Below are 43159 nucleotides of genomic sequence, written 5' to 3' on the forward strand. Positions count from 1 at the left end.
CGGTGAAGGCGCCGCCCGCCTGGGCGATGTGGGCCGGCCCGGTCGCGGTCGGGCTGTCCTGGCTCGGCTGGGCCGCGAACCTCGGGTCCATCCTCACCCGGGGCCTGGCCGTCGGCCGCTGGCCGTGGGGCAACATGTACGAGTTCGTGGTCGCGATGTGCTTCGCGGCGGTGAGCGCGTTCCTGTTCATGAACCTCCGCTACCGGATCCGCTTCCTCGGCGCGTTCGTCATGGTCGCCGCCACCCTCGGGCTGGGCTTCTCCGTCCGGTATCTCCAGGTGCAGGCCGGCCCGGTGGTGCCCGCGCTCAACTCCTACTGGGTGGCGATCCACGTCTCGGCGGCGATCATCGCCAGCGGCCTGTTCATCATGGCCGGCGTCTCCGGCATCCTCTACCTGGTCAGGAAGGACACCTCGGTCCGCCTGCCGTCCCTGGCGGACCTGGACCGGGTCGCGCACCGGGCCATCGTCGTCGCCTTCCCGATCTGGACCTTCGCCGTCATCGCCGGCGCGCTCTGGGCCGACAAGGCCTGGGGCCGCTACTGGGGCTGGGACCCCAAGGAGGTCTGGGCCTTCATCACCTGGATCGCCTACGCCGCCTACCTGCACGCCCGGGCCACCGCGGGCTTCAAGGGCAGGGCCGCCATGATCGTGCAGCTCATCGCCTTCGCCTGCCTGCTGTTCAACCTGGTCGGGGTGAACATCTTCCTCGGCGGCCTGCACTCCTACGCGGAGGTGCCGGGCTGATCGCGGCGCCGGGGGCCGCGACCGGGACCCGGCGGCCGGTCCGCTCCCGCGCGGCCGGCCCGCCGTACGCGCCGCCCCGGGGCTTCCGTGCCTACTCCTCGTCGCGCAGCCGCCGGTCGAGATCCTTGAGGAAGTCGGGGTCGTCGTCGGGGCCCTTCGGGGCCTCGGGCCGCGCCGGCCTGTCCTTGGGCCGGAGCGTGCGGGGCGCGTGCGGGCCGATGGGACGGCCGAGCAGCAGCCAGAACAGGCCGCCCACGGGCGGCAGCAGCACGATGATGATCACCCAAAGGAGTTTGGGCAGGTTTCGGGCCTCCTCGTCCGGCGTCGTGATGGCGTCGAACAAGCAGTAGAGCCAGAAGGCGAGCAGTGCCAGCGCGACAAGCAGGGGCATGCCCGAACTGTAAGCCATCGGGAGCCAGGGTGCGGCAAGGCCCCTGTTCCGGGTGACGGACGAAGATCCACGTCGTACGGTGGGACCGGTTGCCACTTCCCCTGGGGGCGTGATGGCGAATTCAGCGGACAAGGGCCGTCATCGACGGCGCTGGTGGCAGCGGGGCCCGTCCCAGCGCACGGAGAGTGCCGTCAGGGAAGCGCCGCGTGAGGTCCCGCCGAGTCCCGAGCGGCGGGCAGGGGCCGTGACGGCGCCGGTGGTGGACCGCCCGCAGTACACATGGCGCGACTTCGAGCTGGAGGACGAGCGTCCCCGGGCCCAGCCCAACGCTCCGGACGTCCCCGACATGGGTGACGGCCTGCGGCACTGCGGCCGCCTTGAGCGCATCCTGCACCGCCAGTGGGACTCCTGGCAGGGGCCGCCGTCGCCCGAGGTCGTGCGGGCGGTGGAGAGCCTCGCCCGGCTGCCGGACGGGCTGAAGGCCAAGCTGGCCGACGGTCTCAAGGGGATCTACGTCGGCGCGGGCGGGGTGCCCGACCTGGACGACATGGGCTACCTGCGCGGCGCGCCGCTGCCCTCCGGCCGGGCCACCTGGGACATCTGCGCCGGAGCGTACGGCGATCGCAAGATCGTGGTGGGCGACCGCCCCTCGCCCACCCCGGACGTGATGATGCACGAGGTCGGACACGCCCTGGACGACGTGGACGCGCCCCACGGGGACTGGGTGTCGGACTCCCCGGAGTTCGCCGCCCTCTACGCCCAATGCGTCCCCGTGCTGGCCTCGGGGTTCCACCGGCAGGCGGGGGACCTGGGCCGCAGGGAGTTCTTCGCCGACGCCTTCGCCGCCATCGCCTCCCGGCAGCGCCCCGCCCTGGTGGACATGCTCGGCGGCGACACGCGGATGGCGCTCAATGTCATGTTGTTCTTCAACCGGCGTTACGGAATCTAGGTGATCTGGGATGTACGTCATCCGGCTCGCTGACGGGACTCTGCGGGTGCCGCAGAGCCTGTCCAGCGATGACGGGCGTCTGATCGGCAACGCGTACGTGGAGCTCTCACCGGGGGATCCGGACTACGACCGCTGGCTGCCCGAGGCGCTCACCGAGGAGGAGTCGGCACAGCGGCGGCGGCGCTGGCTTGAGGAGAACGACGAGCTGGAGCGGGAGTTCCTGGCCTTCAAGGCCGAACAGGACAGCTAGCGCTCGGGGCGGGGCGACTCGGCCATGGGGGAGGTCACCGGTCACGGCGCGCAGCGCGGCAACCTGTACGACTCCACGGTGACCCTGCGGCTTCCGGGTAAGGCGCGCAGGATCACCGATGGTGTGACGTCATAAGTCGTCAGACGCGCGGGGACTCGCCTGCCGGCCGTTCGGCCGTCAGTACGTCCTCTCCACGCAGAAGGGCGTGCACTTCCGATTCGCGGAAACGCCGGTGCCCTCCGGGGGTACGGATGCTGCTGATACGGCCTGCCGCGGCCCAGCGTGTAACCGTCTTTGGGTCGACCCGGAAGAGGGCGGCAACCTCTCCAGGCGTCAGCAGACGCTCGCTGCTACTCTCCACAATCTCTCCCCCTCGCATCCCGCTTCCTGCCAGCGGGCGGACAGGTAACCAGTGTGCCGAGCGAAGCCTGATTTATCCGTGCTTTTCATCAAAGATCACGGGTTGTTATCGACTGACTGCCCGATTGTTATATGATAGAGCCTCTTTGAGACTCTCGTGGTTGTTTCTTTACGAAACTGATCTGTTGGGCACACTAGCAGTGCTCGTGCTCGGTGCGAAGGGCGTCCGCTACGTCTTCATCTCGTGCTCATACGGACAGAGTGACGTAACCTCGACGCTGTGCATCCCGTCTTCGTTTACACCGCGTCCCGAGTAGGTCTGCTGGCCGTGACCCTCGGTGTGCTCTATCTCCTCGGCCTACGCCAGCCATTGATCCTTCTGGTCGCCGCATTCCTGGTCAGTGGCGTGGCCAGTTACGTCCTGCTGTCCAAGCAGCGCGACGCGGTGAGTGAGCGAATCTCCAAGAATCGGGAGTGATCACGGCAACGGGAACATGCCGACTCGGGCATGGTACTCGTGACCAAGCCGCGTTGTGTCGCTACCAACCAGTAGCCCACCCCGGTGGGCCAGGAATGCCTTGACGCCGATTCCGCGCTCTCTAGTCGGATTCCACTTCAAGGCCTTCCCGGTCCGCGGATGGATCGCTCCGATGCCCGGCCGCCGCACGGCTCCCGGGCCGGCCGAATCGCGGCCGAGGGGGTTGTCCAGCCAGCGCTGGTGGCCGCCCACGTAGACGGCCGCCCCGGTGACCGCCACCGAGTAGAGCGAGTCGCCGCCGGTGTGGTTGACCCATGTCGCCCTCACCTCGCCCCGGGTGTAGGTCTCGAAGCGCGCGGCGGTGTCGCACATCTTCCCCGCCCCCGCGGGACCGCCGGTCGTGACGACCGCGAAGTAGCTGCCGTCGGGGGCGAAGTCCAGGCCTCGCACGTAGCTGGGGAAGACGTCCAGGCATCTGCCCGCGTAGGCGTCGGTCCGCCAGTCGGCGACCCTCGCGGGCAGCGTGCCGACGTCGATCAGGCCGAGCTGGGGCCGCGACAGCCCGTCGAGGGTGGTGAAGTTGCCGTCGACGGCCAGCCGGTCCCCGCTGAGGGAGATCGACTGCACCTTGGTCCGGCCGCCGCGGGGCGTGCCCGGCCGTACGGCGAAGTCCGGATCCACGGCGCCGGTGGCGGCGTCCAGCCGGGCGAGAGCCACGCGGAAGACGTGGCCCACCCCGGTGAAGTCGCCGCCCACGTAGAGGCGGGAGCCGCCCCGGGCCAGGCTGGTGACCGTGCCCCCGTAGACCTGGGCGTCGAAGCCGGTCACCGGCGCGCCGTCGGACAGGCGCAGAAGGGCCAGGCCCCGGGTCCGCGCGTCGCCGGCCACCGCGAACTCGCCGCCCGCGTAGACGGTGCCGCCGGCGCCCGCGGCCAGGGCGTGGACCGGACGGTCGAGGTAGGGGGCGAAACCGGGCACGACCCGCCCGCTGGCCAGGTCGTAGGCGAAGATGTTGTCACGTTCCAGGGTCTCCGTGCTCCCGGCGTCGCGGACCCGGCCGAACGAGCCGCCGACCACGACCGTGCCGCCCACCAGGGCGATGGCGTTGACGATCCCGTCGAGCACGTGCGGGGTGGTGTTCACCGGGTCGGCCGAGACGACCGTGCTGTGCTCCGTGGTGCCGGCGGCGGCGACCCCGGTGAGGAACAGCGTCAAGGCCGCGGCCAGTACGGAGACGGAAGTGGTTCTGGCAAACATTCGGCAATTTCTAGCAGACTCTCGGTAATTAAGCGGCTACTTTCCGTGGATTGTCCGGGCGGGCCTAGGCTTGTCCTCATGACGCGCGCTTCGCTGGACAAGCAACCGCATGAGGTCGCCGCGATGTTCGATCGCACGGCCCGGCGCTACGACCTGGTCAATGACGTGATCTCCCTCGGCCAGGTCCGGCTGTGGCGCAAGGCGACCGCGGCGGCCGTCGACGCGGGCCCCGGCGAGCTGGTCCTCGACCTGGGCGCGGGCACCGGCACCTCCACCGACACCTTCACCGCGCTGGGAGCCCGTGCGATCGCCTCGGACTTCTCGCTCGGCATGCTCCGCACCGGCGTGCGGCGGCGCGGCGGCTCCGGCCTCTCCGGCGGAGGGGTGCGGGGCGTCACCTTCGTCGCCGGTGACGCGCTGAGACTGCCCTTCGCCGACGAGTCCTTCGACGCGGTGACCATCTCCACCGCGCTGCGGAACGTCCAGGACACCGGCCAGGCGCTGCGCGAGATGTTCCGGGTGGCCAAGCCGGGGGCGCGGCTGGTGATCCTTGAGTTCTCCCACCCGACGGCCAAGTCCTTCGACCTCGTCTACACCCAGTACCTCATGAAGCTGATGCCGCAGGCCGCCAAGTTGTTCGGCTCCAACGACGACTCCTACGAGTACCTGGCGGAGTCGATCAGGGCGTGGCCGGACCAGGCGGAGCTGGCGAAGATCATTCAGGGCGCGGGCTGGGAGCGGGTCGCCTGGCGGAACCTCGCGCTGGGTATCGTGGCGCTTCACCGTGCATATAAGCCCGCATAGAAGATTCGTCGGCGATAGCCGTACCCGACTGACACTTCGCCTCGCAAAGGGGTTAGACTTCGGGCCGACAAGTTTGTGAAGACCTTCACAAAGGAACGAAGGGCCCCTCACCCCGAGGCCGTCAAAGCTTGTAGGACAGGACAGGTCCCGTGACCGTGCCAGCCGCCATACAGCGGAATGTCGCTGAGGCTGACGCCGACGTAATCGTCGTCGGCGCCGGGCCCGCCGGTTCGACAACCGCTTTCCATCTCGCACAGGCCGGGCTCGACGTCCTGTTGCTCGAGAAGACCACATTCCCCCGCGAGAAGGTGTGCGGCGACGGGCTGACGCCCCGGGCCGTCAAACAGCTCATCGCCATGGGGATCGACATCGACGCCCCCGGCTGGGTCAGGAACAAGGGCCTGCGCGTGGTCGGCGGCGGGCTCCGTTTCGAGCTCGACTGGCCCGAGCTGTCCAGCTACCCGGACTTCGGGCTGGTCCGCACCCGGCAGGACTTCGACGAGATCCTCGCCGACAACGCGGTGCGCGGCGGCGTCCGCCTGCTGCAGGGGGTCAACGTCACCGCCCCGATCCTCGACGACCGCAGCGGCCACATCGTGGGCGTGGTCGCGAAGAAGGACGGTGAAGAGGTCTCCTACCGGTCCCGCCTGGTGGTCGCCGCCGACGGCAACTCCACCCGCATCTCCCTGGCGATGGGGCTGCACAAGCGCGAGGACCGCCCGATGGGCGTCGCCGTACGGACCTATTTCGAGAGTCCGCGCCACGACGACGACTACCTGGAGACCTGGCTGGAGCTGTGGGACGGCGACACCCTGCTGCCCGGCTACGGCTGGATCTTCGGTGTCGGCGACGGCACGTCCAACGTGGGCCTCGGGCTGCTGAACACCTCCGAGTCCTTCAAGGGCATGGACTACCGCGACCTGCTCAGGCGCTGGGTCAAGAACATGCCCCCGGAGTGGGGCTACGTCGAGGAGAACATGACCACCCCCATCAGGGGGGCGGCGCTGCCGATGGCCTTCAACCGCCAGCCGCACTACACGCGGGGCCTGGTGCTGGTCGGCGACGCGGGCGGGATGATCAACCCGTTCAACGGGGAGGGCATCGCCTACGCGATGGAGACCGGCCAGATCGCGGCCGAGACCATCGTCCAGGCGTTGGCGAGGACGACCCCCGCCCAGCGCGAGCGCGTGCTGCGCGCCTATCCTCAGACGCTGAAGGACGCCTACGGCGGCTACTTCACCCTGGGCCGGGGCTTCGTGGAGCTCATCGGGCACCGCGGCGTGATGGACTTCTTCACGCGCCACGCGCTGCCCCACCCCCACCTGATGCGGTTCGCGCTCAAGCTCCTTGCTAATCTCACCGACCGGCGAGGCGACGCGTCAGACCGCATCATCAATGCTCTGTCGAAGGTCGCGCCACCGGCATGACCACAGCAGCCGCCTCCGCACGTGGAACAGAGCGATGACCCCCCTGCATAAACTTGCACAACAAAACAACATGATGAGCTGCGCGCCGGCGCGCGTGGAGATGGGAGAGGAGGCGTAGCGATGGAGCTGTATGCACCCATCCTGGTGCTCGCCGTTCTCGCGGCGGGATTCGCGATCTTCTCAGTGACGATCGCGCCCTTCACCGGTCCCAGGCGCTGGAACCGCGCGAAACTCGACGCCTACGAGTGCGGCATCGAGCCGACGCCCCAGCCGGTCGGTGGTGGCCGCTTTCCGCTGAAGTACATGATCACCGCGATGCTGTTCATCGTCTTCGACATCGAGATCATCTTCCTCTACCCGTGGGCGGTCGCGTTCGACCAGCTCGGGATGTTCGGGTTGGTCGAGATGGTGCTGTTCATCGTCACCGTGCTCGTGGCCTACGCGTACGTGTGGCGCCGCAAGGGTCTGGACTGGGACTAGATATGGGACTTGAAGAGAAACTTCCGAGCGGGTTCATGCTCAGCACGGTCGAGCAGGTGGCCGGCTGGGCTCGCAAGAACTCCGTGTGGCCGGCGACCTTCGGTCTCGCCTGCTGTGCCATCGAGCTGATGGCCACCGGCGGTCCCAAGCACGACCTGGCGCGCTTCGGCATGGAGCGCGCTTCGGCGTCTCCGCGACAGGCCGACCTGATGATCGTGGCGGGCCGGCTGTCCCAGAAGATGGCCCCGGTGCTGCGCCAGATCTACGACCAGATGGCCGAGCCCAAGTGGGTCATCGCCATGGGCGTCTGCGCCTCCAGCGGCGGCATGTTCAACAACTACGCCATCGTGCAGGGCGTGGACCACGTCGTCCCCGTCGACATCTACCTGCCCGGCTGCCCGCCGCGGCCCGAGATGCTCATCGACGCGATCGTGAAGCTGCACGACAAGATCCAGAACACGAAGTTCGGCGCGCATCGCGCCAAGCAGATCGACGAGCTCGAACTGCAGGCGCTGCGGACGCTGCCGCTGATCGACCAGGGAACCGTCAAATGAGCAGGTGGAGCGAGCCCGACGCGGTGAGCGCAGTGGCCCACGAGGCACGAGTGGTCCGCGTAGCGAACGAGGAGCGGTGAGCGACTGATGAGCACGGAAAATCTCCCCGAGGTCCCGGAGGAGCCGATCGCCCATCTGGGCATGTTCGGCGCCTCGGGCTCCGGTGACACCTCCGGTTACGGCGGCCTGGTCGTACGGCGCCAGGCTCAGCTGTCCACCCCCCGCCCCTACGGCGGCTACTTCGACACCGTCGCCGACGAGCTGGAGCGCGCCCTGGGCGGCGATCTCGGCGACGCCGTCGAGCGCGTCGTCGTGGACCGCGGCGAGCTGACCTTCCACGTCAAGCGCGAGCGGCTGCTGGAGGTCGCCAGGATCCTGCGCGACGACGCCGCCCTCCGCTTCGAGCTCTCGCTCGGCGTCTCCGGCGTGCACTACCCCCATCTTGCGGGGGAGGAGCTGCGCGCGGTGATCCACCTGTGCTCGATCACGCACAACAGGCGGCTGCGCCTTGAGGTGTCCTGCCCCGACGCCGACCCGCACATCCCCTCCACCGTCTCGGTCTACCCGACCCACGACTGGCACGAGCGGGAGACCTGGGACTTCTTCGGGATCGTCTTCGACGGCCACCCGGCGCTGACCCGCATCATGATGCCCGACGACTGGGACGGTCACCCCCAGCGCAAGGACTATCCGCTGGGTGGCATCCCGGTCGAGTACCGCGGTGCCGAGATTCCCTCGCCGGACCAGAGGAGGTCGTACAAGTGAGCGAGCGCGGCGAGCGAGCCGGCAAGCAGAGCGGCATGCGCACGGAGCCGACGGAGGGGGACTCGTGAGCGCTCCGTACGAGGAGGCCACCGAGGGCAAGGTCTACACCGTCTCCGGCAACGACTGGACGGAGCTGGTCGAGACCCTCACGGGCCAGCAGGACGAGCAGCTCGTCATCAACATGGGCCCGCAGCACCCGTCCACGCACGGCGTGCTCCGCCTGGTCCTGAACCTCGACGGTGAGACGGTCACCGAGGCCCGCACGGTCATCGGCTACCTGCACACCGGCATCGAGAAGAACATGGAATTCCGGACGTGGACCCAGGGGACCACGTTCGTCACCCGCATGGACTACCTCGCGCCGATCTTCAACGAGACCGCCTACTGCCTGGGCGTGGAGAAGCTGCTCGGCATCACCGACCGGGTCCCCGAGCGGGCCCAGGCCATCCGGGTGATGATGATGGAGCTGACCCGCATCTCCTCGCACATGGTGGCCCTCGGCACCTTCGGCATGGAGCTGGGCGCGACCACGCCGATGCTCTTCGGGTTCCGCGAGCGCGAGATGGTGCTCGACGTGATGGAGTACATCACCGGCCTGCGGATGAACATGGCCTACGTCCGGCCCGGCGGCGTCTCCGTCGACCTCCCGGCCGGCGCCGTGGACAAGGTGGGCGAGCTCCTCAAGGTCATGCCGGGGCGCATCAAGGACATGCGCAAGTTGCTGGACGCGAACCCGGTCTACCTGGCCCGGACCAAGGACGTCGCCTACCTCGATCTCACCGGTTGCATGGCGCTGGGCGTCACCGGCCCGATGCTGCGGGCCGCGGGCCTGCCCTGGGACCTGCGCAAGTCGCAGCCCTACTGCGGCTACGAGACCTACGAGTTCGACGTCCCGACCGAGAGGACCGCCGACGTCTACGGCCGCTACCTCGTGCGCGTGGCCGAGATGGAGGAGTCCCTCAAGATCATTGAGCAGGCTCTGGACCGCCTGTCCGGCCCGCTCAAGGGCGGCCGCGTGATGGTGGACGACAAGAAGATCGGCTGGCCCGCGCAGCTCGCACTGGGCCCCGACGGTCTCGGCAACTCGCCCGACCACATCGCGCACATCATGAGCGGCTCGATGGAAGCGCTGATCCACCACTTCAAGCTGGTGACCGAGGGCTTCCGGGTCCCGGCGGGACAGGCCTTCGCCTCGGTCGAGTCGCCCCGCGGCGAGCTCGGCGCCCACGTGGTCAGCGACGGCGGCACCCGGCCCTACCGCGTGCACTTCCGCGACCCGTCCTTCACGAACCTGCAGGCCATGCCGGCGACGTGTGAGGGCGGCATGGTCGCCGACGTCATCTCGGCAGTGGCTTCGATCGACCCCGTCATGGGAGGTGTGGACCGGTGACCTATACACCGGAAGTCCGCGAGCGTCTGGAGCAGGACGCCAAGGAGATCATCGGCCGCTATCCCAAGCCCAGGTCGGCCCTGCTGCCCCTGCTGCACCTGGTGCAGTCGGAGGACGGCTACGTCTCCGACGCCGGCCAGGAGTTCTGCGCCGAGATGCTCGGCCTGAGCAAGGCCGAGGTCGTGGGCGTGTCCACCTTCTACACGATGTACAAGCGCAGGCCGATGGGCGACTACCACGTCGGCGTGTGCATCAACACGCTGTGCGCGGTCATGGGCGGCGACCAGATCTGGGACGAGCTCTCCGAGCACGCCGGCGTCGGCCACGACGAGACGACCCCGGACGGGAAGGTCTCGCTGGAGCGGCTGGAGTGCAACGCCGCCTGCGACTTCGCCCCGGTGATGATGGTCAACTGGGAGTTCTTCGACAACCAGACCCCCGCATCGGCCAAGCAGCTCGTCGACGACCTGAGGGACGGCAAGGAGATCTCGCCGACCCGTGGCCCGAAGAAGCTCTGCACCTTCAAGGAGGCCTCACGGGTGCTGTCCGGCCTGCCTGACGGCCTGGCCGCTGACGGTCCCTCGGCGAGCGGTCCCTCACTGGAGGGCCTCAAGATCGCCAAGGCCAACGGATGGAAGGCCCCAGAGGCACCATGACGACTCTCACCCCGGTCCTCACCGCGAACTGGGACCAGCCCAACTCCTTCACCCTGGAGGGCTACGGCGACTACTCGGCGGCCAGGAAGGCGCTGGGCATGGACCCCGACGCCGTCATCCAGGCCGTCAAGGACTCCGGCCTCCGCGGCCGCGGAGGCGCGGGCTTCCCCACCGGCATGAAGTGGGGCTTCATCCCGCAGGGCGACGGCAAGCCGCACTACCTGGTGGTCAACGCCGACGAGTCCGAGCCGGGCACCTGCAAGGACATCCCGCTGATGATGGCCAACCCGCACTCGCTGGTCGAGGGCATCATCATCACGTCCTACGCGATCCGCGCCAACCACGCCTTCATCTACGTGCGCGGCGAGGTGCTGCACGTCATCCGCCGCCTGCAGGCGGCCGTGGCCGAGGCCTACGACAAGGGCCTGCTCGGCAAGGACCTCTTCGGCTCCGGCTTCGACCTGGAGCTCGTGGTCCACAGCGGAGCGGGCGCCTACATCTGCGGCGAGGAGACGGCGCTGCTCGACTCGCTGGAGGGCTATCGCGGCCAACCTCGGCTCAAGCCCCCCTTCCCCGCCGTGGCGGGCCTTTACGCCTCGCCGACTGTCGTGAACAACGTGGAGTCGGTGGCCAGTGTTCCCTCGATCATCTCCAACGGGGCCGAGTGGTTCGCGGGGATGGGCACCGAGAAGTCCAAGGGCTTCGGCATCTTCTCGCTGAGCGGCCACGTCACCCGGCCCGGCCAGTACGAGGCTCCGCTCGGCATCACGCTGCGCGAGCTGCTCGACATGGCCGGCGGCATCCGCGAAGGGCACCAGATCAAGTTCTGGACCCCCGGCGGATCGAGCACCCCGATCTTCACCGACGAGCACCTGGACGTCCCGCTCGACTTCGAGTCGGTCGGGGCCAAGGGCTCCATGCTCGGCACCCGGGCCCTGCAGATCTTCGACGAGACCACCTGCGTGGTCCGCGCCGTGCTGCGGTGGACCGAGTTCTACGCGCACGAGTCCTGCGGCAAGTGCACTCCCTGCCGGGAGGGCACCTACTGGCTCAAGCAGGTGCTCAAGCGGCTGGAGAAGGGGCAGGGCACCGAGGAGGACCTGACCACGATCACCGACATCGCCGACAACATCCTGGGCCGCTCCTTCTGCGCCCTGGGCGACGGTGCCACCAGCCCCATCCACTCGTCGGTGAAGTACTTCCGCGACGAGTACCTCAAGCACTTCGAGATCGGCGGCTGCCCGTTCGATCACGCTCCGTCCACGGTGTGGGGGACCAAGTGAGCGAGCGGAGCGAGGCAACCAGCAAGCACAGCACCGTTTCGGTCATGGGGCCGACGGAGGAGGCGCCATGACCGTCGAAGCGACGACCCCGGCCCAGGCGCCGGTAGACCTGGTGACCGTCACGATCGACGGTTTCCAGGTGAGCGTCCCCAAGGGAACGATGATCATCCGGGCGGCCGAGCTGCTCGGCATCCAGATCCCCCGGTTCTGCGACCACCCGCTCCTGGAGCCGGCGGCCAACTGCCGCCAGTGCCTGGTGGACATCCCGGACGCGGGCAACGGCCGGGGCTTCCCGAAGCCGCAGCCGTCCTGCGCCATCGAGGTCGCGCCGGGCATGGTCATCCAGACCCAGCTCACCTCCCCGGTCGCGGAGAAGGCCCAGCGCGGTGTCATGGAGCTGCTGCTCCTGAACCACCCGCTGGACTGCCCGGTCTGCGACAAGGGCGGCGAGTGCCCGCTGCAGAACCAGGCCATGTCCAACGGCCAGGGCGAGAGCCGTTTCCAGGAGAAGAAGCGCACCTTCGACAAGCCGGTGGCGCTCTCCACCGAGGTGCTGCTCGACCGCGAGCGCTGCGTCCAGTGCGCCCGCTGCATCCGCTTCTCCGATGAGATCGCCGGTGACCCGCTCATCGACTTCTTCGAGCGCGGGGCCAAGGAGCAGGTCGGCGCCGCCAACGGCGAGCCGTTCGAGTCCTACTTCTCGGGCAACACCGTCCAGATCTGCCCCGTGGGCGCGCTGACCGGCGCCGCCTACCGGTTCCAGGCCCGCCCGTTCGACCTGGTCTCCACGCCCAGCGCGTGCGAGCACTGCGCCAGCGGCTGCTCCCTCCGCACCGACCACCGCCGGGGCAAGGTCACCCGCCGGCTGGCCGGGGACGACCCGGAGGTCAACGAGGAGTGGAACTGCGACAAGGGCCGCTGGGCCTTCACCTACACCACCCAGCCCGACCGGCTGAAGACCCCCCTCGTCCGTGACGAGGAGGGCCGTCTGGTGCCGGCCTCCTGGCCCGAGGCGCTCGCCGCCGCGGCCCAGGGCCTGGCCGCGGCCCGCGGCAGCGCCGGCGTGCTCGTCGGTGGCCGCGTCACCGTCGAGGAGGCCTACGGCTACGCCAAGTTCGCCCGGATCGCGCTCGGCACCAACGACGTCGACTTCCGGTCCCGGCCCCACTCCGCGGAGGAGGCGCAGTTCCTCGCGCACGCCGTCGCGGGCAAGGGCATCGAGATCCGCTACCGCGACCTGGAGAAGGCCCCGGCCGTGCTCCTGGTGGGCTTCGAGCCCGAGGACGAGTCGCCGATCGTCTTCCTCCGCCTGCGCAAGGCGTGGCGGAAGAAGGGCGTGAAGGTCTTCTCGATCGCTCCGTTCGCCGGCGAGGGCCTGGCCAAGATGGGCGGCACGCTGGTGCGCACGCTGCCCGGCGCCGAGGCCGCGGCCGTCGAGGACCTGATCTCGGGTGTCTCGCCGATCGCCGAGGCCGTCAAGCAGCCGGGCGTGATCATCCTCGCCGGTGAGCGGCTCGCCACCGCGCCGGGCGCGCTGTCCGCGCTGGTACGGCTGGCCGACGCCAGCGGCGCCCGCCTGGGCTGGGTCCCGCGCCGCGCCGGTGAGCGCGGTGCGATCGAGGCCGGAGCGCTGCCGAACCTGCTGCCGATCGGCCGCCCGGCCGACGACGCCGCCGCCCGCGCCGAAGTGGCCCGGGTGTGGAACGTCGCCTCGCTCCCCGACGCCCCGGGCCGCGACACCTCCGCCATCCTGGCGGCGGCGCTGAACGGGGAGCTCGACGCCCTCGTCGTCGCCGGTGTCGACCCCAACGACCTGGCCGACCCCGAGGCCGCCCTCGCGGCCCTGGAGAACACCCCGTTCATCGTGAGCCTGGAGCAGCGCGCCAGCGCGGTCACCGACCGCGCCGACGTGGTGCTGCCGGTCGCCACGGTGAGCGAGAAGTCCGGCACGTTCGTCAACTGGGAGGGCCGCGGCCGTACGTTCGAGGAGGCGCTCGCGGTCCCCGGGATCATGAGCGACCTGCGGACCATCGCCGCGATCGCCGACCACATGGACGTGCACCTCGGCCTCCCGGACCCCGCCGCCGCCCGCCGCGAGCTCGGCTCGATCGGCGCGTGGCGCGGCTCCCGGGCCGCCGCCCCGGCCGTGAGCGCCCGGACGGCCGCCGCCCCGAAGGCCGGCGAGGCGTTCCTGGCCACCTGGCACCTGCTGCTYGACGACGGCCGCCTGCAGGACGGCGAGCCGTACCTGGCGGGGACCGCCCGGACGGGTGAGGCGCTGGTGTCGGCGGCCACCGCGGCCGAGTCAGGCGTCGCCGACGGCGACAAGATCATCGTCACCACCGAGCAGGGCTCGCTGAGCCTGCCGGTGCGGATCGCCGACCTGCCCGACCGGGTGGTGTGGCTGCCGTCGAACTCCGCCGGCCGCTCGGTGACCCGTGACCTGTGCGCCACGGCCGGTGACATCGTCAAGATCGGGAGTGCCTCATGAGGACTCTTCTCGTAGCGGCCGATCCGACCCTTGCCGACTTCGGCAAGGATCCGCTCTGGATCAGCATCATCAAGGCCGCCGTCATCTTCATCGTCCTGATGCTGGGCGTGCTCTTCGGCGTGTGGTTCGAGCGCAAGCTGATCTCCCGCATGCAGAACCGGTACGGCCCCAACCGGGCCGGGAAGTTCGGCCTGCTGCAGTCGGTGGCCGACGGACTGAAGATGGGTCTCAAGGAAGACCTGATGCCGCGGACCGTGGACAAGGTGATCTACTTCATCGCCCCGGTCGTCCTCGCGGTCCCCGCCTTCCTGGCCTTCTCGGTCATCCCCATGGGGCCCATGGTCTCGATGTTCGGCGTCACGACGCCGCTGCAGCTCACCGACCTGCCGGTCGCGGTGCTGCTGGTGCTGGCGATGGCCTCGATCGGCGTGTACGGCATCGTGCTCGCCGGTTGGGGATCGCGCTCGCCGTACACGATCCTGGGCGGCCTGCGGGCCAGCGCGCAGGTGGTCTCCTACGAGATCGCGATGGGTCTGTCGTTCGTGGGCGTCTTCCTGTTCGCGGGGACGCTGTCCACCTCGGAGATCGTCAGCGCGCAGGCGTCCGGCGGCACGTTCCCGCTCGGCGGTCTCAACATCCCCATGCCCTCGTGGTACATGATCCTGCTGATCCCGTCCTTCCTGATCTACATCGTCACGATGCTGGGCGAGACCAACCGGGTCCCCTTCGACCTGCCCGAGGGCGAGGGCGAGCTGGTCGGCGGCTTCCAGACCGAGTACTCCAACTCGCTGAAGTTCGCGGTCATCATGCTCGCCGAGTACGTCAACGTCTTCGTGGTCTCGGCCGTGTCGATCACCCTGTTCATGGGCGGCTGGCGGGCCCCGTTCCCGATCTCCATGTGGGACGGCGCGAACGCCGGCTGGTGGCCGCTGCTGTGGTTCTTCCTCAAGATGGTGCTGGTCTTCTCCTTCTTCATCTGGTGCCGCGCCTCGCTGCCGCGAGTCCGCTACGACCAGCTCATGGCCCTCGGCTGGAAGATCCTCATCCCGATCAACCTCGGCTGGATCCTCCTGGTCGCCACCGTCCGGGCCATGCAGATGGAGAGCGCCAACAAGTCGCTGGTGCTGATCCTGGCCGCGATCGTGCTCATCGGCTGCATCGCCATCTGGTGGCGCTTCGACAGCGTGCTGCAGAAGCGCAAGGAGGAAAAGGCCGCCCAGGTCCAGGCCGAGTTCGAGCTGCTCGACGCCGAACCGGCCGCGGGTGGTTTCCCTGTGCCGCCGCTCGACCTGCCGCACTACCACGGGGTAGAGCGCAAGGAGGTTCCCAGTGGGACTAACTGATTGGCTGAATCCCGTCAAGGGGTTCGGCGTGACCTTCCACACCATGTTCAAGAAGGTCGAGACGGTCAACTACCCCGAGGAGAAGAAGCCCACTGCTCCGCGCTTCCACGGCCGGCACCAGCTCAACCGCTGGCCCGACGGCCTGGAGAAGTGCGTCGGCTGTGAGCTCTGCGCCTGGGCCTGTCCGGCCGACGCGATCTTCGTCGAGGGCGGCGACAACACCGACGAGGAGCGGTTCTCGCCGGGCGAGCGCTACGGGCGCACCTACCAGATCAACTATCTGCGGTGCATCCTGTGCGGCCTGTGCATCGAGGCCTGCCCCACCCGCGCGCTGACCATGACCAACGAGTACGAGCTCGCCGACTCCAGCCGCGAGAGCCTCATCTACACCAAGGAGATGCTCCTCGCGCCGCTCGGTCCCGGCATGGAGCTCCCCCCTCACCCCATGCGTCTGGGTGAGACGGAAGAGGACTACTACCGGCTGGGACGTAACAATGGGTGAGACCATCACGTTCTGGGTGCTGGCCGTCGTCTCGGTCTCCGCCGCCCTCGGACTCGTCTTCAGCCGCAAGGCCGTCTACTCGGCTCTCATGCTGGGCGTCGTCATGCTGTCCCTCGCGGTGCTCTACGCCGTCCAGGACGCTCCCTTCCTCGCCGCGGTGCAGATCATCGTCTACACCGGCGCGGTCATGATGCTCTTCCTGTTCGTGCTGATGCTCGTCGGCGTGGACTCCGCCGACTCGCTGGTCGAGACGATCAAGGGGCAGCGCTTCTGGGCGACCATCGCGGGCCTGGGCTTCGCCGCCCTGCTCGCCCTGGGGGCCGGCAACATGGTCTTCGCCCCCGCGAAGGGCGTCGGCGCCGTACAGGAGGCGGGCGGCAACGTTCCGGCCCTGGCCCAGCTCATCTTCACCAGGCACGTCTTCGCCTTCGAGATCACCTCGGCGCTGCTGATCACCGCCGCGCTCGGCGCGATGGTCCTGGCCCACCGCGAGCGGGTCCGCCCCAAGGCGACCCAGCGCGACCTGGCCCGCGCCCGGTTCACCGGCCCGCAGCCGTCGCCGCTGCCCGGACCGGGCACCTACGCGCTGCACAACGCCATCGACATGCCGGCGCTGCTGCCCGACGGCTCGGTCTCGCCCCAGTCGATCAACCGGGTGCTCGCCCGGCACGAGCAGGAGGACGGCGTCAGGCCGACCGACCCGGTGAAGGCCGCGCTCGTCAAGCAGGTCATCGACAAGGACGTCGCCATCGAGGAAGACGTCGCCGCGACAGAAGCGGCTCATCAGGAGGACGCCAAGTGACCACTCACTACCTGGTGCTCTCCGCGCTGCTGTTCGCGATCGGTGGCGCCGGCGTGCTGGTGCGACGCAACGCGATCGTGGTGTTCATGTGCGTGGAGCTCATGCTCAACGCCTGCAACCTCGCGTTCGTGACCTTCGCCAGGCAGCACGGCAACCTGGACGGCCAGCTCATCGCGTTCTTCGTGATGGTGGTGGCCGCGGCCGAGGTCGTGATCGGCCTTGCCATCATCGTGATGATCTTCCGAACCCGCAGGTCCGCGTCGGTGGACGACGCCAACCTGCTGAAGTACTAAGAGGTGGCCGGTGCAATCTCCTGTTGAGATCGTCCAGCACTCCGGTGGAGTGATCGGGGTCTCCTGGCTGATGATCGCGCTGCCGCTGCTCGGGGCCGCGATCCTGCTGCTCGGCGGACGCCGTACCGACCGCTGGGGCCACTTCCTCGGTGTCGCCATGTCGCTGGCCGCCTTCGTGGTGGCCGTCGTCTCCTTCGTCGAGATACTCGGTCTGCCCGAGTCGGAGCGCCGCCGGGGTATCGAGCTGTACCAGTTCATCCCCGGCATCGCCGACATGGGGCTGCTGATCGACCCGTTGTCGATCAGCTTCGCCCTGCTGATCACCGGTGTGGGCTCGCTGATCCACATCTACTCGGTCGGCTACATGTCGCACGACCCCGACCGGCGCCGGTTCTTCGCCTACCTGAACCTGTTCGTCGCGGCGATGCTCCTGCTGGTGCTGGCCGACAACTACGTCGCCCTGTTCGTCGGCTGGGAGGGCGTGGGTCTCGCGTCCTACCTGCTGATCGGGTTCTGGCAGTTCAAGCCCACCGCGGCGGCCGCCGCCAAGAAGGCCTTCATCGTCAACCGCGTCGGCGACTTCGGCCTGCTGATCGCGATCTTCACGGTCTGGACCACGTTCGGCTCGGTCGCCTTCGGTGACCTCTCCGGCGCCACCGTCAGCGAGGCGATCGGCTCCGGCGGCGCCTCGCAGGGCACGATCACCGCGATCGGCCTGCTGCTGCTCCTCGGCGCCTGCGGCAAGTCGGCCCAGCTCCCGCTGCAGTCGTGGCTGCTGGACGCGATGGAGGGCCCGACCCCGGTCTCGGCCCTCATCCACGCCGCGACCATGGTCACCGCCGGCGTCTACCTGGTCGTCCGGTCCGGCGCGTTCTTCGAGGCCGCCCCGACCGCGCAGCTCGTCGTGACGATCGTCGGCGTGGCCACACTGCTCGCCGGTGCGATCATCGGTTGCGCCAAGGACGACATCAAGAAGGGCTTGGCGGGCTCGACGATGTCGCAGATCGGCTACATGATGCTCGGCGCGGGCCTCGGCCCGGTGGGCTACGCCTTCGCCATCGCGCACCTGATCACGCACGGCTTCTTCAAGGCCAACATGTTCCTCGGCGCCGGCTCGGTCATGCACGCCATGAACGACGAGGTCGACATGCGCCGCTACGGCGGGCTGTTCTCGGTGATGAAGGTCACCGCGGTCACCTTCATCATCGGCTACCTGGCGATCATCGGCTTCCCGCTGCTGTCCGGTTACTTCACCAAGGACGGCATCATCGAGACGGCCATGGAGCACAACCAGATCCTGGGCTGGCTCGCGGTTGTGGGCGCCGGCATCACCGGCTTCTACATGTCGCGGATGATCTTCATGACCTTCTTCGGCAAGAAGCGCTGGGCCGACGACGCCCACCCGCACGAGTCGCCCTCGGTCATGACCGTGCCGCTGGTCATCCTGTCCATCGGCTCGATCTTCCTCGGCGCCTTCCTGATCCTGGACAACAGGTTCATGAAGTTCCTCGCCCCGGCCGTCGGCGCCCCCGAGGAGCTCCCCGCGTTCCACTTCGTCAGCACCGCCGGCCTGGCCACGCTCGCGCTGGTCGCCGTCGGCGCCGCGTTCGCGTGGTTCCGCTACGGCGCGGCCGAGGTGCCCCGGGTCGCCCCGCGCGGCTCCTTCCTCACCACGTTCGCCCGTCGTGACCTGTACGGCGACGCCCTGAACGAGACGCTGTTCATGCGCCCCGGCCAGTGGCTGGCCCGGATCGCGGTCTTCGTCGACAACCGCGGCATCGACGGCCTGGTCAACGGGCTGGCCGCGACGATCGGCGGGACCTCCGGGCGGCTGCGTCGCGTCCAGACCGGCTACGTCCGGTCCTACGCGTTGTCCATTCTCTTCGGTGCCGCCGTGGTCGTTGGCGCGCTGCTCTACGTAGGGAACATGTGATGCCCTGGCTCTCGATCCTGATGGCCGTGCCCGTGCTGGGCGCGGTCGGGGTCTCCCTCACCAAGAGCGACAAGCTCGCCAAGCAACTGGCCCTCGCGGTCTCGCTGGTCGTGCTGGCGCTGACCGGTGTCATGGCGGCCCAGTTCAACCCGTCCTCGGCGACGCGGTTCCAGTTCGCCGAGGTCTACGACTGGATTCCCCGCTTCGGCGTGCACTACGGCGTCGGCGTGGACGGCATCGCCCTGGTGCTGATCGCGCTGTCGGCGGTGCTCGTGCCGATCGTGATCCTGGCCTCCTGGCACGACGCCGACGGCACCGGGGCCGCGGCCCCGCCCAAGCGGTCGGTGAAGACCTACTTCGCGCTGCTGCTGGTGCTGGAAGCGATGATGATCGGCGTCTTCGCGGCGACCGACGTCTTCCTCTTCTACGTCTTCTTCGAAGCCATGCTGATCCCGATGTACTTCATGATCGGGTCGTACGGCGGCGCCCAGCGGTCCTACGCGGCCGTGAAGTTCCTGCTCTACTCGCTGTTCGGCGGGCTGCTCATGCTGGTCGCGGTGATCGCGCTCTACGTGATCGCCGACAAGGGCACGTTCATGTTCCCCGAGCTGGTCGGGGTCATCCAGGACCCGAACACGCAGAAGTGGCTGTTCCTCGGCTTCTTCATCGCCTTCGCGGTCAAGGCGCCGCTGTGGCCGTTCCACACCTGGCTGCCCGACGCGGCCGCCCAGGCCCCGGCCGGCGCCGCCGTACTGCTGGTCGGCGTGCTGGACAAGGTCGGCACCTACGGCATGCTCCGCTTCTGCCTGGAGCTGTTCCCGGACGCGGCGAAGTTCTTCACGCCGCTGGTGATCGTGCTGTCGGTCGTGGGCATCGTCTACGGCGCGATCGTGGCGATCGGCCAGACCGACATCAAGCGCCTGATCGCCTACACCTCGATCTCGCACTTCGGCTTCATCGCGCTGGGCGTCTTCGCGATGACCGCGCACGGAGGCGCGGGCGCCACCCTCTACATGGTCAACCACGGCTTCTCGACCGGCGCGCTGTTCCTGATCGCCGGATTCCTGATCTACCGCCGGGGTTCCAGTCAGATCGCCGACTACGGAGGCGTGCAGAAGGTCGCCCCGCTGCTCGCCGGCACCTTCCTGATCGCCGGCCTGTCGGGCCTCTCCCTGCCGGGCCTGTCCTCGTTCGTCAGCGAGTTCATGGTCCTGCTCGGCACCTACGAGCGCTACGCCGTCCCGGCGATCATCGCCACGAGCGGTGTGATCCTGGCGGCCATCTACATCCTGTGGATGTACCAGCGCACGATGACCGGTCCCACGGCCGAGTCGGTCAAGGGCTTCACCGACCTGAACATCCGGGAGAGATGGGTGGTGGCCCCGCTGATCGCGGTGATCATCGCCCTCGGTTTCTTCCCCAAGCCGGTGCTCGACGTGATCAACCCCGCGGTGGACCAGACGCTGTCCAACGTTCATGTGGACCAGTTCACCCCAGCCGTCGCTGACAAGAAGGGGGCCGGGCAGTGAACGGCACCATCCAAGCTCCGACGATCGAATACGCGCTGCTCTCCCCGATGCTGATCGTGTTCGGCGCGGCGATCATCGGCGTGCTGGTCGAGGCGTTCGCGCCCCGATACCTGCGCAAGTCGATCCACGTGCCGCTCACGCTGCTGGCGCTGGTCGGCGCGTTCATCACGACCATCCTGACGGCCCTGAACGGCCTGCCGGACAAGGCCGCCGCCATGGGCGCGGTCGCGGTGGACGGCCCCTCCCTGTTCATCTGGGGCATCATCCTCGTGCTGGCCTTCATCAGCGTGCTGCTGATCAACGACGACGAGCAGTTCGTCGCGCAGGCGTCGGCCGTACCGGGAAGCACCGACGAGGAGGAGGCGGTCCGCAGCGGGTTCGCCCAGACCGAGGTCTACCCGCTGGCGCTCTTCGCGGTCGGCGGCATGCTGCTCTTCCCCGCCTCCAACGACCTGCTGGTCATGTTCGTGGCCCTTGAGGTCATGTCCCTGCCGCTGTACCTGCTGTGTGGCCTGGCCCGCCGTCGCCGCCTGCTCTCGCAGGAGGCCTCGGTCAAGTACTTCCTGCTCGGCGCGTTCTCCTCGGCCTTCTTCCTGTACGGCATGGCCCTGGTGTACGGCTACGCCGGCTCGATCGAGCTGAAGGCCATCGCCGACTCGCTCAGCACGGTCACCGGCCAGGACACGCTGCTGTACATCGGCACCGCGATGCTCGGCGTCGGCCTGCTGTTCAAGATCGGTGCGGCGCCGTTCCAGGCGTGGAAGCCCGACGTCTACCAGGGCGCGCCCACCGCCATCACCGCCCTGATGGCCTCCACCGTGCTGGTGGCGGCCTTCGGCGCCCTGCTCCGGGTCTTCTGGGTCGCCCTGGGCGGCCTGGAGTGGAACTGGCAGCCGGTCATGTGGGGCGTCGCGATCCTGACCATGATCGTCGGTGCGGTCCTGGCCATCACCCAGACCGACATCAAGCGCATGCTGGCCTACTCCTCGGTCGCGCACGGGGGCTTCCTGCTCACCGGCGTGATCGCGATCGGCACCTTCGCGCAGAACACGCAGGCCCTGTCGGCCATCCTGTTCTACCTGGCCGCGTACGGCTTCACCACGGTCGGCGCCTTCGCGGTGGTCACCATGGTCCGTGACGCGGGCGGCGAGGCCGGGCACCTGTCCCGGTGGGCCGGCCTCGGCAAGCGGTCCCCGGTGCTGGCGGCCATCTTCGCCTTCTTCCTGCTGGCCTTCGCGGGCATCCCGCTGACGAGCGGCTTCTTCGGCAAGTACGCCGTGTTCGCGGCGGCGGTCTCCGGCGGCGCGCTGCCGTTGGTCATCGTGGGTGTGGTGAGTTCGGCGATCGCCGCGTTCTTCTACGTCCGCGTGATCGTGCTGATGTTCTTCAGCGAGCCGGCCGCCGACGGCCCGACCATCGCCACGCCCACCTTGGGCACCTCGGCTGTGGTCGCTCTGGCGGCAGCGGCTACCGTAGTGCTGGGGATTTTCCCGCAGCCGGTGCTCGACCTTGCGGACCAGGCTGCGTCCGCGCTGTTCATTCGTTAGAGGAGTAAGGCTTCATGGCTGCGCCACCAGTTGTTGATCTTCCGTTCGTCGACGAGCGGTTGGCGCAGGACCTCGCTAGCGGGCTGGCAGAGGTGGAGAAGCTGCTCCGGAGCTCGGTGGAGAGCGAGGACGCCTTCGTCACGGAGGCGTCCAAGCACCTCATCGAGGCGGGCGGCAAGCGGTTCCGGGCGATGCTCGTACTGCTCGCCGCCCAGTTCGGCTCGCCGGAGGCCCCGGGGGTGGTGCCCGGAGCCGTGGTCATCGAGCTGACCCACCTGGCCACGCTCTACCACGACGACGTCATGGACGAGGCGCCGGTGCGCAGGGGCTCGCCGTCGGCCAACGCCCGCTGGGACAACACCGTGGCCATCCTGACCGGCGACTACCTGTTCGCCCAGGCTTCGGAGATCCTCGCCGACCTCGGCGCCGACGTCATCCGGATCCAGGCCCAGACCTTCTCCCGCCTGGTCCGCGGTCAGATCCGTGAGACCATCGGTCCCCGCCCCGGCGAGAACCAGGTGGCCCACTACATCGACGTCCTGGCCGACAAGACCGGCTCCCTGATCGCCACCTCGGGCCGCTTCGGCGCCCTGCTGAGCGGCGCCTCACCCGAGATCGTCGACCGGCTGACCCGGGCCTGCGAGGCCATCGGGGTGGGCTGGCAGCTCGGTGACGACCTGCTCGACGTCGCCTCCGACTCCGTCGAGTCCGGCAAGACGCCCGGCACCGACCTGCGTGAGGGCATCCGGACCCTGCCGGTGCTGTACGTCCTGTCCTCCGACGCCCCCGAGGACGCCCGCCTGCGCGAGCTGCTGGCCGGTCCGGTGGCCGAGGACGACGTCGCCGAGACCCTGCGCCTGCTGCGCGCGAACCCGGCCATGGCGCGGGCCCGCGCCGAGCTGGTCGCCTGGGTCGACCGGGCCCGTGAGGACCTCTCAGGTCTCCCCGACATCCCCGCCCGCGCCGCCTACCTGGCCCTCTGCGACTACGTCGTGGAGCGCTCCGGCTGACCTCCTCCAGGAGGAAGCGGCGCTGTTCCCCTGGTCTCCCGGGCCCGTTCCTCCCGGGGAGGAAGCGGCGCTGTTCCTCGGCCTCCCGGGTCCGTTCCTCCCGGGATGGCCGGCGGCCGCGGTAACCCTTCTCAGACGGTCACGGCCTCCGGCGCCGTACGGCGGGCCGCACGGGCGGCGCGGAGGCTGTCCCAGGTGAAGACCGACAGGGCCAGCCAGACGATGGCGAACCCGGCCCAGCGGCTGGGCGGCATGACCTCCTGGACGACGAACACCCCGACGATGAACTGCAGCACCGGGGCGATGTACTGGAGCAGGCCGATCGTGGTGAGCGGGATCCGGATCGCGGCGGACGTGAAGCAGAGCAGCGGAACGGCGGTGATCACGCCACCTCCGGCCAGGAGGAGGGCGTGCCCGGCGCCCAGGGTCCCGAAGGTGGCGCCGTCCTGCCCCTGCAGGTAGACCAGGTAGCCGAGCGCGGGCAGCAGCAGCACCAGCGTCTCGATGGTCAGGCTCTCCGCGGAGCCCACCTGTGCGATCTTCTTGACCAGGCCGTAGGTGCCGAAACTGACGGCCAGCACCAGGGCGATCCATGGCAGCCGGCCGTAGTCGAGGGTGAGGACGACGACGGCCAGGGTGCCCAGCCCGACCGCGCCCCACTGCCACGGCCGCAGGCGCTCCTTGAGCAGGAAGACGCCGAAGAGCACGCTGACCAGGGGGTTGATGAAGTAGCCGAGCGCGCTCTCCACCACATGCCCGGTGTTCACCGCATAGATGTAGACACCCCAGTTGACCGTGACGATCGCGGCGGCCAGGGCGAGGAGGCCGACCTTCCTGGGGGTGCGCATGAGCTCGCGGAACCAGGACCAGTGGCGTCGCACCGCGAGAATGGCGACGACGGCGACCAGGGACCAGGCGATGCGGTGGGCCAGGATCTCCAGGGCGCCGGCCGGCTTCAGGAGCGGCCAGTACAGCGGGAACAGGCCCCACATGGTGTAGGCGGCGATGCCGTACAGGACCCCACGGCGCGATTCAGGCATGTCACCTATTTTGACTGCTTACGAAATTTAACACAAATTAGCGATTCTTGTCTTATTGTTAAGAGGCTCTAACGGGAACACCTGGGCCCGCCGGATGGTTGGCTCTGGCAGAAAGTGTCAGGAGGAGGTTCGCAATGGGCTGGCTGTTCGGCAAGGACAAGACTTCCATGGTGTCCCCGGAGAACGCGCTCCCGGGCCGCGACACACGCATGGCGGTGCCCGCGCGTCACGCGGTCCTCGATGCCCCGCTCGCTCCGCCGTACCCCGAGGGGAGTGAGATCGCCGACTTCGGCCTCGGCTGTTTCTGGGGCGCCGAGCGCAAGTTCTGGCAGACCCCCGGCGTGGTGTCGACCTCGGTCGGCTACGCGGGCGGCTACACCCGGAACCCGACCTACGAAGAGGTCTGCAGCGGCCAGACCGGCCACACCGAGCTCGTCCGCGTGGTCTTCGACCCGTCCAAGGTGTCCTACGAGGAGCTGCTCCGCGTCTTCTGGGAGGCCCATGACCCCACCCAGGGCATGCGCCAGGGCAACGACGTCGGCACCCAGTATCGCTCGGCCGTCTACTTCCACTCACCCGAGCAGGAGAAGTCCGCTCTGACCTCGCGTAACGCCTACCAGAAGGTGCTCACCGAGTCCGGCTACGGCAAGATCACCACCGAGATCGCCCCAGCCGGCGACTACTTCTTCGCGGAGGATTATCACCAGCAGTACCTTTTCAAGAATCCCGGAGGCTACTGCGGGATCGGCGGAACGGGCGTCGCCTGTCCAGTCGGCCTGACGTCCGGCGACGCGTAGACCTGCGGAGATAGCCAAATCCTGGCCCGAGATCACCCGGTTCACCCGGTGTCGATCTTGGGCCAGAGGTGTTTCCGGCGAGGAGTTTCATTGCAGGGTTAAAGGCGATCCGCCTTCGGCAGCTCGCCGCGCGTCGGGCGGTCGCTGGCCGCGCTGCGGCTCTTCGGCCGGTCGCGGCCACGCCGCCCTACGCTCCACAGCCCCCAAAGGGGTCACATATCGGCCAGCCTGGTGCATTCGATTTCGCCAAGCTGGCTGTGCGCCGTTTCATTGGTGACAATCTCACCGCGAGGTGTGGCATGCATCACTGCTGTCCTGTCCACGGCTTTAGCTTGAGACTTCACGGTAAGTAATTAGTTGAGGTGGGACGATCGGCACATTTCGGTTCCTACCGCAGAGGGTCGGGGCCGATCGCTGCCGCGACGCTTCCGGTGCTCGGCCCAGAGGCCTGCGCTCCGGGTCGGCTGCCATCGTATTACCCTTGCCGTTCGTCTCTATCAGGTCTTCTCCACTGTATGGTCGGGACACACGGTATGAGCCAGTCGCAGAATCACCGATAAATCAATCTTGGCGATTGCTTGCAATAGCGTGTGCGATCTGGTCTTGGTCAGTGCCCATGCAAGCAGCCGACGAGATCTCTGTATGTTCATGTGAGCGACTATTAAAAAGAGGACGAAAGGGATCGATGACGAGTAGGAGCTTTCACAAGATTGCCTTCGGCGGCATCGCCCTTGCCGCCGTCGCGATCGCGACGGTATCCGGCGGCAATTACCTCCTGTCAACTGCCAACGCCGGAGACACCTCGCAGAGCCGCGCCGCGGTCGTCACTCCGCTCGCGAACCACGACCCGGAGGTGCGGGAGGCGCTGCTCGCCCTGTTCTCCGGGTCGGCGACAAGATATGCGGCGCAAGAGGAATTAGTGCAACGCTGCATGAAGAAACGTGGATTCACCTACGTCCAAAACCCCTCTTCGGCGACGGACGTCGCCCCGACCCTCGGCGAGGATCCCTACGGCCTCACGGTGGAGCAGGCGCAGAGAACGGGCTACAAGTCCGCGGAGAACGCCGGAGACTCCCCGGGAGAAGTGGACCGATCAGGTATCTCGAAGCTCTCGGAAGAGGAGCAGAAGCGGTGGGGCGAAGCGTTCTTCGGTCGTGATGACGCACCCGAGATAAAGGCAGACCTACCGGGCGGAGGAAGAGTGGGGACGACGAGCGAGGGATGCCTCGCCGAAGCGAGGGAAAAGCTCTACGGCTCGCTGAGCGATTACGTGAAGTTGACTCACCTGGCCGGAAATCTTCCGATACGGGCCAGGCGGGAGGCGTCGTCGGACGCCGACATGGCGCGTATCGATTCCGCGTGGTCGTCGTGTATGGCGAGCAAGGGGCACTCCGGCCTCAAGAATCCGGATGCGGCGAGAGGCAGGTCGCTGGAGTCGCACCGGCGGCTCGGCATCGGATCGGACGAGGCGCACGCCCAGGAGATCTCTCTCGCCGTCGCGGACGCCGAGTGCGAGAAGACGACCGACTACGCCGCACAGCGAATCCGGATCGAGGACCGTTATTACGAGAAGATGTTGCAGAAGTTCGCCAAGGAGCTGGCGGACGCCAGGAAGATGAACGCCTCGGCTCTCCTGCATGCGAAGGAGGCGCTGGGGGCTCGGTGAGAGAAGGATCTCCGCCCACCGGACTCTGTGACCGCGTCGTCGTGCCGGCGCAAGGCCCCCCGTACCCGTTCCGACGGCGCCTCCTCGGCGAGATCTAGGGCACGCCGTACGGGTCTTCCCGGCCAGAGGGCACGACATCGTGAACGAGTGCGGCGGTCGCCTCCTCCTGTCCCCGGAGGCGACCGCCGCACTCGGCCGTACAGCCCCGCGACACCGCTCCTTCCGGGACGCCGCCTCCGTGGACGTTCCCGCGCCCCATGAGCGAGCTGCCGGTGGGCGGCCTCCAGCAACGCCGCGAACCGCCACGGGCCAAAGCCCTTGACCTCCCCGGAACGGCCACGCCGCAGCAGCATCCGGTACATCAACCGGGTGCGCTGCCCGGGCTTGGCACATACCAATCCGGCCAGGCACACGCGGCCGTACCTCTTGCCGGTCACCCGTACGGCCAGCGTACGACCGCGCGGCGCCCAGGTGGTGGCCTTGGGCGGCCTCAGGTTCTGCCCGGCCTCGTCTTCCCAGCACAGCCAGGCGCCCAGGTCGAGCGTCGCCCTTTTATCGCCGGCCACTGCTCGGCGGCCCACTGCTCGATCATCTCCTCGTCGCGCTCGGCGGCGCGATGGACCGGCGTCTGCGGAGTCCAGTCGAGACGGTGCAGCAGGTAGGAGACCCCACGCGGGGTGTAGCGGACGCGAAACAGCGCAGCGATCAGATCGGCGATGCGGGCCAGGGTCCAGCGCTGGTCCTCGAGCGGCATCGGCGTCTCCTGCCCGGTCGGTCTGACGACGAGCGAGAGCTGATCAGTCGCCGGGCAGGATCGTGAGTCGTTGCCATCAGGAGATGGCAAGGGGCAACGATGAGATGGTCACGCTGATCCAGGGGCTCGACCTGGTGAAGGTTGAAGCGCCCGGTCGTGTCCTGGGCGAGCAGGCGGACCGTCGGACCGCCATAGCGCCATAGCGATGACGGCGTTGGGTCCGGCACTGCTCGCCAGGCGTGGCATGTCGGCTCCCATGCTGGTCGGTCTGCCGCCGTTCCCCGGCATAGGGGTCTCGCCCCCCGTACTCCAGACGATGCAACATTTCGGGGCTCTGGTGCGTCTCAGCCGGGATGAACGAGAGGATTCCCGCCCGTGGATGACACGCCGGATTTCGCGGACTTCGCCGCCGAGCGGATCGATGCGTTGTTCCGCTATGCCTACATGCTCACCGGCAACCCGCATGACGCGGGGTGGACTCGCCGGCGGTGGGCGAAGGTGTGATCGCCTGGCTCAAGTATGTGGACCGAGACATCCACATCATGACGATTCCGGTGACCGGGGGCGCTCCCCGCACGGTGGTCTCGTTCCCGGCCGAGCTGGATGGGGACAAGGTGAACGGTGACACCATCTACGGTGTGGACCTGGCCGTCGGAGGCGGCAGAATCTTCTGGTCGTCGACCAAGTCGGGGGCGTCAACCAGGTTCCGGTGGCGGGCGGCGAACCGTCGTTCGTGCCGGGCACGGAGGGGCTGCGTCTCTTCTCCTGGCCCTGGGCGGGGCGTCCCGCCGATGGTCCGGCGGCCATGACGAATCTGCTCAACCTGAGCACAGGGGAGCGGCTCGAAGATCCAGCACAGGCGTGGTGCGATGTGACCTGGTGCCTCATTGGCAACCAGGCGACCCGCCGCGACGGCAGCCAGGTTCTGGACCTGCCGGGCGACAGCCCCCGGTCACTCGTGGCCGACCGCTTCGTCACCATGAATCAGGCCGACGAGCAGGGACGGAAAGCCACAGTGATCTTCGATCTCGCCACCCCACGGGCCGGCAGACTGTGGATTCTCAACGACCGCAAGGCATCCCCCACCCTCTACACCGATAGGGAAATGCGCTACTTCAAGCGCGGTGACAAGTGGACCGTCATTCACGACCCGGACCGTTAGGCCGGGAAGCTCCGATCCTGCGCCGGCTGGGCTGTCGGCTCTTGTAACGCGCCGACGAGCGCGGCGAGATGCCGTGGAAGCGCGGCCGGCGTCGAAGGGCTCCGCCGGACCCGGTGGCGCTTCCCATGGCCTACCTGGTGCGGTGCGTCTGGTTACCGTCACGTTGACAGATTTGCCGCGAAGGTGATCGGCCTAATTTCGGTGGCACCTGAAAGAACATCGAAAGGGGCAGGTCATGAAGGCGATGCGGGTGGCGGGGATGGGCCTCGCAGCCGGGGCAGTGCTGGCGCTGTGCACGATCACGGGGCCGGCGCAGGCGACGGAAGGAAGCTGGGACAGAGCGGCGGGCTGCGCGGAGGCGCGGCCGGAGGTCACCTCCATCAGCGGCTGGGTGTCACCCAACGCCTGCACCTTCATCAAGCGGCAGATCAAGTTCGGCAAGGTCACCACCCCTGACCGGGTGGGCGCCTACGTCGGCATGTGGTCCAAGGACGCGACGCTGTGGGAGCCGGCGAAGGCGAGCACGCCACTGCTCCAGGGTGAGGAGGCCATCAGAAAGGCGATCAGCGGATCGCTCAGCCTTGTCCCCGACTTCCGCTTCCGTGGCACGCGCATCGCCGTGAACGGTCCCGCCGTGATGTTCGAAGCGCACAACGAGGCCACGATCAAGGGACACGAGGTCGCCTACCCTGCGGTCTACCGAGTCCAGTTGACCGACGGTGGCGAGGTCGTCCAGGGCCGCCGCTACTACGACCGGCACACCTGGTTCAAGCCGCTCGACCCCGAGCTGCCCGACCTGTTCGCCGACGTCGCCGACGGCAGCACCCCCGACCAGGGCCGCAAGCCCGTCCTCGACCCCGATGAGCTCGTCGCCCGTGCCGAGGCATGGAACGGCGAGGACGCGGAGGCCCTGGTGGAACGGCTCACCGGCGCACCGCTGTCTGCCCCTGGCCTGAACGGCGGCACGCTGCGCACCACGCAGGGCAAGCTCGCCTACTTGAAGAGGTTCTTCGACCAGGTCAGTGATGTCCAGCTGCAGCCGGGCCAGGCCGTCAAGGTCAACGGCGCGACGTACTTGGAATGGCACGGCACGCTCCTGCCCAAGGGCCAGACCGACCCGGTCAGCTTCGGCGTCATCGAGCGCGTCGGCGACACCGGTGGCGTCTCGAGGGACTGGACCCTGACCTTCGACCAGCTGCCGCTCGTCGCCGACGGAGCCAAGATCACCGAGCTGTACGGCAGGCTCAGGTAGCGATCGCGGCCAGCTCGGTCCGCGAGGAGATCCCCAGCTTGGGGAATGCCTTGTAGAGGTGGTAGCCGACGGTGCGCGGGCTGAGGTACAGCTGGGCCGCGATGTCGCGGTTGGACGCGCCCGTGGCGGCCAGCCGTACCACCTGCCTCTCCTGCGCGGTGAGGACGCTGAGCGGATCGTCCGCCTGGCGCGGGGCTGCGGGGACGTCGCCGGTGGCGCGTAGCTCCGCGCGGGCACGCTCGGCCCACCGCGCCATGCCGAGCCGGTCGAAGGTCTCCAGGGCGGCGCGCAGCTGGGCACGGGCGGCGGCGCGCTTGCGCGCCCGCCGCAGCCACTCGCCGTAGAGCAGCCGCGTGCGGGCCTGCTCGTGCGGTTGCTCGCCCTGCTCGTGCGCCCGCATGGCCTCCTTGTACAGGTCCTCGTCGTTCTCGACGAGGGCGCGGCAGCGCAGTACGACCGCGTCGGCGGACGGCACGCCGACGCTGGCCGCCCAGCTCAGGTAGTACGCTAGGGGCTCGCGCGCCCGCTCGGGCTCCCTGATCCTGACGGCGGCCTCGATCCGGTCAGGGGCGAAGAAGACGGACACCGGCGCGTTGGCGGCCGAAATCCTCTCCAGGATCCCCAGCGACGCCTCTGGACGGCCCAGCGCGAGCTCCAGCCGCCCGAGCCCGGCCATCGCGACCGCCTCGGCCGCGCGGAGCCCGCGCGTTCCCGCCTGTTCCAAGACGGCCGCGGCCGCCGTTCGGCACCCCTGCTCGTCGCCCAGCTCGCCGCGTGCCAGGGCGAGCAGCGCGGTGAGCGCGACCGCTCCGTTCCGCTGCCCCAGATCGCCGGTTACGGGGATGATCTCCTCCAGCTTGGCCGCCGCCTCGCGATACCTGCCGAGCAGCATCTGCGCCTGCAACCGGGTCTCCACGGCGGTGGTCAGCCAGCCGCCCATGTCGTTGTCCCTGCACTCGGCCTCGACGCGTGCCGCGGCGGCCTCGCCCTGACCGTAGCGCCCAATCGGCGCGCACAGCTGGGCCACGAAGAGCATGCCTGGCACCTGGAGCGCGGACAGATCCGGAGCGAGCACCAGCTCCTGCATGAGCGTGACCGCCTCCTTCAGGTCGCCGGTGACCAGTGCGGCCAGCCCGAGCGCGCCGCTCACCAGCGGAGAGCCGATCTCGGGCAGGGACCTGAGCAGCCTTCCCGCCTGCTCCGCCAGGCGCGGGTCACTGGCGTACCACCCGCAGCGCACCGCCTCCACGATCAGGTAGGCCGCCCGCTCGGCGTCCAGCGGGGCGACCCGCTCCGCGCCGGCGATGATGAGCTCGCCGGCCGCGGCCTGGCTGCCCTGCTCGAACTCTCGATGGGCGCGCACCTGTATCAGATGGGCGAGGGCCAGCGGGTCCTGGATCTCCTCGCTGGCCCGGCCGGCCAGCGAGCCCGCGCGGGTCGGCTGGCCCGCGTCGCTGGCCGCCACGGCCGCCGCAGCCAGCCGTACCGACCGCTTGGCGGTGTCGGGGGTGAGTTCGGCGGCCCGCTCGTAGGCCGCGGCCATGGCCGCATAGCCGGAACGGGTGCGCGCCCGCTCCGCGGCCAGCTCCAGCTCGCGCGCCACGTCCTCGTCAGGCGTGGTCGTCGCCGCGGCCAGATGCCAGGCCCGGCGGTCGGCGTGCTCGCCGCCGTCGAGCACCTCGGCGAGCGCACGCCGTACGGCCAGCCGCGACGTCAACGGCATGTTCTGGTAGGCAGCGGCCCTGATGAGCGGGTGCCTGAAGACCACCGCGGCCCCGTTCACCGTGACCAGCTTGGCCTGCTCCGCCGCTTCCAGGTCCGCCAGCCCGGCGGAGAGGGACTCCGCGGCGCGCAGCACGATGCCAAGGTCGCCCGTGTCGTCGGCGGCGAGCACCGCGAGCAGGGCCTGAGCCGTGTCGGGCAGCGCCCTGACCTGCTGCTGGAAGGCCTGCTGCACCCGGTTGGCAACCGGAATCGTGGTGAACGGGCTCAGCTGCCCGGCCTGCTGCTCCGCGGTGAGCGCGGACGGCAGCTCGATGAGCGCGAGGGGATTGCCGCCCGCCTCGTCCAGGACGCGGCCACGCACCTTCGGCGCCAGATCCCCGGCCGACTCGGCCAGCAGCGCGACGGCGGCGTCGCGGTCCACACCGTCCAGCCAAAGCTCGGGCAGCCCCTGTGGGCGGAACTCCTCCCTGCCCGCGAACACCAGCGCGATGCCTTCCGCGTCCAGCCGCCGCGCCACGAACACCAGCGCGTCGATGGACGCCCGATCGAACCACTGCGCGTCATCAACCAGGCAGAGCAGCGCCCCGTCGCCTGCGACCTCGGCCAGCAGGCTGAGCACGGCCAGCCCGACGAGGAACCGGTTCTCCGGAGCCGCCGCCCCCAGCCCCAGCGCGCCCCGCAGCGCCGCCGCCTGTGCCTCGGGCAGCATGGAGATCCGGTCGAGTTCGGAACGCAGGAGCAGATGCAGGGCGGCATACGGCAGTTCCGCCTCGGACTCGATGCCGACCCCGTGGAGCACCCGCACCCCTGCGGCCCACTCCCTAAGGTGGCCGAGCAACGCGGTCTTCCCGATACCCGGCTGGCCGCGTACCACCAGCACACCACTGCGCCCGGACCGCGCGTTCGCCAGCAGCCGGTCCATCTGAGCCTGCTCCGCAGCCCGCCCGTACAACATGGCCGAAATCTAGCGGAACACGGATCCATACCTCCGTGCTGGCGGCAGTGGCGAAGGCCAGGTGCCCGCCCAGTGCACGAGCGGGTGACCGTGACCGGGCACTACCGTCACGATGACAGATTCGGCGCGGCGTCGACCTGCGTAATTTCGCTGGCACAGGGACGACGGCGTCCCGCGCGAAAGGATCTGATCATGGCCCCCATTGCCACCGCGCCCACCACTGCCGCCAACTCCAACGCCGAGGCCAAGCTGCTGCGGTTCGCGCTCAAGCAGGACGCCATCGGGTCGGGCGCCAACGGCCTCGTCTTCCTGGCCGTCGCAGCGATCTTCGGCTCGATGTTCGGCCTGCCCGCCGCCTTCCTCGTGCCGGTCGGCGTGTTCCTGGTCGCCTACGCCGCGACCCTCCTCTACCTGGCCACCCGTCCGGTGGTGAACAGGGTGGCGGTGATCGCGGTGATGGTGGTCAACGTGGCCTGGGTGGCGGCCAGCGCGGAGATGCTGATCGCCGGATGGTTCCCGGTGGCCGGTCTGGGCACGGCCTTCGTGATCGTCCAGGCGGCAGTGGTGGCGGGTTTCACCGGCCTGCAGTTCGCCGGGCTCCGCAAGGCCTGAGCGAGCTGCGTGGCAAGGCACACCGGCTCGCATGCTCGTAATGTGTCCACAGGGAGTAGCCGGACTGTGAGACTTCCGGGCGGCGTCGCCTGCTCGGAGGTTTGGCCGGGCCGCCGGCGGAGACGCGACCTGGGTCGGCGTGAGGGCGAGTTTCCGAGCCTCCTGCCAGACGTAGGAGTGGGCGGAGCCGGGAACGTGGCGGGTGCGGCAGGCTGGGAGCGAAGGACCTGATCGAGGTCTGGACGCTCCTCGAAGAGGACATGGGTGGCTTTTTGCCGGGCTTCTAACGGTTGCACGGGCGACGCGCCACCTTGAGGTCGCGCACGTCCGCGCCATGGTCGTCGTAGGGATCTGGCCTTTCTCGCGTCAGGGACGGTCGATCAGCTCGCCGACGTGCAGGGTCGCGGTGAGCAGCTCGGGGTCGCCGGTGCGGTCGTACGGTCCGCCACCGGCCTGGCTCGCGTGCTCCGCGACGCGATGTTTCCGGTGCTCATGAACCGATTCGGCAGCCCCGAAGCCTTGGCCTGGTTGTACGACCACCGCATCGACTTCGACCTCTTGAGGGGCTCCGACTGTGCGGGGCCGAACGGCCGCCCCGCTGGAGCGATTGTTCAGGTCCCGGTTTCCCGGAGGCGTGAGACGGATCTCCCGTTCCCGCCGGGAATCCGCTCGCGGTAAGTTCGACCGGCTCGGCACCCCCGGTGGCGGACGCATGTCCGCCGCGCATCGACCGGACGGTTGCCGGTACGTCCTTCGCGGCCGCTCCTGGCGCGATACGGTGCCGGTTTCTTGAACGCTCGCTGAGAGTGCCTGGGTGAACCGCCCGGTCATCACGGCCTGGCCGACCTGCCCGAGACAGAGAGATCTCCGGAGTCTGCGGAGGACGAGACTTAATGCTTGAAGTGACTCGCTACCACCAGCAGTACCTTTTCAAGAATCCCGGAGGCTACTGCGGGATCGGCGGCACCAACGTCAAGCTAGGTGACCCATCTCAGTGGGGCGCCTGCCAGACGGGCCTGGCTCCCATCGAGGAGGAGGGCTCGACCGTCCGATCCATCGATGGGTGAACTTCCCAGCCATTTGCTACTTTGAGTAGTAAACTAGCCGCATGAGTGTGCCTGAGCGGGAGTTCGCCCCGGGGGACGGCCCGGCGGCCAAGGTCAGTGTCTCCTTGCGTGCGGGGAACATCCGGGCGGTCAGGGAACGGGTCGGAGCGCGCGGGTTCTCCGCCTATGTCGACGCCGCGGTTGAACGTCAGATCGAGCGGGACCTCTTGGAGGAGGCGCTTCAGGCGAACGAGACCGCCTGTGGACCGATTCCGCAAGAATTGCGCGATGAGGCGGCGGAGCTGTTTCGCAGCGTGAAATCCGCACCCGAGCTCCAGGAAGAAGGCGGATGGCGCGCGCACGAAGCAAGCTGAGCGCGGGCACCGTCGTCCTGGACTGCGAGGGGCTCGTCAAGTGGTGTGAGGCCGACCGGCGGGTGATCGCGATCGTACGGGAGGCGCAGGACAACGACTTTCGGGTCGTCGTCAGTGCGATGACGCCGATCGAGGCTCAAGACGTACGTGTGAAAAGTGATCGCCTCAAATGGCATCTGTCCCGGCTGAAGGTCGAGCCGGTGACCGAAGAGGTCTGTGTGCGGGCGATCGAGCTCCTCCGCGAGACGCGGCTGCATGGTCACAAGTACGCCGTCGATGCCGTAGTGGCTGCCACCGCCTTGCGTGCGGTCAGGCCGGTGATCGTCCTCACCTCCGATGAGGACGACATGTACAAGCTCTGCGGAAAAACCGTCAAGGTCGTCGGAGTCTGAGGCCCACGGGCCACTTGGCAATACACGATGGCCGGGACAGGGATCTCATGCCCGGTCGGTCTGATCTCCGGTGACACGTAGACCTGCGGGTCTCGTCAGATGCCGGCCCTTGGTCGCCGGGCATGTCCGGTGCCGACCTTGGGACAGAGATGTTTTCGGCGGCACGGGGTTGGGGGCGGCCCGCTGCGCGGCGAGCCCAGGAGAACCGGCAGCGGGGACCGCCTGAGGTCGTGACGATCACCCACTGTCCAGCCGCCGGCTGACGCCCTCCAGCCGCTCGCGCATCGACCGGTCCAGCCCGCTGTAGTCGTAGCCGACATTCCGGCTGCACCCCTGCCACGGCACCAGGTTGGCGCAGGAAACCGCCACGTGGCTTCTGGTGCCGATGACGGTCGGGCGGAGCCCGGCATACCGGGGGGATGAAGCCTGTTCACGCAGGTGAGGAGCAGCCGCCTGCCACGACGCCGGCGTCAGGTCCACCAGGCTCAGCCCGGCGCCGAGTGCCGTGACGATACCGGTCCGTCGTGCCGTGACGACACCGGTCCGCCGTGCCGTGGCCCTGGTCCGTCGCGCAGCCGGCAGGCCGGATCGAGGATCGCGGTCGGAAGCATGGATCCGGTGGCTCAGACCACGATGACGACCTTTCCCGGCGCGTGCCCTTCTTCCATGTATCTGATGGCGGCCGGGATCTCCTCGAACGGATAACTGCGATCGATGACCGGAGTGATCCTGCCGTCCTCGATGAAGTCGGTCAGCGTCATCAGGTTCTGTCTGTTCCTCACGCATCGGACCACGTCCGCGATGACCACCCGCTGGGACACGAACGGCGACATCGCGAGGGCCGAGAACACGTGACCGACGGGTTGTAGCCATCGGCCGCCCGGCCCGCCGACGACGACGTAGGTCCCCTTGGGCGTCAGCACCCGCCGGCACGCCGATCCCGGGCGGCTTCCGGCGATGTCCAGCAGCAGGTCGTAGCGCTGTCCGTGCCGTGTGAAATCCTCTTTGGCGTAGTCGATGACCTCGTCCGCGCCGAGCGATCGGACCAGGTCGGCGTTCCGTGCGCTGCAGACGCCGGTGACCTCCGCGCCGAACGCCTTGGCGATCTGCACGGCGAACGTGCCCACGCCTCCCGAAGCCCCGTTGATGAGGACTTTCTGTCCCGGCTGGATCCGTCCCCCGTCGCGCAGGCCCAGCAGGGCTGTGCCGGCTGCCAGCGGCACCGCCGCCGCCTGCTCGAACGACAGGTTCTTCGGTTTGGGCGCCAGCTCGCTCTCCCGGACGCAGGCGTACTCGGCGAAGCCGCCCTGTTTGGGCATCGCGAACACCTCGTCGCCGGGGCGGAACTCCGTCACGTCCTTGCCGACCGCCTCGACCTGCCCCGCGATGTCGGCGCCCAAGACACTGATCTTCGGTTTGCGTAGCCCGGGACCGCCGCCCATCAGTCGCGCGACGTACGGCTCCCCTCTCATGAGGTGCCAGTCATAGGGCTGGACGGAGGTGGCGCGTACCCGGACCAGCACCTCGTCGTCACCCGGCACGGGCATGTCGATGTCGGTGAGCTCCAGCACGTCTGGTGAGCCGTACGAGCGCAGGACGAACGCCTTCATCTCATTCTCCTCGTCCACCGCGGGTACGGGTGCAACCGTGCCGCGGGTTCTGCCGGGGGCCGGCACACTCACAGATCGATGTCGTGGCCCGCGTCGACGGGGCGGAGGTATCGCCGGCCGGATGTCGGCAGGCGTGTCCCGAGCCACGGAATCAGCGTAGAAGGCCTGCGCAAAGGACTCATCAGCCGAAAGTACGCCTGATTGGCGGATGATCGGCCGGCTCGGATCAGACCGTTCTGCCGATGAACCGCCGCCGTCTCGGCCGCCACGATCGGGTCATGACCGATGAGAGCCTGACAGGACATCCCCTGTCTCCGCAGTCGCCGCGGAACGGCCGGCCGACGGATGACCGGAACACGGCAGGAACTTCCGCCGCAGCCTCCTCCACCAGGGCGGATTGGCTCGTGCCCGCCGCGCTGATCGTGCTCAGTGCCGTTCCCGTGATCGCCGGTGCCGTCCGCCTGACCGAGCTGACGGGCGGCGCGGAGATCACGCCGGAGAACGCGCGGTTCTTCGCGGTGCCCCTGCCCGTGGTGCTGCACATCCTCGGCGCCATCCTGTACGGCGTGCTGGGGGCCTTCCAGTTCGCCCCCGGGTTCCGCCGCCGGAGGCCCGGCTGGCACCGCGTCGCCGGGCGGGTCCTGGTTTCGTGCGGACTTGTCGCCGGGCTGTCGGGTCTGTGGATGACCCTGCTCTATCCTCGCCCGGTCGGTGACGGTGACCTCCTCGCCGGCTTCCGGCTCCTGTTCGGCTCGGCCATGGTCCTGTGCATCGTTCTCGGTTTCGCCGCGATCCGGCGGCGGAACGTCGCCCGGCACCGCGCCTGGATGATCCGCGGTTATGCGATCGGCATGGGCGCGGGTACGCAGGCACTGACCCACCTGTTCTGGTTCCTGATCTTCGGCCCGCCTGGAGAGTTCCCCAGAGCGCTGCTCGTGGCCGCGGGCTGGGTGATCAACCTCGCCGCGGCCGAATGGATCATCCGTAGGCGATCGGCCCAGCCGGCCCCGGCTCAGTTCTTGACGCGGTTGGTCTCATAGGCCCACATGGCGATCTCGACGCGGTTGCGGGCGCCGAGCTTGGCCATCAGGCTGGCGATGTGGGACTTGACGGTGCTGAGAGAGATGTGGAACTCATCGGCGATCTCGTTGTTGGTCCGTCCGCGTGCCACGGTGGCCAGGATCTGTTCTTCCCGGTCCGTGAGCGTCTCGATGGGGTGCGCCGGCGGTGAGACGGGCCCGGCGTTGGCGAAGGCGCCGAGCAGCCGTGCGGTGACGCTCGGGGCGATGAGCGCGTCGCCGTTGGCGGCGGCGTGGATGGCCTGGGAGAGCATGGCGGCGCCGGCGTTCTTGAGCAGAAAACCCCGGGCACCGGCTCGCAGGGCGGCGTAGACGTAGTCGTCGAGGTCGAAGGTGGTGATGACGACGACGGCGAGCGGATCGGCGACGTTCGGCCCGGCGAGGGAGCGGGTGGCCTCGATACCGTCAAGGCCGGGCATGCGGATGTCGAACAGGCACACGTCGGGGCGCAGGCGCCGCGCGAGTTCGACGGCTCGCCGTCCGTCGGCGGCTTCACCGACGACCTCGATGCCCGGTTGGGCGTCAAGGATCATCACGAGCCCGGTGCGGGCGATCTCCTGGTCGTCGGCGACGATCACTCGGATGCTCATGTCGCCGCCCCGCTCCGGGGCAGTACGGCGGTCACGGTCCAGCCTCGGTCGGGGTCGGGGCCTGCTTCACAGGTGCCGCCGAGCAGGTCAGCGCGTTCGATCATGCCGATGAGCCCGTATCCCGGCGGCGCGGCCGGGCGTATGGGGCTGCTGTCGCCGTCGTCGCTCACGCGCAGGCGCACCGATGTGTCGTCGGCGGTGACGCGGACCTCGATGCGGGTGGCGTGACGGGCGTGCCGCTGGGCGTTGGTGACCGACTCCTGGGCGAGGCGGTAGATCGCGGCCTCGACCGACGGGGGGAGGTCGTCGAGGTCACCGGAGATCTCCACGTCGACGGAGGGGCCGGAGCGGCCTCGGCTCGCGAGCTGTTCGAGATCGGTGACGCGTCGGCCGGGCGCCAGGTCCGCGGGCTGGTCCCGGCGCAGGATGCGGACCATGGCACGCATCTCGTCGAGGGCGCGTGCCGCCTCGACCTCGATCAAGCGGAGCGCGTCGGTGGCGGCGTCCGGTCGCGACTCCGACGTGGCGAGGCCCGCCTGGGCGCGGATCGCCATCGCCGAGACGTGATGGGCGATGGTGTCGTGCAGGTCGCGGGCAAGCTGTTCGCGTTCGAGCAGCTTGATCTGGTCGAGCTCGCGCGTCCTCGCCCTGGCCCGGTACCGGAGTGCCCCGCCCAGGGCCATGGCCGAGAACATGACGGCGAACGCGCCGACCATGTCGCCGGGGGTGATGCGGCCGAGGAGCAGCGAGAGGGAGACCGCGACGAGCATGATCGTCAACCCGAGCGCGACCTCGCGTCCTGACCCCCACCGGAACAGCGAGTACACCAGGATCAGCAGGTACATCATCGTGTACGTCTCTGCGGAGTCGCCGCCCGTCAGCAGCGGGGCCAGGCTCGTGGTGGCGAAGACGATCGCGACCATCGGCAGCGGCCTGGTCCGGCGCCACAACAGCGTGGGCACCAGGCCGACCGTGAGGATCACCGAGACGGCCCGCCACGGAAGGTCCGGCCGCAGAAGCCCTTCGAGCACCGCGACCGGTACGAGCACTCCCACGAGCACCCAGTCCCGCCATACCCGCGGCGGCGGGTTGGGGGGACCGGGTTCGTCCCACACGGAGCGAAGAAGGGGGGGCACGTGAACATGGTACGAGAGCCCGTGCTGATCGGGACGGCCCAGCGCACGGGGACGCACCCTCCGCCGACATGCGGGAAACGAGTCGCCGCCCGAGGAGCACCGCCGCCCTCGGTGGCTCTTTGAAGTACCGGACGGCTACCGCGGGATCGGCGTCAAGCTGGGTGACCCGTCCCAGTGGGGGCGGCCAGATGGTTGGTGTCGCGGTCTCCCGTCTCCAGCGGCGCGTGTTGGCCGCCACCCGGCCGGGCCCGTTGCCATCGTCTGCGGCCTCGCGCGTGTACGGGGCGGACTCGGAAAGGCGCCGCAGCTGCGGGGGCCTACGGCCTCAGGGCTGTTCGGGGGTTTCCTTGTTTCTCACGTCGCCGCCCTGTCGAGGAAACCGACGACGCGGGTGTTGAGGTCGGCGGCCTCGTGCCAGGGCATCGCATGGTGGGAGAGACCCGGCAGCACCGTGGTCTCCGCGTGGGGGAGAAGGCGCGCGACGGCGGATGCGATGCGGTGAGGGGCGTGGGCCCTGCTGCGTCCGGCGAGGAGCACGAGAGTCGGCGTCGTGAGTGTGCGCAGCAGTCCGGGCTCGGGCCGCTTCCCGGTCACGATTCTCGCGTCCGGGAACTCCGCGGCCAGACCGTACAACCGCAGCCAGGCGGGGTCGGCTTCCGCACCGTCGGTCTCCCACGTCAGGAGGGTTCGCGCGCGCGAGGCCGTCGGCCGGATGAGGTACGGCAGCGCGCGTGCCAGGTATCCGACCCGGAATCCTCCGAAACACTGCGTCGGATCGAGAAGAACGAGCCGCCGGACCCGCTGGGGCGCGTGGAGGCCGTACGTCAGGGCGATCCACCCGCCGTAGGAGTGCCCGCACACGGCGGCGCTCTCGATCCCGAGCCCGTCGAGCACCCCGTCCAGCCAGTCGAGCAGGTCGGGGACGTTGCGAAGGGGGCGCTCGCCCCGGAGGCTCCGTCCCGGCTCGCCGATGCGGTCCACGGCATACACCCGATGCCGGCGCGCGAACTCGGCGACGTTGGCGAACCACATCGTCGAGGTCGTGCCACCGCCGTGCAACAGGATCAGCGGCGGGCCGTCCGCGGGCCCGCACGCATTCACTCGTGTCGTGCCGTACGCCGACGGCAGGTCGATCGGTTCGACCCGGACCGGCCAACGCTCCAGGACCGCGTCATAGGCGTCAAGGAAGGCCGCGTTCGCACCGTGGTCGTCATCGGACATGCCTCACCTCGACAGATGGCTTGCTCAACAAGAATCTCGCTGAGCGAGATATTGTCATAATATGGCAGTGGTCAGGAAGGAGACAGACGAGGTGCACGAACAGGACGCCGGGTTACGAGTGGTACATCTGCTGCGTGCCGTCACCGTGGAACTGGACCGGATCGGGGAGAGGTTCGCCGCCCGGCACGCCCTCCACCCGACCGATGTGCGTGCGCTCATCTGCCTCCTGGACGCCGCCCGCACGGGCACGCCCGCCACCCCGGGAACGCTGGGGGCGCATCTCGGTCTCAACTCCGCGGGCACCACGGCGGTGATCGACCGTCTGGAAAGACTCGGTCATGTGCGCCGGGAACGCGACACCCGAGACCGCCGCCGTGTGCTGCTGCGAGTGGACGAGAGCGCCGTCGCGCTCGGATGGAGCTTCTTCGGCCCGCTCATCCACGAGATCGTCGCCGTCATGGGACGGTTCGACGCCGCGGACCAGGCGACCATCGAGGGTTTCCTCGTCGGTGTGCACGAGGCTGTCACCCGGGAACGGGCCAGCCGGGAACAACACCTGTGACGTTCCCTCCCGGCCGCCTCGAAGCAGGGGAGGGAGAGGCCGGTGCAGACCTGGTTGAGGGCGGTGGGCAGCAGGGTTCGGGCCGTGGTTCCGCCGCCGGGTGACAGGGGCGGGTCCGTCCAGATGACGAGCGTGACCTCGTTGTCCGGGTCGTGGCCGACGAAGGAGTTGAAGGCGGGGAGTTCACCGCCGTGGTAGTACATCGAGGCGTTCGGACCGAAGTGCTGGTAGGCGATGCCGTACCCGTACTTCTGCCCGTCGGGCGCGGCCGGGTCCTCGGCTTACGGGTTGTGGAGCCACTGCCGCTGGAACGCGGGGATGAGGACCTTGCCCGTCACCAGGGCCCGGATCCAGGTGGCCAGATCGTCCGCGGTGGAATCGTCCGCAGTGGAGATGACGCCTCCGGCGGCGGTGGCGTAGGAGGGGTTCTGGTGGGTGTAGTCCACCGCCCGGCCGTTCCTTCGAAGCCCCGCCGTTCCCGATGAACCGGACGACGCCCATCTCCGCTGACAGCCGGTCGGGCGCGCGCCGTTACGAGCACGCTGCGGCTGCCAGACCGGATCCGGGGCTGGGTCGACGGCCCTACCCGGACCGAAAACCTATTATCTTAAATAAAGGCCCGTTGATAGAGTCGGGCGGTAATTTCCATGGGGGTTCGCCGCGTAATACGCGGGCCTCCGGCCGGAGCGGGATCCATTGCGCGGGCATCGACGTGCCCCATGTATTCCAGAGCAGCTCATCCGTGAGGGAATCAGTCAGTGACAGGCGGTCGCGAAGATCTCATGCAGGCGGAACCTCCATCGACTGGCCACATTCTTGAGATCGCCTGTGACGAGTCCGGTTCGGAGGGCGGGAAGCTCATCGGCGGAAACACCGACGTTTTCGCGCATGCCGGAGTGCGGTTGAGCGCCGAATCGGCGGCGGAGTGCATCCGGGAAACACGGGACAGGATAAGATCTCCGGCAACGGAGTACAAAGCCAATCATCTGCTCCGTGAGAAGCATCGGCCGGTCCTCGAATGGCTGCTCGGGCCCTCCGGGCCGATTTACGGGAACGCGCATGTCCATCTGATCGACAAGACGTTCTTCGCCGTCGGCAAGGTCGTCGACCTGCTCGTCGGAGAGGTCGCCCACGCGGCGGACACAGGCCTGTGCCGGGACCGGCAGGCCGAGGCCATGGCTGTCACCCTGTACCGCGAGGGGCAGCGTGCGTTCGGGAGTGAACGGTGGAACGCCTTTCTGGAGTCGTTCAACGATCTGATGCGCGCCAAGACGTCCGCCGACTCGTTCTTCCGTACGGTGGACGCTCTGAGCCTCGCCGGAGCGGGCGGCCGGGTGGGGGAAATCATGGAGCTGCTGAGGCGGGCCAGGCCTCACGCGGACTCCTTCCGGGCGCGGCTTCTCGACGATCCGAAGATGATTCCGACACTGGACCCTCTGATCCCGGCCATCGTCCAGGCTGTCGTCCACTGGGGTGCGGGCGGAATCTCCGTTTCGATCGTTCACGACGAGCACAACGCGTTGACGGAGAAGCGCATCGCGCAACTCAAGGAGATGTTCGGCGCGCCGCACGCCACTGACCTCCGTCATGCGTCCCCGGGGCGGCTGGCCGGCCTGAGGCTCGTCGACTCGCGCTCGGATCCACGGGTCCAGGTCGCCGATTTCCTCGCCGGAGTGGCACGGAAGATAGCGTCGGACGAACTCAATGATCGAGGCGACGCCGACCTTGTTGCGTTACTACGCCCATATGTGGATCCATCCTCGATCTGGGGGGACGACCGTAGCTGGGCCCTGCTGGGACCTTCGCCGGGCAGCCAGACGTGAGGATCGCCCAGCCCTCCTGACCGGGGACCGCACCGRGCCGGGGACCGCGCCGAGCCGGGGACCGCGCCGAGCCGGGGACCGCGCCGGACCGGGGGCCGCGCCGGACTGAGGATCGTGCCGGGG

Annotated in this window: 46 protein-coding genes; 33 read left to right on the forward strand and 13 right to left on the reverse strand. The window is 68.7% G+C overall.

Annotated features, from left to right (window positions below; all coding sequences use genetic code 11):
• A partial coding sequence (ccsA, locus tag CA984_RS12325) for a cytochrome c biogenesis protein CcsA (RefSeq protein ID WP_108724566.1) occupies nt 1-746 on the forward strand: 746 nt, incomplete at its 5' end.
• A gap of 91 nt (nt 747-837) precedes the next feature.
• Here the strand turns inward: ccsA and CA984_RS12330 are convergent.
• Nucleotides 838-1137, reverse strand: coding sequence for a PLD nuclease N-terminal domain-containing protein (locus CA984_RS12330; protein ID WP_423229303.1), 300 nt, complete (start codon nt 1135-1137; stop codon nt 838-840).
• Between the two features lie 112 nt (nt 1138-1249).
• Between CA984_RS12330 and CA984_RS12335 the strand changes: the two genes are divergently transcribed.
• Nucleotides 1250-2086 (forward strand): hypothetical protein, encoded by an 837-nt coding sequence (locus tag CA984_RS12335; RefSeq protein WP_086571417.1) that lies wholly within the window; start codon nt 1250-1252, stop codon nt 2084-2086.
• 10 nt (nt 2087-2096) lie between these two features.
• Nucleotides 2097-2336 (forward strand): hypothetical protein, encoded by a 240-nt coding sequence (locus CA984_RS12340; protein WP_012887348.1) that lies wholly within the window; start codon nt 2097-2099, stop codon nt 2334-2336.
• A gap of 139 nt (nt 2337-2475) precedes the next feature.
• Here the strand turns inward: CA984_RS12340 and CA984_RS12345 are convergent, their stop codons facing one another.
• On the reverse strand, nt 2476-2715 hold the full coding sequence (locus CA984_RS12345; protein ID WP_012887349.1) for a BldC family transcriptional regulator: 240 nt from the start codon (nt 2713-2715) through the stop codon (nt 2476-2478).
• A gap of 261 nt (nt 2716-2976) precedes the next feature.
• Here CA984_RS12345 and CA984_RS12350 point away from each other — a divergent pair, with 261 nt between their 5' ends.
• Complete coding sequence (locus tag CA984_RS12350) at nt 2977-3174, forward strand: DUF4229 domain-containing protein (RefSeq protein WP_086571420.1); 198 nt, start codon at nt 2977-2979, stop codon at nt 3172-3174.
• Here CA984_RS12350 and CA984_RS12355 read toward each other — a convergent pair whose 3' ends face one another.
• Nucleotides 3175-4431, reverse strand: coding sequence for a hypothetical protein (locus CA984_RS12355; RefSeq protein ID WP_086571422.1), 1257 nt, complete (start codon nt 4429-4431; stop codon nt 3175-3177).
• Between the two features lie 78 nt (nt 4432-4509).
• On the opposite strand from CA984_RS12355, the gene CA984_RS12360 reads away from it, so the two are divergent.
• The 17 genes from CA984_RS12360 (at nt 4510) to CA984_RS12440 (ending at nt 23240) form a co-directional block, all read left to right on the forward strand.
• On the forward strand, nt 4510-5235 hold the full coding sequence (locus CA984_RS12360) for a demethylmenaquinone methyltransferase (RefSeq protein ID WP_086571424.1): 726 nt from the start codon (nt 4510-4512) through the stop codon (nt 5233-5235).
• 149 nt (nt 5236-5384) lie between these two features.
• Nucleotides 5385-6662, forward strand: a complete 1278-nt coding sequence (locus CA984_RS12365; protein WP_031169664.1) for a geranylgeranyl reductase family protein — start codon at nt 5385-5387, stop codon at nt 6660-6662.
• Nucleotides 6663-6782: 120 nt separating this feature from the next.
• Nucleotides 6783-7142: an NADH-quinone oxidoreductase subunit A gene (locus tag CA984_RS12370; protein WP_031169666.1), complete on the forward strand. Its 360-nt coding sequence runs from the start codon at nt 6783-6785 to the stop codon at nt 7140-7142.
• Nucleotides 7143-7144: 2 nt separating this feature from the next.
• Complete coding sequence (locus CA984_RS12375) at nt 7145-7696, forward strand: NuoB/complex I 20 kDa subunit family protein (RefSeq protein ID WP_086571426.1); 552 nt, start codon at nt 7145-7147, stop codon at nt 7694-7696.
• An 87-nt stretch (nt 7697-7783) separates the two neighbouring features.
• Nucleotides 7784-8461: an NADH-quinone oxidoreductase subunit C gene (locus tag CA984_RS12380; RefSeq protein ID WP_086571428.1), complete on the forward strand. Its 678-nt coding sequence runs from the start codon at nt 7784-7786 to the stop codon at nt 8459-8461.
• Between the two features lie 64 nt (nt 8462-8525).
• Nucleotides 8526-9851 carry an NADH-quinone oxidoreductase subunit D gene (locus CA984_RS12385; protein ID WP_108724567.1) on the forward strand — a complete coding sequence of 442 codons (1326 nt, stop codon included), beginning with the start codon at nt 8526-8528 and terminating at the stop codon, nt 9849-9851.
• Nucleotides 9848-10507, forward strand: a complete 660-nt coding sequence (gene nuoE / locus CA984_RS12390) for an NADH-quinone oxidoreductase subunit NuoE (RefSeq protein WP_086571430.1) — start codon at nt 9848-9850, stop codon at nt 10505-10507. Before CA984_RS12385 ends, nuoE begins: the two co-directional genes overlap by 4 nt.
• Nucleotides 10504-11790 (forward strand): NADH-quinone oxidoreductase subunit NuoF, encoded by a 1287-nt coding sequence (gene nuoF, locus CA984_RS12395; RefSeq protein ID WP_012887359.1) that lies wholly within the window; start codon nt 10504-10506, stop codon nt 11788-11790. The genes nuoE and nuoF overlap by 4 nt, the downstream gene beginning before the upstream one ends.
• 67 nt (nt 11791-11857) lie before the next feature.
• Nucleotides 11858-14281: an NADH-quinone oxidoreductase subunit G gene (locus CA984_RS12400; RefSeq protein WP_086571432.1), complete on the forward strand. Its 2424-nt coding sequence runs from the start codon at nt 11858-11860 to the stop codon at nt 14279-14281.
• On the forward strand, nt 14278-15624 hold the full coding sequence (gene nuoH / locus CA984_RS12405) for an NADH-quinone oxidoreductase subunit NuoH (RefSeq protein ID WP_086571434.1): 1347 nt from the start codon (nt 14278-14280) through the stop codon (nt 15622-15624). The genes CA984_RS12400 and nuoH overlap by 4 nt, the downstream gene beginning before the upstream one ends.
• Nucleotides 15611-16126, forward strand: coding sequence for an NADH-quinone oxidoreductase subunit NuoI (gene nuoI, locus CA984_RS12410; protein ID WP_031169693.1), 516 nt, complete (start codon nt 15611-15613; stop codon nt 16124-16126). Before nuoH ends, nuoI begins: the two co-directional genes overlap by 14 nt.
• Nucleotides 16119-16928: an NADH-quinone oxidoreductase subunit J gene (locus CA984_RS12415; RefSeq protein WP_086571436.1), complete on the forward strand. Its 810-nt coding sequence runs from the start codon at nt 16119-16121 to the stop codon at nt 16926-16928. Before nuoI ends, CA984_RS12415 begins: the two co-directional genes overlap by 8 nt.
• The gene (nuoK, locus tag CA984_RS12420; RefSeq protein WP_012887364.1) at nt 16925-17221 is read left to right on the forward strand and encodes an NADH-quinone oxidoreductase subunit NuoK; all 297 of its coding nucleotides are present in this window, start codon (nt 16925-16927) and stop codon (nt 17219-17221) included. The genes CA984_RS12415 and nuoK overlap by 4 nt, the downstream gene beginning before the upstream one ends.
• 70 nt (nt 17222-17291) lie before the next feature.
• Nucleotides 17292-19154 (forward strand): NADH-quinone oxidoreductase subunit L, encoded by a 1863-nt coding sequence (nuoL, locus tag CA984_RS12425; RefSeq protein WP_242675909.1) that lies wholly within the window; start codon nt 17292-17294, stop codon nt 19152-19154.
• Nucleotides 19154-20683, forward strand: a complete 1530-nt coding sequence (locus CA984_RS12430) for an NADH-quinone oxidoreductase subunit M (RefSeq protein ID WP_086571440.1) — start codon at nt 19154-19156, stop codon at nt 20681-20683. The genes nuoL and CA984_RS12430 overlap by 1 nt, the downstream gene beginning before the upstream one ends.
• A complete protein-coding gene (nuoN, locus tag CA984_RS12435; protein ID WP_086571442.1) occupies nt 20680-22230 on the forward strand; it encodes an NADH-quinone oxidoreductase subunit NuoN in 1551 nt (516 codons plus the stop codon). Before CA984_RS12430 ends, nuoN begins: the two co-directional genes overlap by 4 nt.
• Nucleotides 22231-22244: 14 nt before the next feature.
• The gene (locus tag CA984_RS12440) at nt 22245-23240 is read left to right on the forward strand and encodes a polyprenyl synthetase family protein (protein WP_086571444.1); all 996 of its coding nucleotides are present in this window, start codon (nt 22245-22247) and stop codon (nt 23238-23240) included.
• 131 nt (nt 23241-23371) lie between these two features.
• On the opposite strand, the gene rarD is transcribed toward CA984_RS12440, so the two are convergent.
• Entirely contained in the window at nt 23372-24280 is a 909-nt protein-coding gene (gene rarD, locus CA984_RS12445; protein WP_086571447.1) for an EamA family transporter RarD, read from the reverse strand.
• Between the two features lie 134 nt (nt 24281-24414).
• Between rarD and msrA the strand changes: the two genes are divergently transcribed.
• Nucleotides 24415-25077 (forward strand): peptide-methionine (S)-S-oxide reductase MsrA, encoded by a 663-nt coding sequence (msrA, locus tag CA984_RS12450; protein WP_086571449.1) that lies wholly within the window; start codon nt 24415-24417, stop codon nt 25075-25077.
• Between the two features lie 685 nt (nt 25078-25762).
• Nucleotides 25763-26743 (forward strand): hypothetical protein, encoded by a 981-nt coding sequence (locus CA984_RS12455; RefSeq protein WP_086571452.1) that lies wholly within the window; start codon nt 25763-25765, stop codon nt 26741-26743.
• Nucleotides 26744-27233: 490 nt separating this feature from the next.
• On the opposite strand, the gene CA984_RS12460 is transcribed toward CA984_RS12455, so the two are convergent.
• Complete coding sequence (locus CA984_RS12460; protein WP_242675908.1) at nt 27234-27587, reverse strand: helix-turn-helix domain-containing protein; 354 nt, start codon at nt 27585-27587, stop codon at nt 27234-27236.
• A gap of 285 nt (nt 27588-27872) precedes the next feature.
• Here CA984_RS12460 and CA984_RS48640 point away from each other — a divergent pair, with 285 nt between their 5' ends.
• The 3 genes from CA984_RS48640 to CA984_RS12475 all read left to right on the forward strand — a co-directional run bounded on the left by CA984_RS48640 (nt 27873) and on the right by CA984_RS12475 (nt 29911).
• Nucleotides 27873-28001, forward strand: coding sequence for a hypothetical protein (locus CA984_RS48640; protein WP_278249004.1), 129 nt, complete (start codon nt 27873-27875; stop codon nt 27999-28001).
• A gap of 205 nt (nt 28002-28206) precedes the next feature.
• Nucleotides 28207-28659, forward strand: a complete 453-nt coding sequence (locus CA984_RS45465; protein ID WP_133061644.1) for a hypothetical protein — start codon at nt 28207-28209, stop codon at nt 28657-28659.
• A 235-nt stretch (nt 28660-28894) separates the two neighbouring features.
• Nucleotides 28895-29911, forward strand: a complete 1017-nt coding sequence (locus tag CA984_RS12475) for a nuclear transport factor 2 family protein (protein WP_086571456.1) — start codon at nt 28895-28897, stop codon at nt 29909-29911.
• Here the strand turns inward: CA984_RS12475 and CA984_RS12480 are convergent.
• A complete protein-coding gene (locus tag CA984_RS12480) occupies nt 29904-32591 on the reverse strand; it encodes an AAA family ATPase (RefSeq protein WP_086571458.1) in 2688 nt (895 codons plus the stop codon). The genes CA984_RS12475 and CA984_RS12480 overlap by 8 nt on opposite strands.
• A gap of 192 nt (nt 32592-32783) precedes the next feature.
• On the opposite strand from CA984_RS12480, the gene CA984_RS12485 reads away from it, so the two are divergent.
• On the forward strand, nt 32784-33203 hold the full coding sequence (locus tag CA984_RS12485; protein ID WP_086571460.1) for a hypothetical protein: 420 nt from the start codon (nt 32784-32786) through the stop codon (nt 33201-33203).
• A gap of 366 nt (nt 33204-33569) precedes the next feature.
• On the opposite strand, the gene CA984_RS46045 is transcribed toward CA984_RS12485, so the two are convergent.
• Nucleotides 33570-33743 (reverse strand): hypothetical protein, encoded by a 174-nt coding sequence (locus CA984_RS46045; protein ID WP_165781217.1) that lies wholly within the window; start codon nt 33741-33743, stop codon nt 33570-33572.
• Nucleotides 33744-34096: 353 nt separating this feature from the next.
• Between CA984_RS46045 and CA984_RS46050 the strand changes: the two genes are divergently transcribed.
• Genes CA984_RS46050 through CA984_RS12500 form a run of 3 tightly spaced genes read left to right on the forward strand, consistent with a single transcriptional unit; the run spans nt 34097 to nt 35015 of the window.
• On the forward strand, nt 34097-34270 hold the full coding sequence (locus CA984_RS46050; RefSeq protein ID WP_165781216.1) for a hypothetical protein: 174 nt from the start codon (nt 34097-34099) through the stop codon (nt 34268-34270).
• A 41-nt stretch (nt 34271-34311) separates the two neighbouring features.
• Entirely contained in the window at nt 34312-34623 is a 312-nt protein-coding gene (locus CA984_RS12495; RefSeq protein ID WP_086571464.1) for a hypothetical protein, read from the forward strand.
• Nucleotides 34599-35015 carry a PIN domain-containing protein gene (locus tag CA984_RS12500; protein ID WP_086571466.1) on the forward strand — a complete coding sequence of 139 codons (417 nt, stop codon included), beginning with the start codon at nt 34599-34601 and terminating at the stop codon, nt 35013-35015. The genes CA984_RS12495 and CA984_RS12500 overlap by 25 nt, the downstream gene beginning before the upstream one ends.
• A gap of 237 nt (nt 35016-35252) precedes the next feature.
• Here CA984_RS12500 and CA984_RS48645 read toward each other — a convergent pair whose 3' ends face one another.
• On the reverse strand, nt 35253-35384 hold the full coding sequence (locus CA984_RS48645) for a hypothetical protein (RefSeq protein ID WP_278249005.1): 132 nt from the start codon (nt 35382-35384) through the stop codon (nt 35253-35255).
• Nucleotides 35385-35638: 254 nt separating this feature from the next.
• Nucleotides 35639-36625: an NAD(P)-dependent alcohol dehydrogenase gene (locus CA984_RS12510; RefSeq protein ID WP_086571470.1), complete on the reverse strand. Its 987-nt coding sequence runs from the start codon at nt 36623-36625 to the stop codon at nt 35639-35641.
• 404 nt (nt 36626-37029) lie between these two features.
• Between CA984_RS12510 and CA984_RS12515 the strand changes: the two genes are divergently transcribed.
• Nucleotides 37030-37665 (forward strand): DUF2306 domain-containing protein, encoded by a 636-nt coding sequence (locus CA984_RS12515; protein WP_165781218.1) that lies wholly within the window; start codon nt 37030-37032, stop codon nt 37663-37665.
• Here CA984_RS12515 and CA984_RS12520 read toward each other — a convergent pair.
• The 3 genes from CA984_RS12520 to CA984_RS12530 all read right to left on the reverse strand — a co-directional run bounded on the left by CA984_RS12520 (nt 37638) and on the right by CA984_RS12530 (nt 40651).
• Nucleotides 37638-38294, reverse strand: coding sequence for a response regulator (locus CA984_RS12520; RefSeq protein WP_086571473.1), 657 nt, complete (start codon nt 38292-38294; stop codon nt 37638-37640). The genes CA984_RS12515 and CA984_RS12520 overlap by 28 nt on opposite strands.
• Nucleotides 38291-39430: a sensor histidine kinase gene (locus CA984_RS12525; protein WP_165781219.1), complete on the reverse strand. Its 1140-nt coding sequence runs from the start codon at nt 39428-39430 to the stop codon at nt 38291-38293. Before CA984_RS12525 ends, CA984_RS12520 begins: the two co-directional genes overlap by 4 nt.
• A gap of 354 nt (nt 39431-39784) precedes the next feature.
• The gene (locus tag CA984_RS12530; protein ID WP_086571477.1) at nt 39785-40651 is read right to left on the reverse strand and encodes an alpha/beta fold hydrolase; all 867 of its coding nucleotides are present in this window, start codon (nt 40649-40651) and stop codon (nt 39785-39787) included.
• Between the two features lie 61 nt (nt 40652-40712).
• On the opposite strand from CA984_RS12530, the gene CA984_RS12535 reads away from it, so the two are divergent.
• On the forward strand, nt 40713-41213 hold the full coding sequence (locus CA984_RS12535) for a MarR family transcriptional regulator (RefSeq protein WP_086571479.1): 501 nt from the start codon (nt 40713-40715) through the stop codon (nt 41211-41213).
• A gap of 281 nt (nt 41214-41494) precedes the next feature.
• Here the strand turns inward: CA984_RS12535 and CA984_RS47085 are convergent, their stop codons facing one another.
• Nucleotides 41495-41659 (reverse strand): hypothetical protein, encoded by a 165-nt coding sequence (locus CA984_RS47085; RefSeq protein ID WP_207620835.1) that lies wholly within the window; start codon nt 41657-41659, stop codon nt 41495-41497.
• A 336-nt stretch (nt 41660-41995) separates the two neighbouring features.
• On the opposite strand from CA984_RS47085, the gene CA984_RS12545 reads away from it, so the two are divergent.
• On the forward strand, nt 41996-43036 hold the full coding sequence (locus tag CA984_RS12545) for a DUF3800 domain-containing protein (RefSeq protein ID WP_086571481.1): 1041 nt from the start codon (nt 41996-41998) through the stop codon (nt 43034-43036).
• The last annotated feature ends 123 nt before the right edge of the window (nt 43037-43159 follow it).

Source organism: Streptosporangium minutum, from assembly GCF_002149035.1.
In the GTDB taxonomy this organism is placed as follows: domain Bacteria; phylum Actinomycetota; class Actinomycetes; order Streptosporangiales; family Streptosporangiaceae; genus Streptosporangium; species Streptosporangium minutum.

Excerpts from the sequence above, each read along its gene's own strand:
- CA984_RS12480 (WP_086571458.1), bottom strand. The coding sequence starts at position 32,591 with ATGTTGTACGGGCGGGCTGCGGAGCAGGCTCAGATGGACCGGCTGCTG.
- msrA (WP_086571449.1), top strand. The coding sequence starts at position 24,415 with ATGGGCTGGCTGTTCGGCAAGGACAAGACTTCCATGGTGTCCCCGGAG.
- CA984_RS12545 (WP_086571481.1), top strand. The coding sequence starts at position 41,996 with ATGCAGGCGGAACCTCCATCGACTGGCCACATTCTTGAGATCGCCTGT.
- CA984_RS12455 (WP_086571452.1), top strand. The coding sequence starts at position 25,763 with ATGACGAGTAGGAGCTTTCACAAGATTGCCTTCGGCGGCATCGCCCTT.
- CA984_RS12500 (WP_086571466.1), top strand. The coding sequence starts at position 34,599 with ATGGCGCGCGCACGAAGCAAGCTGAGCGCGGGCACCGTCGTCCTGGAC.
- CA984_RS12345 (WP_012887349.1), bottom strand. The coding sequence starts at position 2,715 with ATGCGAGGGGGAGAGATTGTGGAGAGTAGCAGCGAGCGTCTGCTGACG.
- CA984_RS12535 (WP_086571479.1), top strand. The coding sequence starts at position 40,713 with ATGGCAGTGGTCAGGAAGGAGACAGACGAGGTGCACGAACAGGACGCC.
- CA984_RS12340 (WP_012887348.1), top strand. The coding sequence starts at position 2,097 with ATGTACGTCATCCGGCTCGCTGACGGGACTCTGCGGGTGCCGCAGAGC.
- CA984_RS12440 (WP_086571444.1), top strand. The coding sequence starts at position 22,245 with ATGGCTGCGCCACCAGTTGTTGATCTTCCGTTCGTCGACGAGCGGTTG.
- CA984_RS12330 (WP_423229303.1), bottom strand. The coding sequence starts at position 1,137 with ATGCCCCTGCTTGTCGCGCTGGCACTGCTCGCCTTCTGGCTCTACTGC.
- CA984_RS12510 (WP_086571470.1), bottom strand. The coding sequence starts at position 36,625 with ATGAAGGCGTTCGTCCTGCGCTCGTACGGCTCACCAGACGTGCTGGAG.
- CA984_RS12495 (WP_086571464.1), top strand. The coding sequence starts at position 34,312 with ATGAGTGTGCCTGAGCGGGAGTTCGCCCCGGGGGACGGCCCGGCGGCC.
- CA984_RS12370 (WP_031169666.1), top strand. The coding sequence starts at position 6,783 with ATGGAGCTGTATGCACCCATCCTGGTGCTCGCCGTTCTCGCGGCGGGA.
- CA984_RS12520 (WP_086571473.1), bottom strand. The coding sequence starts at position 38,294 with ATGAGCATCCGAGTGATCGTCGCCGACGACCAGGAGATCGCCCGCACC.
- CA984_RS12375 (WP_086571426.1), top strand. The coding sequence starts at position 7,145 with ATGGGACTTGAAGAGAAACTTCCGAGCGGGTTCATGCTCAGCACGGTC.
- CA984_RS46050 (WP_165781216.1), top strand. The coding sequence starts at position 34,097 with ATGCTTGAAGTGACTCGCTACCACCAGCAGTACCTTTTCAAGAATCCC.
- nuoL (WP_242675909.1), top strand. The coding sequence starts at position 17,292 with ATGATCGCGCTGCCGCTGCTCGGGGCCGCGATCCTGCTGCTCGGCGGA.
- CA984_RS12475 (WP_086571456.1), top strand. The coding sequence starts at position 28,895 with ATGAAGGCGATGCGGGTGGCGGGGATGGGCCTCGCAGCCGGGGCAGTG.
- CA984_RS12360 (WP_086571424.1), top strand. The coding sequence starts at position 4,510 with ATGACGCGCGCTTCGCTGGACAAGCAACCGCATGAGGTCGCCGCGATG.
- CA984_RS12430 (WP_086571440.1), top strand. The coding sequence starts at position 19,154 with ATGCCCTGGCTCTCGATCCTGATGGCCGTGCCCGTGCTGGGCGCGGTC.
- CA984_RS12380 (WP_086571428.1), top strand. The coding sequence starts at position 7,784 with ATGAGCACGGAAAATCTCCCCGAGGTCCCGGAGGAGCCGATCGCCCAT.
- CA984_RS12415 (WP_086571436.1), top strand. The coding sequence starts at position 16,119 with ATGGGTGAGACCATCACGTTCTGGGTGCTGGCCGTCGTCTCGGTCTCC.
- CA984_RS12485 (WP_086571460.1), top strand. The coding sequence starts at position 32,784 with ATGGCCCCCATTGCCACCGCGCCCACCACTGCCGCCAACTCCAACGCC.
- CA984_RS12530 (WP_086571477.1), bottom strand. The coding sequence starts at position 40,651 with ATGTCCGATGACGACCACGGTGCGAACGCGGCCTTCCTTGACGCCTAT.
- rarD (WP_086571447.1), bottom strand. The coding sequence starts at position 24,280 with ATGCCTGAATCGCGCCGTGGGGTCCTGTACGGCATCGCCGCCTACACC.
- nuoH (WP_086571434.1), top strand. The coding sequence starts at position 14,278 with ATGAGGACTCTTCTCGTAGCGGCCGATCCGACCCTTGCCGACTTCGGC.
- CA984_RS12355 (WP_086571422.1), bottom strand. The coding sequence starts at position 4,431 with ATGTTTGCCAGAACCACTTCCGTCTCCGTACTGGCCGCGGCCTTGACG.
- nuoF (WP_012887359.1), top strand. The coding sequence starts at position 10,504 with ATGACGACTCTCACCCCGGTCCTCACCGCGAACTGGGACCAGCCCAAC.
- CA984_RS12335 (WP_086571417.1), top strand. The coding sequence starts at position 1,250 with ATGGCGAATTCAGCGGACAAGGGCCGTCATCGACGGCGCTGGTGGCAG.